This window comes from Mycolicibacterium chengduense (assembly GCF_033741155.1).
In the GTDB taxonomy this organism is placed as follows: Bacteria; Actinomycetota; Actinomycetes; order Mycobacteriales; family Mycobacteriaceae; genus Mycobacterium.
Genome location: NZ_JAWQNH010000008.1, coordinates 168,583 through 210,621, shown reverse-complemented (window position 1 = coordinate 210,621; position 42,039 = coordinate 168,583). Strand labels below are relative to the sequence as shown.

Genomic DNA, 42,039 nt, shown 5'->3' with positions numbered 1-42,039 from the left:
TCGAACAGGAGGCCACCCCCGCAGCACTGACCGCCTGAACCATCACATCGAAGAATCACACGACGACCTCGTACACCACGTCTGAGGACTTGACCAGCTGCCATGCCGGAACCCTCTGCCGCAGCTCGTCAGTCATTGAATGAGCTCTTACTGGCGCCCAAGCGCGACGGCATTAAGTCGGTGTTGTGGCCCGGTCCGCCGGTCGCCCTCGCACGCGGACAAGGCGAGGGGAGCGCTGCCCTCACAGCTTCTTCGAAAGCGCCCGGCTTGAGGCAGGATCTGGGCCGTCCGCTTTCTCGAAGGAAACGGGGAACCGAGACCGGCGCGGTTGCACAGCCGCCTCATTTGGAAGTAGCCGCTTGGACGGCTACCTCCGGTAACCGCATGCGACACCCGCTTGACCTGGGCGTTTACCATTCTCCGGCCCGTTCCCCCCTAATGGCCGTGATCCGCCATTGGATTCCCCGATTCCCCCGTGTCGACTGATGGCAGCAGCGAAATCGGTTCGCTGCCTACATGGAAGGAAACGTAAATGAGTTACTCGAACAAGTCGGGGTTCAAGGGCAACCGGACCTCAGCCCACTCCGGCGGCACCTATAAGGGGCAGCGCTCGCATACCGAGAACTGGAGTAACGGCCGTCGTGACACCTACTACGGCGGCAAAGGCGGTGCGCTGGGCAAGAATCACGGCCACCGCGTCACCACGGCGTCGGGCTTTCCGATCTACGACCGGAAGCCCGGCAACCGCAAGAAGACGCAAGCCGAATCTTATGGCTTGCTGGACGCGCTGTTCGGCGTCAAACGCCCCAAGGGCAAGAAGTTCTGATCGTCCGAGCCCGACGGCTGGCCTGGCCCTAACCCAGGCCAGCCGTTGGCGTACGTACCGATCCGTCTGAGACATCGCAGCACACAACAAGCTGCAATGCCCCATGATTCTTCATACAACAGTAGGTTCCGGTCGGCCCAACAATACGTGGAAACAGCTATGGAAAAAATTGACTCTCCAGCGTGGCTCGCGCCCGACTGGGAAACACTGCCGCTCGGCAAGCTCACCGCTGGTACAGCTCATAACGACCGAAGTGCCTCCGCGCGCTATGGCGGCGATTCACACTGGCTCGTCCGCTGGACGATGTACGCGGAGTTGATGACCGAAGCCAAGTATAAGGGAGTTAAAGGCCAAAGAAGTAACGCCGATGACGCTACTCTTCGCTGGCTTGGTTCCCCAGATAGACTACTGCACTCCGAGTTACATGAAGATGTCCGGAAGCTGCCTCCTCTTGACTTAGGCAGGAAACTGCTTGATGAAGTCATTCTGCCAGCCGTGATCGCTGCAGATAAGGACTACAGCGAAAACAAAGGCGCCCCGGACGCCGAACTAAAAACAATATTGAGCTGGTACTACGCCCTAACATCATCGACCGCCGCAAGGTCGGAGCATGAGTCGCAGCGGCGTTTAAATATAACCTATGGAGATATTACTAAGACACTTTCCGCTGCTCGGTGGGAACGTGGCCTCTTCGAGCGAGACAAATTCCCGGCTCGGTCCGCAGATGCGTTGCAGTATTTGACACTGCAGCTAGACCAGCGGTTGTTACCGCTACGGCGTGAATCCTCCACTCTCACACCGGCAGACCTAGATGCTCTGTTACCTCTTAAACTCGCCGAGAAACTGCGGGACGGAGAGGAACAGATGCTGCAGTTCCGCAACGCCAATTTTAACGAGCCCGTAGTTCAGCAGGGCATCAGCGACTCTGGCCGGCTAGAGATCCTGCAAAGGCTGTTGCCACAGCTAGCCCGGCGGATGCTGCAGAAAAAATCAATGCTCGTACTCGGCCCCACGTCGAGTGGCAAGAGCTACGCAGGACGAATCGCCGCGTCCTACTGCGCCTACCGCAATCAGCGAGCGATTGTATTGCTGCCCATCAAAGCTCTTGTTACACAGGCAGTGCAGGAATGGAAGGAATGGTTAGAAGGTACCGAATTAGAGTGGAATATCGTTCCAGGCTCACGCGATTATCCCGACCATGACGACGAACTTGTACGAGGTGATTTTGACATCGCGGTCATGATTCCGGAGAAGCTGGCAGCTTTGTTGAATCGCGGTATGCGGTTAGACAACGTCGGCGTTGTCATCGCCGACGAATTACAAATGTTATCCGCCGACGCTCGGGGAACTCGGTTGGAAATGCTATTGACTCGGCTGCGCCGCGAACATCCACGCATACCCATCATCGCACTAGCGGCACAACTCGCCGACCATTCGACGGAGCGAATCAGGAAGTGGCTCGAGATCGACGAGGAGGCTGTGATCCGAGCTAGCGTCCGGCCAGTGCCGCTCGAGAAAATTGTTCGAAGTGGGGATACGCAAGAGCGCGTCCTGCACACAGACGGTATCACTGACGACTTAAGGGCAATCACAGACGCAGGCGGCACAGCCGCAACGCGACAGGGTTTAAAGGTTAATCCGTACCAAAGCCGGGCGTTAACATTATGCTTGGATCTTCTCGCGGAGCGCGGGAACGACGGTGAGTTCCTTAACCGAGGGATCTTGTGCTTTGTGCAATCGAGGGACCATGCAGAGAGATATGCAAAGATAATCCAAGACGCGGCAAATTCGATTAAGGCTTTAGGCCCGGTACCACCGGGACTACCGTATAGTGGCCGATTTTCATCGCTCAAATCTAGCGAGGCAGAAGCTCGCTACCGTCGATTCGCGCGTATCCCGGAAAGCAGGGAACGGGAGCAGGTAGTCGCTGCCCTCAGCTCAGGAATTGGCTTCCATACAGCACGGCTCGATCCATTCCTGCGTGAGGAAATGGAATGGGGGTTCCGCCAAGGTTTGATTCGATTGTTGTTCGCAACAGACACGTTGAAACTTGGCATCAACTTGCCTGCTGACGTCGTAGTAGTCGCCTCGATCACCACGCCTAACAATGTCGGAACGAATAGCATCATCGACCGCGACACCGTCGCTCAGAGACTGGGGCGCGCTGGGCGCCTCGGCATTTCGCAGCGCGGACGTGGATATCTAGTAATCCCAAGCAGTCCGCTCCAAGACGGGGACTACGAGTTCGCCGCGGACGACGAGCAACAGCTAGCCCGTTACATCGAACAGACCGCCGGCCTCGATACTGCGCGCCGACGTGCCCTCGCTGCGCTTGCCGACCGGGACGCTGTATTCGCTCATTACATCAAGTATCGGGAACGCGGCCTGATCGTCGACTCGCAACTAGACCATGACACGCTAGCGACCCTGCTCTTAGAGCACTCTAAACGCATATTTCAAGTACAGGAACGAACCGGCCTTGAGCACGAAGCCACCAAGATGTTTAATCTGTCACTGAAAGCGCAAGAACCTGATGCAGCTGCCACGATCTCAGCGGCCATTGTGGTTGACAAACTTGTTGCGGCGCATTTGCTGTCGAGTCCGCAGCCCGAAAAGGTACGCATCACTGCGCTTGGACGCGCAATTGGCCACAGCGGTTTGCCCCTGGATGATTCTCTTGCCATAGAAAGCATGGCCGATGCGCTCGAAGCGGGTGCCGGTCAGCTGACTCTGCTATTTGCGGCAACCCAAACCAAGCAGGTCGTAAACAGCACATCGTGGATTGCCATCCGATCGGATCTTCCGCTGGAAGCCGAGGCCGAACAAAAGCGTGGAGTGATCCGGCTTGCTCAGCTTCTGATCGACGGGATACCGGCAGACACTGACCTGCCTATACCGACCGAAACGCTTCAATCGTTGAGGCTTCTCGTCGATGGCGACGATCTTGTTGGGTCGGGCGCGATCGCCACCCGACTGTACGATCTCCTCGATCTCAATCTTCCCGAACCACCGCTCGACGAGATCAACGCGTTGCTACGTGCGACAGTGCTACTGCTGTGGATGCGGGGTTGTCCTTTTCCCGCTATCAGACAAGCTGTCTCATCCGCAGTGCGGCATCGTCCTGACAAGTCATCTAAGTCCGACTCTCCGAGCCCACCGATTTATCCGACGGATGTGCGTGCACTCGGCGAGAATACAAGTTATGTGTTCGATACCGTCTGTGATTTCATCGGCGTTCGTCCTGAGAATACTCACTTTCGAACATTCGAGCGTATGTCAGACGCGATCGCCTACGGCCTGCCTGTAGAGCTCACTCCGTTGGCGCGCTTGAATCTTCGAGCAACTCACCGCGATCGCCTTGTACACTTAGTGCCGTTCATTGTGGGCAATGAGTACCCTGATCTAGCTACACTCGTCCGACGTAACGTCCGGAATCCAAGGGTAGTTGCGCCCTCGCGAAAAAAGTTTGATCAGTGGCAGAACGAGCTCTTCGAAGTTCCTGAATTCAAGGCTATCGCCGCGGAATTACTTGCGAGGCAGGTAAAGAGCAAGCAATTTGGTGGGACGCTAGTGGGCGAGATCGCCGAGCGCATGATCGCCGGCCACTACACATGCCAGGCAGTTGTTCAAAACCTCACAGCCGGCGATGCGGAGAACGCTCGAGCCTACCTAAAGATTCTGTTTGAGGCCCTAGGTCTTGAAGCCATACCAAAGGGCACGGATCAACTCGTCCTGCGTAGCAGGATGGATACATCACGAGAGCTCATCGTGCTTATCGCAAACGTAGAAGTTACACTTGCCGACGCGCGGGCGTGGGCGGATGCCGGGGTCTTGGTGATTGCATGTCAAGGCGTGTCCCTCGATGTGGTCACTGCTCCCCTCATTCAGGGAAGGCATCAAAGCGTAGTGGTGGAGCCCTCAGTGTTGGTCGAAACGTTGTACCGAGTTGTTGAGCTCGAAAATCCCTCTGTATCAAGTGAATTCGGCGAGGAGGAGATGATAGACCCCAGGCTAGACCTGGGCGACGAGCTATTTTCCTGGGACGACGAGTTAATCGCAGACGATGACGAATCCGCGACCGACGGTTCCGTCGCGGACAACTATGAAATTGGAAGCGAACGTGAACGCACCGGTGAGCGCATACTGGACATTCTGCATGCAGCGCCTCCGCTCCTAAGCCGTACCGACGCCAACAGGCTTCTCGATGGAGTCCGAATGCACTCGGCAGGCACAGCAAGCGTCGAGACGACAGCAGGAAACCCCTGATGCCCGCGAAAGAAATAGGTATCTTTCTCAGCGCACGCCATTTGGCTACGATCGCCGCCGATGACCGCAAACCAGACGAGGTACTGGATCGAGTTGAGTCTGCCGCGCACGTGCTGATGCTCGCCAGCGGGATCTCGCATCGAATCATTGCTGCAGATTGTGCCGAACACACTGAATGTGAAATTGCCGAGCAGTTCGCTGAAGACTCGGGATTTCGTATCCGACATTGCCCAGCCCGTGGTCCAGACCAATCGGCTGTGCTCAGTGCTGAGATCCTCGAAAGCTTGGCCACGAGCCCCTCACTGAGAACCTTCGTAATCGGGGACAATCTTGTCGCCCAGTCAGCTGCAGTAGAAGTCATACACCGCCAACGCCGATGGACCATCGGACTTGTGGGCGAGTATCCCGTCGCTCCGAGGCTCGCCGATTTGACTTACACGATGCCACTGGCGAGATTCGGGCTTTTAGGGCTCACCAGTGATGTTATGGCGGAAATTTCCGGTCGAGGTGAAGAACCTGAAGCCCAGAGTGTCTACCGAGAACTCTCCCAACGGTTGTCAGGGTTTAGCCCATCGTCGTACGGGTTCGATGGGATGGCGCAGCTAATTTCGGCCGCCAAGAGTAGAAGCACCCAAGAGGCACAACCACCACCACGAACCAGGACCGTCTCACCGGCGCCAGTCAAGCCGCAAAAGAAAACTCGAAACAAGAAAGCTGATCCTTCTTCAGCCACGCGAGGCAGGAAAACGGATCCATCTGTAGCTGCTATCCGCAGTGCCATAGGTGCTTTCACCGTACTGTCCGACGACGAACTGACGGACTTGGACGAAGTAGCGGTCGGACGTCGTGTGCTATCCCAGCTACGAGCGCGACCAGAGCTACGCGACGCGCTACATCGTGGTGCACTGAACGGCGCGTTGTTCACCGAGGGGATGAGACAGATGATCGGCGACGCCGTTTGGCGCCCCTCGTCGGAGCCAACATTTTTCTCGCTCCTACGTCGGTGCGTTGAACACGAGGCTGAATGGGTAATTGCCAGTTCCCCTGAGCGGCCCATGAATGGGGTGCTCATTCTCGGTGAATTGCCGGACGGTTGGAAGTTGTTCACGCCGTCCCAGACTATTGCTAGTCAGGCTGACGGGGCGGACTATGAAGATACGAATGGCCATGGAGCCGAGGACACTCAGCTCGACGACAACGGCAGTGAAGTAGTAACCACTGAAGTGGTCATGATTGAGATTGCGGCCGAAGTAGAAAGTACGGAAATCGAGTGACCTTGCAGGATCGGTGATTGCGACCGCTGGTAGGGAAAAGTAGGCCGTTTCTTCTCTGTTACCGTGTGGTAGCAGGGAGGTGGAGCGCGAACGCAGCCTGCCGAAATGCGGGATTAGTGCGAGGTCCTGGCGTTGGTGCTGCTCGTTCGTAGCCCAGGGTTGCTGCCGTCATGCTGATAGACGGAATTCGGAAGTGGCCCGGGGGTTGTGGCTCCAAGAAGCTGGTCTACTCGCAACGCCCACCTGTGTGCACGCCGGGTTCGTAGACGACCTCGAAGCTGTCCGCATCGTGTTCTAAGCGAGCAAGGCTCCGTCGATTGCCGGTCTAACGCTTCCGCCATGAACTCAGCTCGCCGGGGAAGCACGGGTCTGCTGCACGAATAGGTGACATCTGAGTTGGCTTGCCCAGCGTGGGCAGGCTGGAAGGATGTCCTTGTGCCCAGGCCTTACCCCCGTGAGTTCCGCGACGATGTCGTACGCGTGGCTCGCAACCGCGATGACGGCGTGACGATCGAGTAGATCGCCACCGATTTCGGGTTGCACCCAAATGTGGTCATCCGATGGCCGGTGAAAATCTCTGTGTCGAAGGTCGCGGCCGCCGCTTCTGTCGGACCTGTCGCCGACGCCGGTTGGCCAACCGTGAGCCAAACAACTGCCCACAGTGCGGTGAGCCACTTCCGGCCGCGTTGAAACCGCTCCCGTGCACTCGATCCGACTAAGCGCCAAGGCCTCTGCGACGGATGGGGCAGGATTTGGTGCCGGGTATCGGGGCGAACATCGCGGCTTGGCTCGGCGTCCGAAAATCGGAAGCGCCACCGCACGAGCTACAAGCGCTGAATGCCTCGCCCCACCCACCCACATACGGCGCCAGTATCGCTTCGTCCGGGGAATCTGGCTCGATGGTCAGTCGGCGTAATCTCTGCTGCGGTTAAGTTGAGCACCGGTGCGGTGCCGGCCATGGCGTCGTTGGGGAGTGCACTTCGGTGGGCATGTTGCACTCCAGCGTCCTGATGCCTGAGCCGCGCGGCGACCGGGCGTCGAATGGTGGGCTTGCTTGTCACGAGGTTTTCACAACACGTGCGAATCACTCTGGAATTCGGTGGCACCGCTTGGGATCGTTCCCGCAGCTTAGAGACCGAGAGGGGACCAAGGGATGTCCCTGGATCATGCTGGTTGCGAACTGTAATTCCGTCTGCCAACGCCTACACAGGTTCGAATCCTGTACCTGCCACGCTGGTCAGGCCCCCTTCCGAGGGGGCCTGACGTGTTTGTGCCGACGCAACCCGCCCCACCCGGGCCGGCTCAGCGAGCCGCTCTCACTGATGGTCGAGGTGCCACGAGCGCAGCCGGCGCAGCAGCGCGTCCTTCTTGTCATGGTGGCCGCTCATGCGGTGCAGGATGTCATCCAGTGCCGCCAGTGCGTCGTCGATGTACGGCCCCTTGTTCAGCATCACGCATTCGGCACGTTCACCCATGGCGGCGTCACTGATCTCCGCGCGCGAAGGCAGTCCGGTGGCGGCCAGCTGCTCCAGGACCTGGGTGGCCCAGATGACGGGGAGGTGCGCGGCCTCGCACAGCCACAGGATCTCCTCCTGCAGTTCGGCCAGGCGTTCGAAACCCACCTCGACCCCGAGATCGCCCCGAGCGATCATCACCCCGAGAAGCGGCCGGCGCATCGCCGTCAGCAGGAGTTGCGGCAGGCGCTCGAAGGCCCTACGGGTTTCGATCTTGAGGACGATGCCGATCCGCTCGCCGTCCGGGCGGTCCAGCAACTGGTGCAGTCGGAGAATGTCGGCGGGATCTTGTACGAACGACATCTCGACAAGGTCGGCTATCTGCACCGCCGTCTCGAGATCGGTGACGTCTTTGTCGGTCAGCGCGGGCACGGGCAAGGTGGTCTCCGGAACGTTGATACCCTTGGCGGCCTTCAACTTCGAGCCCGTGGCCGCGGCGTGGGTGATCCGCACGGTCAACGTGTCGGGGTCCGCGGTCAGGATCTCGCCACTGATCCGGCCGTCGTCGAAGTGGATGGTCTCACCGACGCGGGCGTTGTCGAACACGTCGGGCAGGGTGCACCCGATCTGGGGAGGACCGGCGGCAGGCACCGGCGCGGGTGAACAGTCACGGGTCAGGTGGAGTACATCGCCGCGATACAGGGTCAGGCTCTGCTCCATCTCGGGTAGCAACCCAACCCGTGCCGGATCGTCGTCGGACCTGACCGTCAGCTCGGTGCCGGTCAGCAGGTAGGTCGTCTTGTCCGTTGTGGCGATCAGTCCGTCGGTGCCGGGATCGGCGATCAGGGTGAGATGGCGTTTCGCGCCGCGGGCGTCATGAAGTGTGATCACATCACCCGCCCTTCTGCGGCTCAGCCACGCGGCGGGTACCGGAATGGTGGGGTCCTGCGGTGTGGCCGCGCCGACCGGTTCCGCGTCCGCTGACAGGCGCGCCCGCGCGGGGGTGAGAACATGGCCGACCGCATCGCGCTGCGGCCGCAGTTTCACGCACCTCGGTCCCGGCTGGAGCGGACCGGTGCGGAGCTTGGGCCCGGCGAGGTCCATCGCGATACGGCAGTCCCGGCCGAGGTCGCGGGCCGCTTGCCGGACGTGATCGGCCATGGCGGACCAGGCGGCGGCATCGTCGTGTGCGCAGTTGATTCGGGCGATGTTCATCCCGCCAGCGATCAGCCGGCGCGTGAGGTTGGGGTCGATGGCCGCCGAGGAGGGCAGCGTGACCATGATGCGCGTTTCGCGGGTGTCCGGTGCCGGGCCCAGCAGGTCAACAGATCGAGAATGCAGGAGTCGTCGGCCTCCCGTGCCACTGGTTACGGCGGGCGACGGGGGTTGCCAGGGTCTTCCGAGCATGGCCGAGGCGGCGGATCGCACCAGCCGGATCGTGGCCTGCACGTGGGACTCGCTGTGGCCCAGCGACGATAACCCGAACGCCGCGAGGCGCCGCTGCAACGAGCGCATGTCGATCTGCCGCAGCGCCCAGTAGTGGACGATATTGCGCGCACTGGACCGATAGTCCGCTGTCACCGGGGAGAGCAGCGCGTGCCACTGCGTCTCGGCTGAAGCAAGGTGGTCGAGTATGTCGTCGAGGTGCCCGAGCAGCCGCACGAGCTCACGATCGGGGGATACGTCGTCATGGTGGTGCTGGGTGTCGTCGAAGACCGCGGACATCGTGTGTGCTCCTGAAGAATTGGCACCGAAGGGGATTCGCCGCTCTCGGCTATCCGCGACGGTGATCGCGAATTCGGTCAGCCGGCTGTTCCGGCGTGGTGCTCGCGGTGGATGCGGTCGTTGACGATGTGTTCGACCAGGATGGGCACGAACGTCTGGATCCGGGCGTCGTCGAATTGCGCCGCGGCGTCCTGGCACCAGCCGATAATCTCGGCATCACGTTCGGGGTCGTTGCGGCCCTCGTGCTCGGCGAGTTTTCTGGCGACCTCGGCCACCGACCGTGCCGCTGCCGCGCCGCTCGTCCCGGCACCCGCCCGGCGTGGCACCGAGCCGAGCGTGAGCAGGGCGGATTCCTGGGCGGTGTCGGGCGAGATCACCCGAAGTGCCACATGGTGTCCGTCTTCGGCGATGACGATCACGGTGCTGGGTTCGGCACTGGTGAAACCGAGAAGGTGAATGACGCGTCCGCCGACCAGAAGCTCGTCAGGTGCGTCGGTCCACAGGTTGCGGTCGTAGGCCACCAGGGCGACCGGACCCAGTCGGTCGTGCGCGGCAGCGAAGAGGCCGGGCAGTTCGGCGGCCAGGCGGTAGGACCGCGGCCACCACGCGCCGTCCACGTGATCCCCGGACGGATCGCTGCCAGAGATTTTCAGCCGGTCCTCCGCGGGGGCGGGCAGCAGGTCGGACACGTGACACGCCTTTCGCTGATGTGTGGTTCTGTGGTGAGGCACGGCCGCGGTAGCGCCGGTACCGGCCGCAACGCTACGGAGTGCTCACCTGCGCACAACAGGGGCGAAAGTCCCTATCCGAGTCGGCTATTCAGTTTCGAGGCGAAGCGAACCGCGTTCCGTCAGGCCACCGATTCGCCAGTACGGTCGATGCGCGGTGTGGTCCCCAGCGATGCCACTTCCGCGCTGACCGCGACGTCGAGTTGTTCCAGTGCGAACGCGTCATAGGCAGCGACGATCTGCTCCGGGCTGGCTTCCGGGTGTTCACGGGCGACGACGTCGATGGCCAACCACGTTGCGGCGCTTAGTTCGGCGGTGTGTCGTGGACGACGTCCGTGCAGCAAGGCGTTCATGAGGAGTTCACGGAACGTTGACGTGGAACCGGACCCATGTGCGGACATATCGCTGACAGTACAAAGCCTGGGTTACACCCGGGCGACGCGCGTGTTCCGGTTCGTCGCCGACTTTGTCCGCCGGGACTGGTCACGTGGATGTCTTTACCGGATCTTGAGCTAACCCTGAGCATGGCCATACCGGCTGTGGCCAGGCTGGGATCAGCGCGGTGCCGACGCCCGGACCGGGCGCGCCGCGATCGATCGGAAAGGACGTCTCGTGAAAAGAACTGTGCTGGCCGGCGCGGCCGCGGTGCTGGCCGCGGTCACCCTCGCCGCGTGTGGCAACTCCACGCCCGCACCAGGGTCGTCATCGGCCGCCACGTCCACCACGGCGTCCGCTCCGATGTCGGCCACGTCGTCGGCGAGTCCCTCGGCCGCCGCGCACAACCACGCCGACGTGATGTTCGCGCAGATGATGATCCCGCACCACCAGCAGGCCATCGAGATGAGCGACATGATCCTGGGCAAGCAGGGCATCGACCCGAGGGTGACGGATCTGGCCACCCGCATCAAGGCGGCGCAGGGCCCCGAGATCGATCAGATGAAGGGCTGGCTGTCGCAGTGGGGCACCCCGAGCATGGCGCCGTCGTCGTCCATGCCGGGCATGGGAATGCCTGGTATGCCCGGTATGAACGGCGGTGGGGGCATGATGTCGGAGCAGGATATGGCCGCGCTGCAGAATGCTACGGGCGTCGCCGCGAGCAAGCTGTTCCTGACGCAGATGATCGCGCACCACGAGGGGGCGATCAGGATGGCCCAGAACGAGATCCAGACCGGTCAGTTCCCGGATGCCATCACGCTGGCCAACACCATCAAGACCAGTCAGCAGAGCGAGATCGAGACGATGAGGTCGATCCTGGCGACGTTGTAGCGGGCTGGACGTCCGGACCGGTGATGGGCACGACCAAGGTGAACGTCGCACCACGTCCCGGTCCGGCGCTGGCCACGGTGAGCTCGCCGTGGTGCGCTTCGGCGAAAGCCCTGGCGATGGCGAGGCCGATGCCTGCGCCGCCGTGCTGCCGATCCCGGGCGGCGTCGACGCGGTAGAACCGTTCGAAGATATGTGGCAGGTGTTCGGCCGGAATACCGTCGCCGGTGTCGGACACCGTAATCGTGAGGTTGCGCTGGTCGGCGCTGGCCCGGACATCTACCCGGCCCCCGGCCGGCGTATGACGCAGGGCGTTGTCCAACAGATTCTGCAGCACCTGACCGATGCGCTGCGGGTCCCACCGAACCTGCGGTAGTTCGGCGGGAAGGTCACTGGTCAGGGCAACGGACTTGGCGGCGTAGCCATCGGCGGCCATTGCCACCGCAGTCGACACCACCGGAGCGACGGCGTCGAGCCGCAGGTCGAGCGACGCGCCGGCCTCCTCGGCGCGCGCCAACGCCGCGAAATCCTGTGAGAAGCGCACCAAGCGATCCGCCTGGCTGCGCAGCATGGACATCGTCTCGCCGTCCATGACCCGTACACCGTCCTCGACGGCCTGCAGATAGACCTCCAAAACCGAGACCGGCGTGCGGATTTCGTGGGCAAGATCGCTGAACATGCGTTGTCGGGTGAGCTCCACGCTGCCCAACCGCTGGGCCATCTGGTTGAAGGCGGCGGCCAGGTTGTCGAAGTCTGCTCCCAGGCCGGCCGGCGCGACGCGAATATCGTAGTGGCCCGCGGCCAATGCGCTGGCGGCCGCCGACACCTCGGATACCGAACGCTGTAGCCGGCGACTGAAATAGGCGCTGACCACCAGCGCGGTGAGCGCGGCCACGGCGACCGCGACCGCGGTCGAGAATGCGGTGGCATAGCGGTAGGCCTGCTCGGCGTGGAACTGCTCGTCGGATCCGTGGCTCACGCCGGCTCGGCGTAGATGCTCGCGGAACAGTGGCGGACCGACCATCGCGGCGACGACCAACGTCGTGATTCCGCCGGCGAGTAAGACCAGGGTCTGCGCACCCAGCAGTCGTGCGCCCAGGCCGAGTTTCGGCCGACGCCAGCTGAAAGCGCTGCGCTGCAACGCCGTCGAAGAGGTCATGCGCCCGTACCCATGCGGTATCCGACACCCCGTACCGTCTGGACGTAACGGGGATCGGCGGCGTCGTCGCCGAGTTTGCGGCGAAGCTGACCGATGTGGACGTCGACGAGGTGGTCATCACCCACCCACGAATCACCCCATACGGCCTGCAGGATCTGGGCGCGGGAGAACACCACACCCGGCCGTGCGGACAGGGTGGCCAGGATGTCGAACTGCGTGCGCGTCAACGAAATCGATGCGTCGTGCAGCGTCACCTCACGGCGGTCGACATCGATGGCCAGCGGACCGAACACCCGCGGGGGAGCGGATTGCGGCGGCGTGGGGTGGCGCAACTCGGCCAGTGCCGACACGGTGCGGGGACGCCGCAGCATGGCCCGGATGCGTGCCACCAGCTCCCGCGGGTTGAACGGTTTGGTGACGTAGTCGTCGGCGCCGACCGAAAGACCGACGATGGTGTCGGTCTCGGAATCACGGGCGGTGAGCATGACGACGTAGGCGTCGGAGAACACCCGTAGCTGCCGGCATACCTCGACACCGTCGATACCCGGCAGGCCCAGGTCGAGCACTACCACGTCGGGATCGACCTGACGAGCCAGCACGACGGCATCGGTGCCGGTGTGACACACCGTGACGTCGAATTGTTCGCGCTCAAGGTAACTGCCCACCACGTTGGCCAGACCCACCTCGTCGTCGACCACCAACGCGCGAAATCCCGAACCGGGTCCGGCGGGTGCTGTCGCGTTGTCCATGACTGTATGGTGCCGCCTGCCTGCGGCCGGGTGGGACACCGGCACGACTTTGACCGAATCTTGACCAAAGCCATACCGATTTCGGCGGTGAACCAGCTCATCGTGGCGTACGGAGAAGGGAGCGTCGATGAACGGGCGAACGGCCCTGAGCCGGCGCGGGTTTCTGGCAGCCACCGCACTCGGGGGGCTCGCGCTGGCCGGATGTGGCCACCGCGCCGCCACCGGCGGTGGTGGGTCAGGTCTGGCCGATGCGATCGCGTCGGCCGAGGCGGCCCGCCCGCACACCGGGCACACCGTCACCATGAGGTTGACGGCCGGATCGACGGCCCTGGATCTCGGTGGCACGTGGGCACAGGCCTACACGTACAACCAGATGCTGCCGGGGCCACTGATCCGGGCGAATGTCGGCGACGAGCTGGCCGTCACGCTGGTCAACGGTCTACCGCACGCGTCGTCTGTGCATTGGCACGGTTTGGCGTTACGCAACGACATGGACGGCGCGGCTCCGGCCACACCGGATGTCGGTCCCGGGGCGGAGTTCACCTATCGCTTCACCGCATCGCATCCGGGTACCTACTGGGCCCACCCGCATACCGATCTGGATGCCGACCAAGGTTTGTATCTGCCGGTGATCATCGACGATCCGCGCGATCCCGGTGCTTACGACGCGGAGTGGATCGTGATACTCGACGACTGGACCGCCGGAATCGGCAGCAGCCCGCAACAACTGTTCGACGGGTTGCGGTCGATGGGTATGGGGATGGGCGGGCACGGGATGGGTGACATGCCCGGCATGGGCTCGGGGCCGGCGGTACCCGGGGTCGGCGGTGTCGGTACCAGTGATCTGCTGGGTGGAGATGCCGGTGATATCAGCTACCCGACCTATGTCATCAACGGCCGGGTCCCGGCGGCGCCCTCCACCTTCACGGCGAAACCCGGTCAGCGGCTGAGGATCCGATTCATCAACGCCGGGTCCGACACCGCGTTTCGGGTGGCGCTGGCCGAGCACACGATGACCGTGACCCACACTGACGGATTCCCGGTGGTGCCGACCGACGTCGACGCCCTGCTGCTGGGGATGGGCGAACGCTACGACGTGGTGGTGACCGCACGCGACGGTGTCTTCCCCTTGGTGGCCGCGGCGGAGGGCAAGAACGCATCCGCCCGAGCGGTGCTGTCCACGGCCGCCGGAGCCGCACCGGGCGCCGACTATGCGCCGGCCGAATTACGCGGCCGGATAGGCACAGTGGCGAACTTCGCCGCCGCGCCCGAGGTGGTTCTGCGCAGCGACCGTGCCGACACCACGCTGACCGCTCGGCTGGCCGGCGACATGATGAGCTACGGCTGGACCATCAACGGTCGACCCTACGGGCAGACCGAGCCCCTGCGCGTTCAACAGGGCCGCAATGTCGACATCGTCTTCGTCAACGACACCGCCATGTGGCATCCGATGCACCTGCATGGGCACACATTCGAGGTGCTCACCGCTGACGGACGGCCCGGCCCACGAAAAGACACCCTGATCGTGTTGCCCAGGCAGACGGTCGGCGTGCGACTCGTCACCGACAACCCCGGCACCTGGATGTTGCACTGCCACAACACCTATCACCAGGCGGCCGGGATGATGACCACTCTCGACTACGTCGCCGGGTGACGGGCACGCGGGGCGGCGCTCTGCGTGGTAGGAAAACCTTGCAGCAGAAAGGGTTTCATGTCTCGATCATGCGCGTGACATAAGGGGTCATTCCACTCCGCCGGACCGGCGACACCTTCACCGGGACGCCCGTCTGCTGTGCTTCCAGCATCTGTCCGGCACCGAGGTAGATCGCCACGTGTTGCCCTCCGCCGGGCCCCCAGAACAGGAGGTCGCCGCGCTTGGCCTCTGATGGCGCCACTTTGCGTCCCGCGTTGTACTGGTCTCCGGAGTAACGCGGCAACGGGACCCCTACGCCGGCAAAGGCGTAGCGCGTCAACCCCGAGCAATCGAATCCCACCGTCCCGGCGCCAGAATCGATCCCGCGACTGGGGCCGGTCAAGCTGCCGCCGCCCCAGGAATAGGGCACACCGATCTGGGACCCGGCGCGCCGGATGACGTACTCGATGGCCTGTCGGCCGTAAACGCGGTTACCGCGCAAAAAGGGCGCCGAGTTCTCTGCCGGGCCCAAGATGCCCAGGCTGCCCAAGAATGTGCGACCGAGATTCATCGTCGTCTGCGCCGCCATCGCGCTCGCCTGCAGCGAGGCGTTGGCGATGGCCAGCGGATCTCCAGGGGCTCCTGCACTGAGCAGACTCGGTAGTGCGGGATCCCATGCGCCGCCGTTGGGTTCGCCATGAGCCGGTCCGGCGCGAGTGAGCAGGACCGAGGCCAGCGCGGCGCCGCCAAGGACCAATGCTCGCCGCCGACCGACGTCGGGCACCCCGGCGCGCGCTTGCGGAGAAGTCCTCACGTCACTGTCCCCTTTTTGGCGGTCGCACCGGGATCACCGCGCCTTGTTGCGGGGGCATCCGGAGGGCGGTTTCACGCCCGTCGAGCTACGTTCCGATCACGTGCACCAAGTACGTAGTCATGCAGTACAACACCCGTCACGCTACACGACTTTGGCAACATTGGTAACAGTGGTAGATGAATACCAACTGTGTAATTCGTTGGCAGGGTTCGCAACTCGTGATCCTCGACCGCCTATCAGCGGTCGAGGATCGCCCGGGTACTGGCTTGCGGGCTCAGATCGATACGGCGCAGCAACTGGGCGTTGAGCGCGACCACCACCGTGGACAATGACATCAGGATGGCCCCGACCGACATGGGCAACACGAATCCGATCGGTGCGAGTACGCCGGCGGCCAGGGGTACCGAGATCAGGTTGTAGCCGGCACCCCACCACAAATTCTGCTTCATCTTGCGATAGCCGGCCCGGGAGAGCTCGATCACGGACAGCACCGAGCGGGGGTCCGAGCTGGCCAGGATGACCCCAGCCGATGCGATCGCGACATCGGTTCCGGCTCCGATCGCGATGCCGACATCGGCTTGGGCCAGTGCTGGGGCGTCGTTGACGCCGTCCCCCACCATGGCAACCTTCTTGCCCTCGTGCTGCAGGCTGGAGACCTTCGCCGCCTTGTCCTCGGGTCGCACGCCGGCAAAGACCCGGTCGATCCCCAGTTCCGTTGCGACTGCCTGTGCGACCGCTTCGGCGTCCCCGGTGATCATCACGACCTCGACGCCGAGCTTGTGTAACGCCTCGACGGTCTTGCGTGACTCGGGCCGAACCTCGTCGGCCAGCCGGATGCCGCCGATGACCCTGCCGTCGCGCACGACGTGCAGGATGATTGCTCCTTCGGCACGCCACGCCGCGGCGGCGCCGACTTCGTCGGCTCCGATGTCCGCGAGGAGCCGCGGGCCGCCCACCCGCACTTCATGGCCATCGACGGTCGCCGTCACCCCGACCGCCGGCGAGGACGTGAAACCGCTTGGGCGGGGCACTTTCAGACCGCGGTCCTGCGCGGCAAGCACGATGGCGCGTGCGAGCGGATGTTCGCTGTCCGATTCGGCGGCGGCGGCCGCCGCGAGCACCACAGCGCCGTCGAGATCACCGACGGGCTCTGTGGCCGTCACGGTGGGTTCACCCTTGGTCAGCGTCCCGGTCTTGTCGAACAGCACGGTGTCGACGGTGCGCATGCTCTCCAGCGCGAGGCGATCCTTGATCAGCACGCCGCCGCGGGCTGCCCGTTCGGTGGCGATCGAGACCACCAGCGGGATGGCCAGACCCAAGGCATGCGGGCATGCGATCACCAGCACGGTGATGGCCCGCACGACCGCGGCATCGGGATGTCCGGCCAGCGTCCACACCACGGCCGTGACGGCAGCTGCGGACAGCGCGAACCAGAACAACCAGCCCGCCGCGCGGTCGGCCAGCCGCTGGGCGCGCGACGAGGAATTCTGAGCCTCGGTCACCAGCCGCTGTATGCCGGCCAGCGTGGTGTCGTCGCCGGTCGCGGTGATCCGGACCCGCAACCCGGAATCGGTCGCGACCGTTCCCGCGGTCACGGTGTCACCGGTTTCCTTGGCGATCGGCCGTGACTCGCCGGTCACCATCGACTCGTCCATGTCGGCGCGGCCGTCGACGATCACGCCGTCGGCAGGCACGCTGCCGCCGGGGCGGACGATGACGACGTCACCCACCCGCAGCTCGGAGACGGCCAGGGTGACCGTACGGTCGCCGTCGATCTTCTCGGCGTCGTCGGGCAGCAGCGCGGCCAGCGAGTCCAACGCGGACGTCGTCTGGGCGAGGGAACGCATTTCGATCCAATGCCCGAGCAACATGATGGCGATGAGCAGCGCCAATTCCCACCAGAACTCCAGTTCATGGTGCAGCAAGCCCAGGCTGGCGCCCCATGACGCCACGAAGGCCACCGTGATCGCCAGGCCGATCAGCAGCATCATCCCCGGTGTGCGGGAACGAATTTCGCCGATCGCTCCGGCCAGGAACGGGCGCCCGCCGACGGCGTACATGACCGTGCCCAGCACCGGGGCGACCCAGCGGGCCCCGGGGAAGTCCGGCACCTGGTAGCCGACGAGCATCGCGAACATGGCGGAGAAGGCCACGACGGGGATCGCGATGGCCAGGTTGATCCAGAACAGCTTCCGGAATTGCGCGACGTGATCGCCGTGGCCGGCATGACCGCCGTGGCGGGCGTGATCGCCGTGGTGTGCACCACCGTGCGGATGGGTCATGATCCCTCCCCGGTCAGCATGGTCATGGCATTCGCACGGCCGAACAGCCGGCCTCGTCGCTCGGCGCGCGTCGAGGACGCGTAGTGACCACACGACATTCCAGCGACCGGGTATTCACTCGTGACCATGGCGACTCCCTTCCAGATACCCCGTGGGGGTACGCCAGTCACCTTATACCCCCATGGGGTATAAGGAAAGGGGCCGCCGGGTCGGCCGGATCCTCGGGGGTTTGCCGAGTGCCGCGGAGGTCCGCCCGGCCGGCGGGGCGGGGTCGACGGGGCGCGGGCGATTCGCTCGCCGCCACCGTCCGGCCCGCGGGATAGCCAGCGGCAGTGGCCGGCATTCTGCGATGCCGAGAATGCCCCCGGGGCGCGACGGCGACGTTTCGGGTGCGTGGCAGCGGGTCCGTACGGTGTCGCGATGTGAGAATTCTTGAAAGAAAGGGTCTTTGGCGATACGTGGGGACGTGCGCAGTGGTCGGGGGCGGTAGGCGCGCTGCCCGCGTGGATGCCGAGTGCCGTGCCGACTTTGTTAGCTGAAGTCGCTGGCTAAGTACAATTACCGATGAAGAACGACCGGTGCGCAGGCCAGTCGGATTCGCCACAAAGCTGCCCGAGGGGGTGCTGATCAGGGATCTTGCGGCGGAGAGAGGGGGCGATGTGGACCGGCCGGTTCGTTGTGCCTGCGTCCCGGGATGTTTGCATCGACCGGCGTTCCACTGCAGTCGACGCGAAAGGTGTTGTGGTGCGTGCCATATCGGCGTCGTGAACGGTTTGCCGCCCAGGTCTGTCGCATTTGCTGCCTGTCGTGCTGCTGGTTGGTATTAGCTGTGGGCGCAGGATGATTGGGCTTGGGCCGCGGCACGGCGATCCCGACCCGACGCCGGTGGCGCGCCGCCGCTTCACATCGCGGCTTTGCCGACGATCATGCTCGCATTGATGCATCGACAACTGTTGTGGGCGAACATCTTTCGATCGCAAGGATCACTATGCGACACCTGTGGTCATGTCGTATGGTCGCCGAAAATGGGCGATGGCGGTCGTGCTCGTCGTCCGGTACCGGGAGATCCCCGCACAAGGAGGCGCCGTGACGGCACGTCACCGGATGAGGAAGAACAACCGCGCGATCAGGATCTTGGCGGTCCCCGCGACCGCCGCACTGCTGGTGACCGCGGCGGTCGACCAGCCCGTCATCCAGCAGATGCCGTATGCGGTTCATCAGCAGCACCGACCGGTCTCGACCGACGCTGTCGACCTGGCCGCGCTGGCCCTGTTCGCGGTGCCGGGTGCCGGGGTCAACTTCCCGCCAGGGGCCCTCGCCGAGCAGGATGGCGGGGTTTGGGAACGCATTCAGGACGTCACCCTGCTCACCGATCGCACGCGTTACCCGGGTGACGTCACCGCGGCGTCCCTGGACTCCGGCGCCAGCTGGCTCACCGAACTGCTCCTGGCCCGGGACCCTTCCACCACGGTCAGCGGAATCGACACCGGTTCGTTCGGCGGGCGGGTCGCCGCCGAGGCGCTGAAGCGGGTAGCGGCAACCGGTTACGACATGTCGAGCGTGTTCGCGGTGTTCTACGGTGATTCCAACACTCCCGGCACCGGCCTCTTCGACCGGTACCAATCGCAGAACACGACCTTCGGATCCGATATCCCCGGCGGTGCCGTCCCGCTGCCCGACGGTACCTATCTGCGGGTCAACCGTGAGTACGATCCGATCGCCTATTTCCCCAAGTACCTCTGGAACCCGGTGAGCTGGTTGCAGATCGCGGCCGGTTTCGTGTTTGAACACTCCCGGCTCGACAGTTTCGACTTCGACGATCCGCAGAACGTCACCACCGTCGAGGGCAACGTCGTCACCGTCCGCGTACACAGCCCGGTGATGCCGCTGCTGATGCCGCTCAAACTGCTCAGGGTGCCGACCAGGATCATCGAGGCCCTACAGGACATCATGCAGCCGATCGTCGAGAGCACCGGCATGTACGAGAGCGGGAAGGTGGGCTTTCTGCCCACCCCGCAGAAGACGATCCAGTACCTGAGTGCGATCGCCGCGGGGTTTGCGCGGGCGGGCCAGCGCCTCGCCGGAATCGATCCCCCAAAGCCCCAGCCGAGCGAACCGCCCGTCACCACGGCACCCACGACGACATCGGAGATCATCGACGCCATGGAGGCGCGCGACCGGGAACTCAATGGCCTCAATGGCACCGCCACAGCGACCGCGCACCTTGCCACCGCACACACGGCCACCCCGCGTCTGACGGTTACACCCGTCACCGCCGATTCGCTCACGACGGAGCAGGCGCAGGGGCAGCCGCCGGCGGTGTCGGTGTCGGCGGAAGAGAAACCGGCCGTCAGCCCGGAACCCGAGGTCAGCGCGCCCGAGCCGGGCCCGTCCGGGGACGTTTCCACCCCGGGCTCAGCCGCCTCGGCGTCGGCCACCGCCGCCGCCACTACCACCGCCACCGCCGACGCCACGCCGCCGACGCACCCGCGCACATCTGCGACGACACGGAAACCGCCGGGTGATACCCCCAAGGGGGTGTCGGTCACCGCGCATCCGGTGGCGACGCCGACCACATCCGACAAGGGGGCCGCGGCCACCGGCGCCGACCATGATGACGGCGCCGGCGGGGCCAGCACTGGCGACCAGTCAACCGAATAGCAAGCGAAACAACAACGGCCGGAAGGCACCCCGCGGGGAATGGCTTCCGGCCGTTGTTGGTAGGGGTTCAGTTACCCGGCTCGACCTCGGCGGCGGCCTGCACCACGGTCGCGGCCGGGGCGGCGGGCAGACCCAGCCGACCGACCACGAAATCGGCTGCCTGATCGGCCATCCCGTTGGACTTGTAGGAGCTGTGCGCAGAGCGGTCCAGGCCACCGGGGAAGCAGACCGGGTCGCCGGTGGCGCACAGCTGGATGGTCTTGCCTGCGTACAGATCACCGACGGTGATCGGGGGAGCGGTGCGATCGGCCAGGCTCAGGAACCAGTTGTCCGGGGTGCCGAACAGTGCCACCGCCGCGACGTGCGAGGCCACCGAGGCCGGCATCGGGCCGGACAACCCGGCGGGCAGTGCCACCCCGGCGGGCACCGTGCTGCTGGTGGTGTAGCCGGCGACGGCCGCGCCCTGCGAGTAGCCACCCAGCACGATCTTGGTCGACGGGCACTGGGCCGCAATGGTCTGGATCTGGTTGGCGGCATCGGCGACACCGTCGACGGCGCGCCCGAAGTCCAGCGATGCCGGGTAGTTCACCCCGTACACATCGACCGTCTTTCCGGGCAGCCGGGCGTTCAGCGCGTCGACGAAGGCCTGGCCGGTGGCGCCGACGCCGGGCGCTTCGAAGGTGCCTCGAGCGAAGACCACCTCGACGGCGGCGCAGGAGTCGTCGGCTGCGCTCGCGGTGGCGGCGGGACCGGCGAACAGGCCCACCACGACCGCGGCCAAGGCCAGCGTGCTGAAGACCGTCGATTTGGCGATGCGGGCTGGAAGAGATGTGCTCATGAGGTGGTCCCCGTCCTTGGGTCAGCTTCGCCATCGCTTCTGCGTAGAGGTGGCAACTGCCTGCTATAAGTCGGGATCCCTGAGCTGCGATTCCGCCCGTGTCAAGTGATGTATCTCACCTGCGAAAAGTTCGGGCGGCCGGGATGGACGATGCGGCCTGCGGCGTTTGCTACGGGCTCTCCACCACCGTCGTCACCGGCGCCTGTTCGGAATGTCGGTTGCCTTCGGAACCATTGCCACTCGAGCCACTGCGTGACGAGCCGCCGGAGGGCGATTCGGCCGGCGGTGCCTTGGTCACGGGCGGCGCCTCGACGACCGACGGCTGTTCGACGGGTGCGACCGGAGTCGCGGGTTGCACCGGGGTGACCGGCTGGACCGGGGTCACGGGTTGCACCGGGGTGACCGGCTGAACCGGGGTGACCGGTTCGACGGACGACGTCGGCGGCGCGGTCGACGTGGTGGGGGGCTCCGTCGTGGTGGTCGTCGGGGGCGCCGTCGTGGTCGCAGTGGTGGTGGTCGTCGTGGTCGTCGTGGTCGGGCTGGTCGTCGTGGTCGGAGTCGTCGTGGTGGTCGGAGTGGTCGTGCTCGGCGTGCTGGTGACGGTGACCGTCGGCGGTGTCCACGGCGTCAGCGGCGGAAACACGATGACCGGCGGGACGGGAATCGGCACGGCAGGCACACCGGCGGGCGGTGGTGGGGCGGCCGGGGGAGCCTCGACCGGCGCGGGCGCCTGCGGCGCCGGTGCTGCCGGCGGGCTGACGCTGCGGGAACGCGCCGGGGCGGCCGGTGCCGCCGGTGCCGGGGTGAGCACCGCGACCGGCAATGCCACCGGATCGGGCTCGTGCGGGACGGGCGGCAGATACCGGCCGGGCACGGTATCGGACTGCACGGGTGCGGGTTGGGCGCTGACCACCGCCGCCGGGCGGATGTTCACGGCGACCGTGACGGCCAACGTCGCGAAACTTGCCACCAGGAACCCCACCGCGCTACCCATCAGGATCAGCCGCGGCGGCGGCGCCGGAATCGCCTCGGTGTAATCGGAGCCCGGATAGGCCGCCTCGTCCTCCTGCTCGGGGACGAACTCGGCGATGGCCGCCTCGGACATCTCGTCATACCCGGACCACGGCTCCTCATCGGTGGCCTGCGAGTACGCCAGCTGTGGCGCCAGTTCGGTGTTGGCCGCGTTGACCGGTGCGGCCTCCGTGGCATCCACGACCGGGGCGGCCTGCGTCGCGTCCAGCACCGGCGCCGCCGCGGTGGCATCCACCACCGGGGCGAGCTGGGTGGCCGCACCGGCCGGTGCGGCACCCGAACCGCCGGCGGTGTGGGCGGCCCCGCGTGCGATCGCGTAGCCGACGTCGGCCGGAACCTGCACGGGAATCGTCGAACGAAGTTCTGCCGCAATGGATTCCAAGTCCAGGCGCTGGCCCGTCAGCATCACCTGGATCTCGGGCGGCGCCTGCTGCAGCACGGTCGCGCAGGCGACGGCCGCTCCTGCGGCGCCGATCGGCACCGAGGCCAGCGTGGCGGGATTATCGCCGACGACCGTCAATGACACCGTGTCGTCGGCGGCCAGCAGCAGCGACGCGTCGACGCCCTGGCTGCGGGCCAGCGAAGCGGCCGCCTCGGCCTCGGTGACCACGTCGACATCGAGCACCCCGGCGTCGACCACGGTCTGACGCAGCGTCTGCGCCTCGGCGGCGTCCGGCAGGCACAGGCGGGTCGCGGCCAACCGGTTACCCGAGGCGGCGATCTCGCGATGGGTGCCGATGATGGTCTCGGCGAGTTCGGCCACAGCGTCATCGGCCAGATCGAACGCGTATTGGTCGAGCACCTGGGTGCCGGGAAAATCCATCATGGCCAGCCGCGCCACCCGACCGGTGACCGCGACCCCGAGGACTACGTCCACGGCTTTACTCCTTGCCTCACGCGTACTCTGCCACCCCCGACGCTTCGACCGTTCCAAGCTACCGCACAGCGCACAGTGCCGAGCAGAAGTCGATACCCTGCCCGCCGCGCGCGTGGAAGGATCGGGCGGGTGAGTGATCGCACCGGCTACATTCCCCGTCGCACCAATCGGGTGCGCGACGGTGTCGCCGTCGCACTACTGATCCTGGCGCTGCTGCTGCCGTGGAATCTGCGGTTCGGGCCCGGTATCCCCGGTAGCGCCGGATCGTTGTTCGTCGCCGTGATCGTCGCGACGGTGTTGGCCCTCGGTGCCGCCGCGGTGCCGCATGTCCGCCCTCTGACCGATATCCGGCGCGGCGCGCGGATTCGGGTGCTGTTGTGCGTCCCCTACCTGCTCATGGTCGTCGTCTTCGTCGGCTACCACCTGGCGCAGACCGTGCAGCACGGCGGCACCGGGGCGGTGCCGCCCGGCGTGGGGCCGGCCATGCTGTTGGGGGTGGGCGGGGCACTGTTGGCCGCCCAACCGCCGATCACATCGATCACCATCGAGGACAACGGTTTTCGGCTTTGGTATGCGATCGCGCGGGTCATCGGTTTCGTGTCGATCGCGTTGGCGACGCTGTCGGTGGCCTTCAACTTGTACTGGCGGCTGCGCTACCTGTTCGTCACCGACGGCGCCTTCGGCGGGCACGACATCGCCGTCGTCGTCACCACCGTCCTGTACGGCGTCGAGGCGTTGATCGCGCTGGTCATCGCCTCACGCTGGTTGACGGAGCGGACCGCGGCGGCGCGCCTGGCCACGACGGCGCTCGGCGCGGCGGGCGCCCTGGCCGCCACGCTGACCTGGATCAGTGGGATCGGCCGAGATATCGATGCGTTCCACGGCATCGCCGAGAACACCTCGACCGCGGCCATCGGTTACGAGGGTTATCTCGCCTGGGCCGCGGTGGCCGGAATCGTCGCGCCGACAACCTTGTATGCCGTCTTCCTGATCAAGCCGCCGACCATCGGTGCCTACCGTGGTGCCGCACAGAAATGCCTGACGCTCATCGCGTTCTGGGCGTTCGCGTCCGCCGCGCTGCGCGTGGTCGATTACCTTGTCGCGCTGTCCCTGGATCTGCCCCGGGCGTTGTACGACAGCGTCGCGATGACGGCGTTCAACCTGGTCACTGCGGTCATTGCGCTGTGGCTGCACCGCAATCTGGGCAGGGGAGTGGTGGCGGCAGCGTTCAGTGGGGTGTTGTTCGTCTTCAGCGTCGCCAATGTGGCGATCGGGGTGGCGCTGGCCCCGCGGTATGCCACGCCGGCGCCGGCGGCCGTCTACGGCAACAACCTGGCCCAGCAGATCACCAGCACCTTCGATGTGACCGTCGCGCTGCTCAGCCTGATCGTGTTGGTCGTCATGCTGTTGACCGGCCCATTGGCGGGGTTGGTGGTCCGGCGACGCACCGCAGCACCGCCGGTCTCCACCGTCGAGCCATCCACCGTCGTGCGGCCGCAACAGGCGACCGTGCCCAGAATCGTGCGGCGTCGGGATGAGCGGACGACGGTGCTGGAAGCGCCGCCGACCACCGCGCTGGAGGCACCGGCCACCACCGCGCTGGACACACCGACTCAGGCGCTGCGCATCCAGCGCAAGCCCACCCGCGGGCAGTGACTCAGCGGCTGCGGTTCATCCACCAGATCGGCGTCGACAGGGCTGTCGCGAACGCGCACCACGCCGGGTAGAGCGCCAGCGGGGCTGCCTTGGCGCCGTTGACCTCGACGGCGCGCCGGGTCAGGTCGGCGCTGCTGACGGTCAGCGCGGCGGCGCCGACGGCGGCGGCACCGAGCTTGCGCCGACTGAAGAAGATCCACGACCAGCTGGCGTTTAGTACCAGGTTGATGACGAGGGCGACGATGTAGGACCTGCGTTTGGCCGTCTCACCGCGCGCCTGGAGCTCGTCGATGGTTGCCGAGGACACCAGCGCGATATCGGTGTACAGGATGGGCCAGACAATCGGAAATGCTTGGCGCGGAGGCTGGTACGGCGGCTTGCGCAAATTCTCGTACCAGGACGACTGCGCCGGACGACTGGCCAGACCGCCGATCACGGCGGTGGCGGTGACAGCAGCAGCGGATGCGAGCTTGGTGGTGAGTGCCATGCCGACCAACATACGGATACGGCGGCTAGATCATGTCGTTACGCGTCAGCCACCGCATCACCGGCCAGCCGACGAACACCGGCAGCCAGCACGTCAGCACGCGGTACAGCAGCACCGAGGGCACCCCGATCGCGGCCGGCACGCCGAAGGCGGCCAGACCACCGATCAGGGCGGCCTCCACAGCCCCGACACCGCCCGGTGTGGGGGCCGCCGACGCCAGTGTCCCGCCGACCATCGTCACCACCGTGACGGTCACGAACGACGTGTCACCACCGAACGCCTCGACGCTGGCCCACAGCGCCAGGGCGGCGCCCAGTGTCGTGCCGGCCGCTCCCAGCACGATGAGGCCCAGCCGTCGGGGCTCCCGGGACAGCTCGATCAGGTCGCCGGTGACCTCCTTGAGTTTCGGCCGCAGCGACGACGCCAGCCAGCGGCGCAGCTTGGGCACCGCCAGGAACATCCCGATCAGCCCGAGGGCCACGCCGGCGGCCAGGTACAGCACGGTCGCGCTCGGCACGAAATGCGACAGGTTCGCCGATGCGCCGGCGATGGTGGTGAACAGGATCAGCAGCAACACGTGCACGATCACCTGGACGGTCTGTTGCAGCGCCACCGCCGCCGTGGCGCGCAGCGGGGTGAGGCCGGCCTTCTGCAGGAAACGGGCCGCCAATGCGAGGCCGCCGACGCCGGCCGGGGTGGTGGTGGCGGCGAACGTGTTGGCCACTTGCATGATCGAGAGGTTGCGGAAGCTCACCAGGCCGTCGGCGCAGGCCCACAGCGCCGCGGCGGCGCCGACGTAGGTCAGCGCCGACACCATCAGCCCCAGCATCGCCCACCACCAGTTGGCCGAACCCAGCTCGGAGAAGAAGGTCGGCACCGTGCTGATGAAGGGGTAGGCGACGTAGACCAGCGCGCCGAGCAACACCAGCTGGATGATCTGCACGCGGGTGAAGCGGGTGATGGTCTCGGGCCGGATCTGACCGGCGCCGGTCTGCTCTTGCACCTCCTCGCGGGCCGCCTTGATCACGTCCGAGGCGTCCGGCACGTGCTCGCGGATCCGCTTGGGGACCGCGGACTTGGTCAGCCGCCGCGACGCGGTCAGCACGGCGTCCCGGCCGAACGCGTCGATCGCGGCCGCGACGGCCGTCGTGGCCCCGTACAGCGCCGTGGTGGTCACCAGCAGGTGCGCGATATCCGATTGCAACTGCTGATCGGTGGCCCCGTACTCGGCGTAGGCGAAGCCACCGAAGCGCACCGCACCGTCGTCGACGGTGATCTCCTTGGCTCGCAGGTCACCGTGTGAGATGCCGTGTCCGTGCAGTTCGCGCAGGGCCGTCCAGACCTCACCGGCGGTCGCGACATCGGCCGTCAGGGCGGCGCCGCGCGCGGGTTTGCGGGCGTACAGCGTCCAGCCCCGGTCCAGTGCGGCCATCGCCACCGTCGACGTGTTGGCCAAACCCAGGTCACCGATGGCGATGGCCATGAGCGCCCGGTGCTCGACGGCGCGCCGCATCGAGGTCTGCAGCGGAGCCGTCTCGTCATCGCGCAGCCGGAACTTGATCCACAATTGCCGCAGGGCGCCGCCGCTGCGCTGGTTCGGCCCGTACAGCTCGGCCACCGCGGTGGCGTCGGCGCTGGTCGCGGCCAGCACCAGCGGTCCCGGGCCGGGCGGGTGGATCACGGCAAGCGTCGTCGCCACGAACCCGCGCCGGTCCAGCGCCCGGATCGCGCCGTCCAACGGGACCTCCAGGGCGGGGGTCCCGACCACCCAGACCACCAGGGCGCCGACGAACCAGCCGACCGCCAGCCCGAGCAGTGAACGGGCCGGCACCACGGCGCTGACCACCAGATGGATCGGCACGAACGCCAGCAGCAGCGTCCACCACCACCGTCGCAGCCGCCGCGACAGCCACGGACCCGACACCGTGAGCACCGCCGCCAGCAGCGCGATCCAGCGTGGATCGTCGAGGAACTGGGACAACTGGGTGTCCAGCCGGTCGGACAGGTCGAAATGCCACTGCGGCGCGGCGATGCCGTTACCGGAGATGGACAGGGAGAGGATGGCCAACAACCCCGCCGCGGCGTAGGCGCCCAGCAGCTTCACCTGCCGGGACAACACCAAGCTGACCAGGATGACGAAGGGCAGCGCCAGGATCGCCACGCCGTAGGCGAGGTAGACCAGGTTCGACTGGGTGGGCGTGAGCACCCCGATGATCTCCGAGACCGACCGCTCCAGGGCCACCCAGTCGTTGCGGGTGATCAGCGAGCTGGTGATGACGGTGGCAAGGAACAGGGCGGCAAGCAGCAGCCGCAGGATGTCGTTGGTGCGCCTGGTCAGCGGTTGCAGCAAGCTCCCGGTGACGCTGATGTCCCGGCCGTCAACACGCACGTGGACAAACGTAACCGCTCGTCATGCCAAGCATGGGTACCGGCGCTGTGTGGGAGGCAGCCGAATTCCGGCTGACACAGGACGACAATTTTGCCACTGTGATGTAGCTTCGATCGACACTGCGACTCAGCCACGCACGCGAACAGAGGGCCAGCGCCGAGAGGGAAGACGGTGGACGCGACACCTTTCGGGCACTATCAGCTTCGGGAGCTGATCGGCCGCGGCGGGATGGGTGAGGTTTACCGGGCCTACGACACCCGGACCCATCGGGTGGTCGCGCTCAAGGTGTTGCCACCCAATCTGGCGTTGGACACCACCTTTCAGGCTCGCTTCCGGCAGGAATCGCAGGCCGCTGCGGGTGTGAACGATCCGCACGTGGTGCCGATCCACGGCTTCGGCGAGATCGACGGGCGGCTCTATCTGGACATGCGGCTGATCGAGGGGCGCACCCTGGGCGCCATCCTGGCCGATGCCGACAAGCCGCTGGAGCCCGAGTTCGCGGTCAAGGTCATCGAGCAGGTGGCCTCGGCGCTGGATGCCGCGCACAAACAGGACCTGATCCACCGCGACGTCAAACCGTCGAACATCCTCATCACCAAACAGGACTTCGCGTATCTGATCGACTTCGGGCTGGCCCGGGTGGCTGGTGAGGTCGGCATGACGACGGCGGGCAGCACGCTGGGCACGCTGGCCTATATGGCGCCCGAACGGTTCGACGGCGGGCAGGCCGATCCGCGGGCCGACATCTACGCGCTGACGTGCGTGCTCTACGAGTGCCTCACCGGGACGCGGCCCTACCCCGCCGACAGCCTGGAGCAGCAGATCGCCGGGCATATGGTGGCGCCGCCGCCGAAACCGTCGGCCATCGATCCCCGGCTGCAGCCCTTCGACGAGGTGATCGCCAAGGGCATGGCGAAGAAGCCGGCCAAGCGCTACCAGACCGGCGCCGAGTTGGCGGCCGCTGCGCGACAGGCGGTGCAGACCCCGGTGCGGGTGACCGGTTCGGGACGGCATTCGGTGCAGCGCGGTGGCGGCCCGGGTCGCCGGGTGCCGCAGCGGGCGTTGCTGGCGGCCGGGGTGCTGGTGTTGGTGGGCGCCAGCGCCGTGGCCGCTTGGAAATGGTGGGACACCGACAAGGTGGTGCTCGCCGACGGACCGCCGGGATCGGTCGCCGCGATCGCGGCCACCGTGCCCGCCGAGATCCGCGGCACCGGCAAGCTGGTGATCGGTGTGAACGTGCCTTACGCGCCCAACGAGTTCAGGAACTCGGCCGGCGAGATCGTCGGCTTCGATGTCGACCTGATGAATGCCGTGGCGCGCACCCTCGGCCTGACACCCGAGTACCGCGAGACCGAGTTCGACCAGATCATCCCGTCGGTGCGCAGCGGCACGGTCGATGTCGGGATGTCCTCGGTGACCGATACGCGGGAGCGCCAGCAGCTGGTCGATTTCGTGACCTATTTTGAGGCGGGCACGTTGTGGGCGCAGCGCGCCGGTGCGTCGGTCCGCCCGGATTCGGCGTGCGGTCTGCGAATCGGTGTGGCGGCCAGCGTGATTCAGGAGACGGTCGAGATACCGGCCAAGAGTGACGAATGCGTGGCGGCGGGCCTGGCTCCGATCGAGAAGGTGGTCTACAACCGCCAGGATGACGTGACAGCGGCGCTGATCGCCGGGGATGTCGTTGCCATGTCGGCGGATTCGCCGGTGACGGGTTTTGCCATCAAGCTCAGTGGCGGTGCGCTGGTTCCGGCCGGTGAGGTTTTCGACTCGGCGCCCTACGGCTGGCCGGTGGCCAAGGGCTCACCCCTGGCGCAGTCACTGCTGCAGGCGTTGCAGCACTTGATTTCCACCGGTGAGTACAAGACCATCGCCACCATGTGGGGCGTGGAGAAGGGCATGGTCGCCGAGCCGGTGCTGAACGGGGCTTCGCGGTAGGCAGCGTCACGGCCGGCGTTAGGGCCGGAGCCGCACCATTCGGGTCGTGGAGCTCTCGTCGAGTTCGACGGTGTCGGACCGCGACCGCAGAAAATCGCTGAAAGACCGGAATCCCAAAGACCTTTCGCTGAAAGACGGATCCATCCTCTTCATCTGGGCCTTCACCGCGGAGTTGTGCAGCCAGTCGACATCGTCCTTCTCCAGTCCGATCTGCAGCGCCCGGGTGAGCAAGGCGGTGGCGGCAGCTTGCGGGTCGGGCGCCGCGGGCTCCTCCGGCTCGGTTTTCTTGGTGCGCCGGCCGGTGCTCTTCGGTTCGGCGGCGGGCGCCGGCTCGAACTCCGGAACCCCGGGGAGCGCGTCATAGACCACGAACTCGTCGCAGGCGGCCGCCAGAGCCCGGCTCGAGGACCCGGCCACTCCGATCCCGACGACGTATCGGCCGAGCCGTTTGCAGCGCTGGGCCAGTGGGATGTAATCCGAGTCGCCGGCCACGATCACCACGTGTGTGAGGTCGGGCAGCCGGAACATGTCCTCGACAGCGTCGACGGCCAGCCGGATATCGGCACCGTTCTTCCCGTAGGCCGCTGCCGGGAACAGCTGGACCAGGTCCACTGCCCGTCCCACCAGCTGCTGGCGATAGCCGGCGTTGACGTCCGCCGACCAGTCGGCGTAGGCCCGGGTGAGCACCAGGGTTCCGAAGGAGGATGCGAAATCCAGCACGGCCCCGACGTCGACGGTGGCTCTGGCCAGCGGATCCGGTTGCAGCCCTTTGGCCTTGTCGCGCTGGAAGGAATTGCGCCCGTTGACCTGGTCGTATCTGGAGATCACGATGTTGTCGAAGTCGAGGTAGACCGCGACGCGGGTGGCGGTGGCGTCTGTCATGGGTCCAGTGTTGCCCATCGGCTGACCGGCGGAGAACCCCGGCTGGCACCGGGAGATCTTTGCTAGTTAGTCGGCCGTCCGGCAAGGTTGTCTTGGCCGATCGGTAAGCAAAACATGTCCCCTGACCTGGCCAGATGGTGTTCGCGAGTCGTCATCAGACCGTGTCCGCCAGTTGGTGTGATTCAGCACACCGAATGCGCTACATTGTGACGACAGTCATAGGAAAGGGTGGACATGGGCGGAGCTTTGTTAGCAGGCCTGCTGGTACTTCTCGGTGTCGGCTCGATCGCCGCTGTCGTCGCAGCCGCCGTTCTCGGCTACGGCACGCTGGCACTGGCAATCGGCATTCTGTCCAGCGCCGCCTTCGCGGCGCGGACCGTCTGAGTAGCCCCGAGACGCTACTGGCGCAGCCGTAGCCCCAGCCCTGTCGCGCGCACGGCGCGGCGGGCGATGGCAGCACGCACTTCAGTGGCCGAGCCGGCCACTCGCACCGTCCGCTTCGCGCGTGTCACGGCGGTGTAGAACAGCTCCCTCGTCAACAACCGCGAGTCCGCCGAGGGCAACAACACCGTCACCTCGTCGGCCTGGCTGCCCTGCGATTTGTGGATCGTCATCGCGTGCACGGTCTCCACGTCGGTGAGCCTGCTCGTCGAGAACGATGCATCTCCGAACACCACCCGCAATCCGTCCGGCGCGGCGACCGTTATCCCGGTGTCGCCGTTGTACAGCTTCAAGCCATAGTCGTTGGCGGTCACCAAGACCGGCCGGCCGGCATACCAGGTGGACCACATCGGTTCGCCGGTGGCCTCGGTGAGCCAGCGCTGTACCTGCCGGTTCCACTGCGCCACACCGAAAGGCCCGTGCCGGTGGGCGCACAGCAGCCGGTGCTCATCCAGGGTCGACGTCGCGACGCGGTGATCACCCCGCACCGCGGCCTCCCGGAGTCGCAGGGCGTGCGGCAACAGCACGTCGCGCAGCGACTCGGTGGTCTGGTCCCAGACGATGTGTGGGCCGCCGCCGTCGAGCACCTCGAGCGCGCGGTCGGCGTCGCCGTCCCGGATCGCGGCGGCCAGCGCACCGATCGACTCCCCGAACCGATGCGAAGTCCGCAGTGCGGCAACGTGTTCGGCGCCCAGCCCGGTGACCAGATCGGCCAGCACCGCGCCGGCCTCCACCGATGCCAGCTGATCGGGATCACCGACCAGGAGCAGTCGGGTCTGCGGACGGACCGCCTCCAGCAGTCGGGCCATCATGGTCAGCGACACCATCGACGCCTCGTCGACGACGACGATGTCGTGCGGAAGCCGATTGCCGTGGTGATGACGGAACCGTGACGAGGTATCCGGCCGCGGGCCGAGCAGCCGGTGCAGGGTGGTGGCCGACAGCCCGGTCAGTCGGGCGCGGTCGACCTCGTCGAGGCGGCCGACCTCGGCCCGCACGGCCTCCTGGAGCCGGGCCGCGGCCTTGCCGGTGGGTGCCGCCAAGGCGATGCGCGGTGTCGGTTGTCCGGCCAGCGCCGCCTGCTCGGCGAACAGCGCCAGCAACCGGGCAACGGTGGTCGTCTTGCCGGTGCCCGGCCCCCCGGTCAGCACCGTGAGGCCCTGCGCCAGCGCACGATCCGCGGCTGAGCGTTGTTCGTCGAACCCGTCCGGGAACAACCTCGCCACCTCGGGCACCGGCCCGGCCGGCTGCGTGCTCAACAAGGCCAGGGCGTCATCGCAGACCTGCTGTTCCTCACGCCAGTACCGGTCGAGGTAGAGCAGGTCGCCCAGCAGATGCAGTACCGGTGGTGAACCGGTCAGCGGGCTGGCCCGAACGGCGTCCAGCCAGGCGTCGGCGTCGGCACCGACCTCGCCCGCCGCGGCCCGCAGATCCACACACACCGATCCGCCGCGCAGGGCCCGCACGGCCAGTGCCACCGCCAGTCGCACGGATTCGTCGGTCTCCCCAGCCAGTGCCGTCAGCCGGTCGGCGACATGGGTATCGGCAGGCTCGAAGTCGGTGATCATGCACCCTCCAACGATGCCGACAGGTCGGCCACCAGAGCGGCGGGCGGACGCCAGCTGAACACCCCCGCCGGGTGACCGCCGAGCATCGGCGTTGCCGGACCGCACATTCCGCGCACGAACAGATAGATCACCCCACCGAGATGCACGTCGGGCCGGTAGCCGGGCAACCGCCAGGACAGGTAACGATGCAGCACCACGCTGTACAGCAGCGCCTGCAGCGGGTAGTCCGAATGGACCATCGCCTCGACCATGCGGTCGGAGCCGTAGTCCGCGGCGGTCAGCGGCGCATCCCCGGTGCCCAGCCAGTTCGTCTTGTAATCGACCACCACGAACCGGCCGTCCACCCGCAGCACCACGTCGATCGAGCCGGACAGGTAGCCGCGCAGCGACTGCCTGCTCAGCGCGCCGGTGGACAACCGCTCGGCATAGCAGGCCAGGGGGTCGTCGGTGGGCAGGTACCGCTCCAGCAGCGCCCCGATATCGGCCAACGTGCGGTGCTCGCCGGCCAGTGGGAATTCGAAGTCCAACTCGCACAACCTGTCCCGCAACCCGATCTGGCGCAACGTGGTGCCCGGCGCCAGCGGGCCCAGTGGGGTGTCGTGCATCGGTACCAGCGCCGCGGCCACCTCGGCGGGCGCCACCGCGACCGGCCACCGCGCTGCGTGGGTGACCACCTGGGTATGCAGTTCGGCGGCCAGGTCCGGCGCGAACGGGTCCGTGGTCTCCAACACCGCGTGCACCAACGACCCGAAGGCGGCACCGGTGGGCAGATCCGCCATCGGCGAGGGCACCGCGGAGCCCGACGCCGGTGCCGACAGCGCGACCTCGGCGAGCTCGTCGTCCAATTCCGCGACCTCGGGCTCGCTCGACACGCCCGCGGGCTCGGCCTCCTGGGCCGAACGCAACAACCCGGAATAGGACGTGCGGCGCCAGGTGGTGTCGATCGACCGGTCGAAAAGCCGCACCGCGAGGCCGGTGGCGGGTACCGGAGCCGCCGGCGTGGTGAACGGCGCGATGACGGACTCCTCCAGCACCGGCCCGCCCGCCTCTTCCCAAAGCCGCAGCCGGGCCAGGGCGTCGGCGTCGGAGATCTTGTTCGGCGCGCACACCTCGGGAACTTCGGCGGTGCCGGGTGATCGGCCGCGCAGCAGGCGCGACAACCCACCATTGGGTTCGTAGTACGACGGCGCCCACCATGCCACCACCTGCGACTGTGCGCGGGTGAGTGCCACATACGTCAAACGACTGTCGTTGGCCGCCGCCTCGGCCTTACCGGCCCGGATCACCGCCGGTGTCGCACCACCGAGATACAGGCATCGGGCCGAGTCTTCGTGGTACAGAACGGGATCCGGATCCGGGGTGTACCGGTTGAACGCGAACGGCAGATACACGATCGGGTACTGCAACCCCTTGGACACCCACACCGTCATGATCTGCACGGCCGCGGCGTCGCTGTCCAGGCGCCGGTTGCGTTCGGCTGACCCGGCAGCGCCGGCAGCGTCCGAACTCTGGCTGCGCAGCCAATCCCGCAGCGCCGGCAGCCCAAAACCCTGGCCGTGGGCGGTGTCCTGCAGCAGCTGCGTCATGTGCGACAGGTCCGTCATCAACCGCTCGCCGCCCTGGCGGGACAACACCCGACGGCCCATGCCGGACAGCTGCGCGGCCTCGAATACCGCGGCCACACCGCGCTCGCGGGCATGGCCCGCCCACGCCCGCAGCGTCGCGGCGATCCGATCGGTCAGGTCGTCGCCGCCGAGGGCAAGGCTTGTCGCGGTCTCCCCGAAGAACGCCGTGGTCGCCGCCGCCCGCACCAGCCCGGTACGGTGCGGTTGGTCGAACGCCTCGAGCAGGCACAGCCAGTCGGCCGCGGCCTCCGAACCGAACACATTGGTGTCACCGGTGTAGACCGCCGGGATGCCGGCGGCGGCCAAGGCGTCGAAACACGCCCGCGCATCCCGGTGGGTCTCGACGATCACCGCGATGTGACGGGCTTGTACCGGATCTCCGGCGAAGGTCGCGCCGCTGGTCAGCAGCGCCCCGATATCGGCGGCCAGATCCTTGCCGATGTGTGCGCGTAACCGGTCGATCGGCAAGGTCCGCGTCCCGCTGTTACCGCGGGTGATCACCCGCAGCCGGAACGGATCGTTGTGTGGCGCACCGGCCAGCCGGTGCCCGCCGTGGTGGGCTTGCACCGGATGCACCACGATGTCCGGTCCGCCCAACTGCGCGCCGCCCAGCACCACCTGTAGCCGTTGCACCAGCGCCTCGTCACTGCGCCAGTTGGTGCCCAGGGTCTGCTTGTCACCCGCCGTCCCGGCCGCTCGCAGGTAGGTGTCGATATCGCCGCCGCGGAAGGCGTAGATGGCCTGCTTGGGATCACCGATCAGCACCAACGTCGACCGCCCGGTGAAGGCGCGTTCGATCACCTGCCATTGCACGGGGTCGGTGTCCTGGAATTCGTCGACCATGACGATCGGCCAGCGTTGCGGCATCCGGACCCGGGCCGCTGACCCCGGGCTGTCCAGGGCGGTCGCCAACCGGGTCAGTAGATCGTCGTAACCAAGAATGCCCCGGCGCCGCTTGCGGGTGTCCAATTCGGCCAGCACATCTCGTGCGAACGCCAGACACACCGCCGCATACGAATCCGGCTCCGGATCGATCGGCCGCAATTCGGTGGCCGGATTGTTCACCACTTCCCGCGCCAACGTGAGTGCGGCCCGGTAACCCAACACCGGGTCGTCGCGCTGCATGCCGAAATGCGCCAAGTACACATCGTCGACGATCTCGGTCACCAGCTCGTCGAGGCTTTCCACCAGTGTCACGCCGCTGTCGCTGTCGCCGGCCACCCCAAGGGATTTCAGCACGATATGGCAGAACTGGTGCGTGGTGGCGATGGTCGCGGCGTCGAACCCGGCCAGCGCGTCGTGCAGGCGCAATCGCCGCGCCGACCGGTCGGCGGCGGCGAGGTGGCGTTCCAGGTCATTGCACGCGCGCGCCGGATCGTCGATGGCGACCAGCGCGCGGACGATCTGGGCGCGCACCCGTTCGCGTAGTTCTTGGCTGGCCGATCGGCTGAAGGTGATCAGCAGCATCTCGTCGAGCCTGGCCACGCCTTCGGCGACCATCCGCGTCACCAGCCCCGCCAGGGCGAACGTCTTGCCGGTACCCGCGCTGGCCTCCAACACCGTCGTCGATCGCGGCGCGGGCAGCGGGCCGAGCAGGTCGAAAGTCGTCACCGCGAACCACTTTCGGCGCGCAGCAGCGGCACCCACAGGCGCTGGGCATAATCGTCGAGGCCGGTCAGTTCGGCGAGCCGGGCGCCGCGTCCCCACACCCGCTCGATCGCCTTGTCCTCACATTCGTTCTTCCAGCGGTACGCGGCACTCTGTTCGGGATCGTCGCCGGCCGCACGGGCCACTGCCCACGCATACGATGTCTTGACCGGCAGCGGCAGTGGGGCCCGGCGGCCCTCGTCGTACAACGCGACCAGGTCGCGCAGCACCGGCAGGGTGACGTCCGGTGCCTGCAGCACCTGCATCCGCGGCGTCGTACCCCGCCGTGGCCTGCCGACGCAGACGGCCGACCACGATTGCTTCGGCTGCGCAGCGGCCAAGGCCAGCAACGGAATCCAGGATGCGAGCAGGTGCTTGCCATCGAGTTTGGAATAGGTCACCGCCGACAACCGGTTGCCGAACACCGGCGTCACCGTGCCGGTCAACCGCCGGCCCGGCTCCAGCTCGACATCCACGTCGAAGACCGCCGCTTCGGCGGTGCGGTGCCGAAGCGCTTCGGCGGCCAGCTCGGCCGCCTGGTCGCGGATCTCGACGGCGCGTCGCCAGCCCAGCCGGCCCGGTGGCAGCGTGCCACGTCGCCACTCGGCCTGTTGGGCGCCCTGCGGGGTCAAGCCGGCCATGATGTCGGCCAGCATCCGGTCGCCCACCGTCCACTCCTGGAGCGCGTCGATGGCCACCGGCATCGCATCGGACACGCCGTCGACATCCCAGGGCAGCGTGTAATCCAGCGCCCGGAAGAACCCTTTCACCGGATCATTGAAGAACCGGATCAGTTCGGTCAGTTCGACATCGGCGACCGGCGGTGCCGGCAGCGGCCCGGAGACGAACACCGGCCGCGGTTCGCGATGCCCGGACATCGCGACGGCCGCGGTCAGTGCCGTCGGATCGAACGTGAACGGCAGGCCGCTTTCGTCCGGCTCGACGTTGCGGATATCGAACGGCTGCAAGGGGTGTCGTCTCAGCACCGACATCTCACCGGAGCAGGTGAGCGCCAAGGCGTCCAGCAGTTCGGCAACCGGCACCGCAGGCGGGCGGATCTGCCCGGTGTATTCGTTCGCGCCGGTGTAGGTGATCACCAACGTCTCGGTGGCAGCGCCGATCGCGTCCAGCAGCAGCTGCCGATCTTCGGAGCGAATGTCGCGCTCACCGGTCATCGGGTCGCGCGCCAGGATGTCGTCGCCGTCGACCACACCCAACCGGGGGAACAGCCCGTCGTCGAGTCCCACCAGGCACACCACCCGGTGGGGAACCGACCTCATGGGGACCATGGTGCACACCGTCAGCGTGCCGGTCCGGAAGTTGGCGCGGGTGGGCCGCCCGGCCAACCGCCGGTCCAGCAGTGCGCGAATATCGCTGAGCCGTAGCAACGTGGCACCGTCTGCGGTGTCGAGAATGTCGGTGAACTCCTGCTGCGCCTGTGCCCGTGGCCAGTCCTCGTCGTCGTGGGCCAGCGCATCGATCCCGTCGAGCAGGGTGTGTAACCACTCGGCCAGGGGGCGGGTGCCGCTGAGTGCGATGACGGTCCGATGCAGTTGCTCGACGAATTCGGCGAACCGGCCTGCCAATTCGACGCGGTTGCTGCTGACGTCGTCCAACGGCAGCGTGGTGTCCAGCCAGGTTCGGGAATCATCGGACAGCGCGACTCCGGCAAGGACCCGATCCAGCCCGAAACGCCAGGTGTTGTGCAGGAATTCGACACCGTAGGGGGCGCGGTGCCGCTGGTCGAAACCCCAGCGGATGTTGGCCTCGCGAACCCACGCGGTCACCGCGTCGAGGTCGTCGTCGGTGAACCCGAATCGTGCGCGCACCGGTGCGGTCGCGGCCAGGTTGAGCACCTCACTGGCGGTGGCGCGCCCACCGGCGAGGCTCAGCAGTTGCGCGGCCACCGCGAGCAGCGGATTGGTCTGCACCAGTGCACGATCGGCCAGCCGGACGCGTAACCGGTGCGCGGGGTGGGCGCCGCGGACCACCTCGCCGAGCCCGAAACCCGCCGAGATCAGCGGCGCGAATGTCTCGATATCCGGGCACATCACCAGGATGTCCCGCGGCTCCAGGGTGGCGTCGTCGGCGAGCAGACCCACCAGGACCTCGCGTAGCACGTCGACCTGGCGGGCCGGGCCGTGACAGGCGTGGACCTGCACGGACCGGTCGGTGGGCCGCCACGTCCGGCCTTCGGGCCGAGGCCGGTCGGCGGCGATATCGGACTGCAGCCAGCCCAACAATGTGTCGGGATGTGTTGGTGCGGGCAGATATTGGTCGGAAGCCGGGGTGGGGAGTGCGCGCTGCAGCTCCCGCAGATCCCGGCCCAGGGTGGCCAGCAGGGGATGGCCGACGCCGCGATGACTCGTGTCGTCGCGACGGGGGATGCGGGTCTTGTGCGCGGTGAGCGAATGCCACACGCGGTCACTGGGGTGGGGGAGCCACAGGTGCAGGTCGTGATGGGTAGACAGGGCGTCGAGCACGTCGATCTCGGTGGCGGCCAGCCGGGTGTGCCCGAACAGCGACAGGCGCTGCGGCAGCTGTTCTGACGGTGCCTCCCTCAGTGTCGCAAGGGCTTTCGTGTGCCGGATGTGCGGCGGGTCGGTGTCCATCCGAGCCAGCAGCGCCTGCCACAACGGGGGCTGCCAAGCCAGGTCGGCATCGACGCCCGCCCAGTCGATGAGGAGTTCGGGGCGCTGGCGCGCGTAGGACGCGAACAACCCGGCCAACCGGCGCGCCACCGCGTAGCGGCGACCCTGGCGCAGCTCGCGTTCCTCACCGGTTTCGAAGTGGCCGAGGTGGGTGGCCAGGGTGATGCACCACGGCTGGTCCAAATTCTCGTCGATGGTGGCCAGCAGTGGCCACACCAGCGCGTCGGGCGACCACGGGTCGCTCTGCGCGGTGCCGGTGAGTTCGGTGATCAGCGAGCGCGGGCTGCGGAAGTGCACCCCGGCGCACACACCCAGTCGGTCCGACAACCGTTGGCTGAGCCAGCGTTCCACCCCCTTGGCGGGTACCAGCACCAGCTCTTGGGCGAACGGGTCGGGAAGTGGCTGGGACAGCAGCTCAGCCAAGCCGTCGGCGAGCAGATCCGTGCGCTCGGCGCGGTGCAGGTGCAGGGCCATTGCGAGTCACGATAGTCACTCGCGGGAGGGGGTTGGATCAGGTATCCGCATGCCCGCCTCCGAGCGACATTTCAGCGACAGGGCGAACTTGTCGGAGGCGCGTACGAACATGGCGGCATGTCCACGTATGTACGGGTCCGAGGTGTCGAGCTGCGCTACCTGCTGACCTGGCTGCTCGCCCATGAAGGGCCGGCGACAGTGGCCGAGCTGATCGACCGGCTGGTGCGCAACGGGTTCGACGTCGGCGGCCGGCCGTCGAAGACGGTGTCCGACGCGCTGCGCTGGGAGATGGGCCACGGCAGGGTGTGGCCCCGGGGCCGCGGCCGCTACCGCTTCGGGGAGATGCCGAGAGCCACCGAGTACCGGATCGAGAAGCGCGTGCGCGGTCTGCTCGTCCGCGCGGACGCGCTCTCCCGGGAGGCGCCGCCCTGACGCCCGGGCTTGTCGCTGAAAAGTCGCTCGGAGGCGGGCAATCAGTACATAGGTCTGCGGGACCGCCCTGGCCGTTGGCCCGCCGCGCCCTACTGCAAGGTACGCGCGAATTCCTCGGCCAGGCCGTCGATGCCGACGCGAATGGCCTCGATGGCCGATGCGCGGGCCTTGGCCTTGCTGGCCACGTGCGCCTTCAGGTTCAGGGTCGCGGCGTACTCGGCCGCCACCGCCTGCGCGCGTCCCAACACGTCGTCACGGTCGACGATCTCGTCGAGCCAGCCGGCCGCGATCGCGGCGTCGCTCGAGAAGGTGGCCGCCACGGACACGGCACGCGAGAACGCGGCCCGGGTGAGCCGCATCCGCATGATCTCGATGGCCGAGATCGGCAGCGTCATCCCGATCGCCACCTCGTTGGCCTGGCAGCGCGACTTCTCCGACCCCACCCGGTGGTCCCCGCTGAGCAACAGGAACGACCCCATGGCGATGGCAGGCCCGGTGGCCGCCATCACGATCGGCGCCGGGAAACTCAAGGCCCGGATCGACAACTCGAATCCCGCGGTCAGCATGGCCAGCCCGGCCGCGGGGTCGCCGGAGGCGAACACGCTCAACTCGAAACCACCGCTGAACACCCGGGAGTTGCCGGCCAGCACCACGGCCTTCACGGTGCCCGCGGAGATATCGGCCTCCGCCTGATCGAGCGCGCCGTTGACGGCCGCCAACATGGCGGGCGACAGCGCGTTGACCTTGCCGTCGTCCAACGTGATCGTCGCGACGGATTCGTTGACCGAGTAACTCACCGGGGTCGTCATGGAGCGGATGTTACGGAGCGTGGTTGCGAATTCCGATGGCGGGGCTCGAGTGATGTCTGCCGCCGGGCCGCTTGTCATCGATCCACGGGAAGTCGAGCTCGGTGGTTTGGTCGACCTGGCGGGTCCGCCAGCGATCCTGGGTTTCCCGCACCGCGCGGTTCATCCGGTCGATCTCGGACCGGAACACCTCGGGGCGCGTTTCCTTGGACGCGTAGTGGAAGTAGGTGAGCATGCTGCGTAGTAGCTCCAGCTTCTGCTTCTCCCGTTTGGCCAGATCGTGGTTGAGCATCAGGTCGAGGCGTTGGACAGGTGGCAGGCTGTCCCAGTCGAGCAGCACGGCCGACGTGTACTCCTGCGGCTTGCCCTTATCGCCCGCGGCACGGTCGCGGTAGGTCAGGCTGCCGTCGAATCGCGACCGGATCTCGCCGCCGAGTTCTGCCCGGCTGATCGCCGAGTCCCAGACGGTTCGCCACTCCTGGCCGGGGGCCAGCTGTGTGAGTTCGCTGGGGAGCCGGAGTTCGGTGATGTCAGGCGGCCCGTCGGCGTAGGCGTCCTCGTAGCGGCCCACGGTCAGCGGGGTCCCGAAATCGAACTCGATATCGTGTGCGGCGGACTTGCCGAAGTTGCGCACCACCAGTTCGATGACATGCCAGTCGGTAGCGCTGGGCTCCATGTACATCACCACATGAGGCCGCAATTCGTCACGCTTGAGCTGCCGATTTCGGCTGATCGCGCGGGTCACGAAGATCAGCGCGACAATCGCGAGCAGCAGGCCCGTCCACGCCGCGATGGTTAGCCAGGCCGCAGAGCCCAGGCCGGCCAGATCGGTCCATCGATCGCGAAACCACTCCACAGCGCCCTCATCAGTTCGTCCGATTGCGCTCTGGACAGTAGCGCTTAGCCAAGTGTTGCGTAAACAACGACCTTTGGCATTGCTAGCTGGCGGCGGCCAAGGCCGGAGCGACCACGGGCTGCCGCTGCCCGTGCTGGACCAATCGTTCGTTGCGGGCCAGCCACTCGGTATCGGTCCACACCACCTCGGCCGGCAGTCGGCGCCAGTACGCCGGGTGCGCTCGCACATGCTGTTCGACGCTGGCGTGCACGGCCGCGGCGTTGGGCAGCCGCCGCAGCCCGCGGGCGCGCGCATCGTGCCGACCACCCAGCGGTTGCGCGGGGCCGGCGACGACCCGCAGCCCGGCGCGGAGGGTGCCGTCGAGCACCCAGTCCAGCGTCAGCGCGTCGGTCAGGACGCCGCGATGGGTGCCGCGGAACCAGACTTCCTCGACACCGTCTACGCGTTGCAGCAGCGGCCCGCCGTCGATGGCGATCGCGTGCCTGCCCTCGATCACGTTCACGGGTCCGGCCGTGCCGCGCGTGCTGGTGGCGTCCCACAAGCCGAGGAAGCGGACGGGCACCGCAATGTCGGGCTGCTCGGTCAACCCGGCGGCGACGGCCGCGATGG

At 66.5% G+C, this 42,039-nt stretch carries 28 protein-coding genes (1 of these 28 only partly in view); 10 read left to right on the top strand and 18 right to left on the bottom strand.

The genetic code is table 11. The annotated features are described in order from the left end of the window. Positions 1 to 532: 532 nt before the first annotated feature. The 3 genes from SBI67_RS26930 (at position 533) to SBI67_RS26920 (ending at position 6,366) form a co-directional block, all read left to right on the top strand. Positions 533 to 826, top strand: a complete 294-nt coding sequence (locus tag SBI67_RS26930) for a hypothetical protein (protein ID WP_318983505.1) — start codon at positions 533 to 535, stop codon at positions 824 to 826. 96 nt (positions 827 to 922) lie between these two features. Continuing rightward, entirely contained in the window at positions 923 to 5,092 is a 4,170-nt protein-coding gene (locus SBI67_RS26925) for a DEAD/DEAH box helicase (protein WP_318983504.1), read from the top strand. Next, positions 5,092 to 6,366, top strand: a complete 1,275-nt coding sequence (locus SBI67_RS26920; RefSeq protein WP_318983503.1) for a hypothetical protein — start codon at positions 5,092 to 5,094, stop codon at positions 6,364 to 6,366. Before SBI67_RS26925 ends, SBI67_RS26920 begins: the two co-directional genes overlap by 1 nt. 1,316 nt (positions 6,367 to 7,682) lie before the next feature. Here SBI67_RS26920 and SBI67_RS26915 read toward each other — a convergent pair. The 3 genes from SBI67_RS26915 to SBI67_RS26905 all read right to left on the bottom strand — a co-directional run bounded on the left by SBI67_RS26915 (position 7,683) and on the right by SBI67_RS26905 (position 10,674). Then, a complete protein-coding gene (locus SBI67_RS26915; protein ID WP_318983502.1) occupies positions 7,683 to 9,545 on the bottom strand; it encodes a pyruvate kinase in 1,863 nt (620 codons plus the stop codon). Between the two features lie 77 nt (positions 9,546 to 9,622). Continuing rightward, positions 9,623 to 10,234, bottom strand: coding sequence for a DUF5994 family protein (locus SBI67_RS26910; protein ID WP_318983501.1), 612 nt, complete (start codon positions 10,232 to 10,234; stop codon positions 9,623 to 9,625). A 161-nt stretch (positions 10,235 to 10,395) separates the two neighbouring features. Further along, positions 10,396 to 10,674 (bottom strand): hypothetical protein, encoded by a 279-nt coding sequence (locus SBI67_RS26905; protein ID WP_318983500.1) that lies wholly within the window; start codon positions 10,672 to 10,674, stop codon positions 10,396 to 10,398. Positions 10,675 to 10,885: 211 nt separating this feature from the next. On the opposite strand from SBI67_RS26905, the gene SBI67_RS26900 reads away from it, so the two are divergent. After that, the gene (locus SBI67_RS26900; protein WP_318983499.1) at positions 10,886 to 11,539 is read left to right on the top strand and encodes a DUF305 domain-containing protein; all 654 of its coding nucleotides are present in this window, start codon (positions 10,886 to 10,888) and stop codon (positions 11,537 to 11,539) included. Here SBI67_RS26900 and SBI67_RS26895 read toward each other — a convergent pair. Together SBI67_RS26895 and SBI67_RS26890 are read right to left on the bottom strand one after the other, a co-directional pair. Then, on the bottom strand, positions 11,481 to 12,695 hold the full coding sequence (locus SBI67_RS26895; protein WP_318983498.1) for a sensor histidine kinase: 1,215 nt from the start codon (positions 12,693 to 12,695) through the stop codon (positions 11,481 to 11,483). The two genes, SBI67_RS26900 and SBI67_RS26895, sit on opposite strands and share 59 nt — an antisense overlap. Continuing rightward, positions 12,692 to 13,444 carry a winged helix-turn-helix domain-containing protein gene (locus tag SBI67_RS26890; protein WP_318983497.1) on the bottom strand — a complete coding sequence of 251 codons (753 nt, stop codon included), beginning with the start codon at positions 13,442 to 13,444 and terminating at the stop codon, positions 12,692 to 12,694. The genes SBI67_RS26895 and SBI67_RS26890 overlap by 4 nt, the downstream gene beginning before the upstream one ends. A gap of 127 nt (positions 13,445 to 13,571) precedes the next feature. Between SBI67_RS26890 and SBI67_RS26885 the strand changes: the two genes are divergently transcribed. Further along, a complete protein-coding gene (locus SBI67_RS26885) occupies positions 13,572 to 15,098 on the top strand; it encodes a multicopper oxidase family protein (RefSeq protein WP_318983496.1) in 1,527 nt (508 codons plus the stop codon). Between the two features lie 55 nt (positions 15,099 to 15,153). On the opposite strand, the gene ripB is transcribed toward SBI67_RS26885, so the two are convergent. Continuing rightward, complete coding sequence (ripB, locus tag SBI67_RS26880; protein WP_413232571.1) at positions 15,154 to 15,891, bottom strand: NlpC/P60 family peptidoglycan endopeptidase RipB; 738 nt, start codon at positions 15,889 to 15,891, stop codon at positions 15,154 to 15,156. Positions 15,892 to 16,127: 236 nt separating this feature from the next. After that, entirely contained in the window at positions 16,128 to 18,173 is a 2,046-nt protein-coding gene (locus SBI67_RS26875; protein WP_318983495.1) for a copper-translocating P-type ATPase, read from the bottom strand. A gap of 1,086 nt (positions 18,174 to 19,259) precedes the next feature. On the opposite strand from SBI67_RS26875, the gene SBI67_RS26870 reads away from it, so the two are divergent. Further along, on the top strand, positions 19,260 to 20,834 hold the full coding sequence (locus SBI67_RS26870) for a PE-PPE domain-containing protein (RefSeq protein WP_318983494.1): 1,575 nt from the start codon (positions 19,260 to 19,262) through the stop codon (positions 20,832 to 20,834). A gap of 67 nt (positions 20,835 to 20,901) precedes the next feature. On the opposite strand, the gene SBI67_RS26865 is transcribed toward SBI67_RS26870, so the two are convergent. Next, a complete protein-coding gene (locus SBI67_RS26865) occupies positions 20,902 to 21,672 on the bottom strand; it encodes a cutinase family protein (RefSeq protein WP_318983493.1) in 771 nt (256 codons plus the stop codon). A 169-nt stretch (positions 21,673 to 21,841) separates the two neighbouring features. Next, on the bottom strand, positions 21,842 to 23,581 hold the full coding sequence (locus SBI67_RS26860) for a DUF7159 family protein (protein ID WP_318983492.1): 1,740 nt from the start codon (positions 23,579 to 23,581) through the stop codon (positions 21,842 to 21,844). Positions 23,582 to 23,710: 129 nt separating this feature from the next. On the opposite strand from SBI67_RS26860, the gene SBI67_RS26855 reads away from it, so the two are divergent. Continuing rightward, the gene (locus tag SBI67_RS26855) at positions 23,711 to 25,237 is read left to right on the top strand and encodes a DUF7937 domain-containing protein (protein WP_318983491.1); all 1,527 of its coding nucleotides are present in this window, start codon (positions 23,711 to 23,713) and stop codon (positions 25,235 to 25,237) included. Position 25,238: 1 nt separating this feature from the next. On the opposite strand, the gene SBI67_RS26850 is transcribed toward SBI67_RS26855, so the two are convergent. Both SBI67_RS26850 and SBI67_RS26845 read right to left on the bottom strand, forming a co-directional pair. After that, the gene (locus SBI67_RS26850) at positions 25,239 to 25,724 is read right to left on the bottom strand and encodes a TspO/MBR family protein (RefSeq protein WP_318983490.1); all 486 of its coding nucleotides are present in this window, start codon (positions 25,722 to 25,724) and stop codon (positions 25,239 to 25,241) included. A 25-nt stretch (positions 25,725 to 25,749) separates the two neighbouring features. Further along, complete coding sequence (locus SBI67_RS26845; RefSeq protein ID WP_318983489.1) at positions 25,750 to 28,113, bottom strand: flippase-like domain-containing protein; 2,364 nt, start codon at positions 28,111 to 28,113, stop codon at positions 25,750 to 25,752. A gap of 171 nt (positions 28,114 to 28,284) precedes the next feature. Between SBI67_RS26845 and stpK7 the strand changes: the two genes are divergently transcribed. Then, positions 28,285 to 30,048, top strand: a complete 1,764-nt coding sequence (gene stpK7 / locus SBI67_RS26840; RefSeq protein ID WP_318983488.1) for a serine/threonine protein kinase StpK7 — start codon at positions 28,285 to 28,287, stop codon at positions 30,046 to 30,048. Between the two features lie 18 nt (positions 30,049 to 30,066). Here stpK7 and SBI67_RS26835 read toward each other — a convergent pair whose 3' ends face one another. Beyond that, positions 30,067 to 30,930 (bottom strand): NYN domain-containing protein, encoded by an 864-nt coding sequence (locus SBI67_RS26835; protein ID WP_318983487.1) that lies wholly within the window; start codon positions 30,928 to 30,930, stop codon positions 30,067 to 30,069. 234 nt (positions 30,931 to 31,164) lie between these two features. On the opposite strand from SBI67_RS26835, the gene SBI67_RS26830 reads away from it, so the two are divergent. Then, entirely contained in the window at positions 31,165 to 31,314 is a 150-nt protein-coding gene (locus SBI67_RS26830) for a hypothetical protein (protein WP_266046696.1), read from the top strand. Positions 31,315 to 31,328: 14 nt separating this feature from the next. Here the strand turns inward: SBI67_RS26830 and recD are convergent, their stop codons facing one another. The 3 genes from recD to recC are packed head-to-tail and all read right to left on the bottom strand — an operon-like array spanning position 31,329 to position 39,336. Further along, positions 31,329 to 32,939, bottom strand: coding sequence for an exodeoxyribonuclease V subunit alpha (gene recD, locus SBI67_RS26825; protein WP_318983486.1), 1,611 nt, complete (start codon positions 32,937 to 32,939; stop codon positions 31,329 to 31,331). After that, a complete protein-coding gene (gene recB, locus SBI67_RS26820) occupies positions 32,936 to 36,175 on the bottom strand; it encodes an exodeoxyribonuclease V subunit beta (RefSeq protein ID WP_318983485.1) in 3,240 nt (1,079 codons plus the stop codon). The genes recD and recB overlap by 4 nt, the downstream gene beginning before the upstream one ends. Further along, complete coding sequence (gene recC, locus SBI67_RS26815) at positions 36,172 to 39,336, bottom strand: exodeoxyribonuclease V subunit gamma (RefSeq protein ID WP_318983484.1); 3,165 nt, start codon at positions 39,334 to 39,336, stop codon at positions 36,172 to 36,174. The genes recB and recC overlap by 4 nt, the downstream gene beginning before the upstream one ends. Positions 39,337 to 39,453: 117 nt before the next feature. Between recC and SBI67_RS26810 the strand changes: the two genes are divergently transcribed. After that, a complete protein-coding gene (locus SBI67_RS26810; protein WP_318983483.1) occupies positions 39,454 to 39,768 on the top strand; it encodes a hypothetical protein in 315 nt (104 codons plus the stop codon). 89 nt (positions 39,769 to 39,857) lie between these two features. On the opposite strand, the gene SBI67_RS26805 is transcribed toward SBI67_RS26810, so the two are convergent. The 3 genes from SBI67_RS26805 to SBI67_RS26795 form a co-directional block, all read right to left on the bottom strand. Beyond that, entirely contained in the window at positions 39,858 to 40,577 is a 720-nt protein-coding gene (locus SBI67_RS26805) for a crotonase/enoyl-CoA hydratase family protein (RefSeq protein WP_318983482.1), read from the bottom strand. Positions 40,578 to 40,587: 10 nt separating this feature from the next. Continuing rightward, positions 40,588 to 41,430 carry a DUF8453 domain-containing protein gene (locus tag SBI67_RS26800; RefSeq protein WP_318983481.1) on the bottom strand — a complete coding sequence of 281 codons (843 nt, stop codon included), beginning with the start codon at positions 41,428 to 41,430 and terminating at the stop codon, positions 40,588 to 40,590. 82 nt (positions 41,431 to 41,512) lie between these two features. After that, positions 41,513 to 42,039 carry the 3' portion of a phospholipase effector Tle1 domain-containing protein gene (locus tag SBI67_RS26795; protein WP_318983480.1) on the bottom strand. The gene runs 349 nt beyond the window's last position, so 527 of the gene's 876 nt are visible here — the last part of the coding sequence; its start codon lies beyond the right edge, outside the window — the gene reads right to left on this strand; it ends in the stop codon at positions 41,513 to 41,515.

What these genes read in the sequence shown, in the direction of transcription:
- SBI67_RS26930 (WP_318983505.1), top strand. Translation starts at nt 533, where the DNA reads ATGAGTTACTCGAACAAGTCGGGGTTCAAGGGCAACCGGACCTCAGCC.
- SBI67_RS26925 (WP_318983504.1), top strand. Translation starts at nt 923, where the DNA reads ATGCCCCATGATTCTTCATACAACAGTAGGTTCCGGTCGGCCCAACAA.
- SBI67_RS26920 (WP_318983503.1), top strand. Translation starts at nt 5,092, where the DNA reads ATGCCCGCGAAAGAAATAGGTATCTTTCTCAGCGCACGCCATTTGGCT.
- SBI67_RS26915 (WP_318983502.1), bottom strand. Translation starts at nt 9,545, where the DNA reads ATGTCCGCGGTCTTCGACGACACCCAGCACCACCATGACGACGTATCC.
- SBI67_RS26905 (WP_318983500.1), bottom strand. Translation starts at nt 10,674, where the DNA reads ATGTCCGCACATGGGTCCGGTTCCACGTCAACGTTCCGTGAACTCCTC.
- SBI67_RS26895 (WP_318983498.1), bottom strand. Translation starts at nt 12,695, where the DNA reads ATGACCTCTTCGACGGCGTTGCAGCGCAGCGCTTTCAGCTGGCGTCGG.
- SBI67_RS26890 (WP_318983497.1), bottom strand. Translation starts at nt 13,444, where the DNA reads ATGGACAACGCGACAGCACCCGCCGGACCCGGTTCGGGATTTCGCGCG.
- SBI67_RS26885 (WP_318983496.1), top strand. Translation starts at nt 13,572, where the DNA reads ATGAACGGGCGAACGGCCCTGAGCCGGCGCGGGTTTCTGGCAGCCACC.
- SBI67_RS26875 (WP_318983495.1), bottom strand. Translation starts at nt 18,173, where the DNA reads ATGACCCATCCGCACGGTGGTGCACACCACGGCGATCACGCCCGCCAC.
- SBI67_RS26865 (WP_318983493.1), bottom strand. Translation starts at nt 21,672, where the DNA reads ATGAGCACATCTCTTCCAGCCCGCATCGCCAAATCGACGGTCTTCAGC.
- SBI67_RS26850 (WP_318983490.1), bottom strand. Translation starts at nt 25,724, where the DNA reads ATGGCACTCACCACCAAGCTCGCATCCGCTGCTGCTGTCACCGCCACC.
- SBI67_RS26835 (WP_318983487.1), bottom strand. Translation starts at nt 30,930, where the DNA reads ATGACAGACGCCACCGCCACCCGCGTCGCGGTCTACCTCGACTTCGAC.
- SBI67_RS26830 (WP_266046696.1), top strand. Translation starts at nt 31,165, where the DNA reads ATGGGCGGAGCTTTGTTAGCAGGCCTGCTGGTACTTCTCGGTGTCGGC.
- recD (WP_318983486.1), bottom strand. Translation starts at nt 32,939, where the DNA reads ATGATCACCGACTTCGAGCCTGCCGATACCCATGTCGCCGACCGGCTG.
- recC (WP_318983484.1), bottom strand. Translation starts at nt 39,336, where the DNA reads ATGGCCCTGCACCTGCACCGCGCCGAGCGCACGGATCTGCTCGCCGAC.
- SBI67_RS26810 (WP_318983483.1), top strand. Translation starts at nt 39,454, where the DNA reads ATGTCCACGTATGTACGGGTCCGAGGTGTCGAGCTGCGCTACCTGCTG.
- SBI67_RS26805 (WP_318983482.1), bottom strand. Translation starts at nt 40,577, where the DNA reads ATGACGACCCCGGTGAGTTACTCGGTCAACGAATCCGTCGCGACGATC.